Below are 56,233 nucleotides of genomic sequence, written 5' to 3'. Positions count from 1 at the left end.
GCCGACCGTGCCGGCCGCAGCCTGCTTCCACTCGGTAGACCGCACGCTGCGGTCCCCAGTCGGCGTCCAGCACCCCGACGGCCGCAGAGGAACCCGCAGCCACGGTCGCCGTCGCACCTACGCCGGAGCCGATCACGCCGCGCTCCCACCAGGCGGCGGTCTCCACCCAGCGGGCCTCGACGGAACACACCCGCCACAACCGCCCGCGCCACAGGAACTGCTCCGGAGACTCGATGCCGTCCACGACGCCCGAACGCACCTCGACGGCCTCGTCGAACTCCCACATGCTCCATCGCCTCCTGTGTGCCGACTTCTTCCCCTGGTCAGTGGCCCGGTGGGTGGGCGCCAGGTGGGGGTCGAGGTCCACCTCGGCGCCCGGCCCACCGGGACCACCGGTAACCGATGCGGCCGCAACTCCGCACCGGAGCCGAGCAGTTGTGCCGATCGCCCCGGGCCGGCCTCCCGACGACGCCGGGTCCGAGGCAATCGAACATCTGTTCGAACACTGAAAGCGTAGCGCCGTCGGTCGGCAACCGTCAACGGGCCGTAATCCCCGGCGCGTCCCACCCGGCCGCTCGTCCGGCCAGACTGGTGCCACCCCTCCGCGCGCACCGGCCCGGAGGCCCCGAACGAAAGCGAGTGATCCGATGGCCCCCTCGAAACGCCGGCTGGCCGGCCTGAGCCTGCTCGCCGGGACAGCCGTCGTCGCGGCCGTGACCCTGCCGCTCTTCCAGCCGTGGCGCGTGTTCACCGACAAGGTCGTCGACGAGGCGCTGCCCGACGCCGTCAGCACCGGCCCCAGCACCGGTCCGAAGGCTGCTCCGCTTTCCATACCGACATCCTCACCGGCGCCACCGACAATTTCCGGCGGCCGCCGTACCAGCCCCACCCCTGCCCCGGCAAGCCCCAGCGCGTCCGGGCCGGTCGTCCTCAGCCGCGGCAGCCTGATCACCCACGAGCACGACACCTCCGGCACGGTCTCGATCGTCCGGCTCGCGGACGGCTCGCGCATCCTGCGCCTGGAGGACCTCGACACCTCCGACGGGCCCGACCTGAAGGTCTGGCTGAGCGACGCCCCGGTCCTGCCGGGCAGGGCGGGCTGGCACGTGTTCGACGACGGCAGCTACCACAACCTCGGCAAGCTCAAGGGCAACCGCGGCCGGCAGAACTACGTCATCCCCGCCGAGCTCGACCTGTCCGGTTTCCGCAGCGTCTCGATCTGGTGCGACCGGTTCAACGTCTCGTTCGGCGCCGCGCAACTCGCCGCGACCTGAGCCGCCGACAACGGATGTGCTCCCGCCGACGCCCGCAACTAGGGTCGTTGCCATGACGACGTTCATCTCGGCGCGCGAGCTCGGCGACAACTTCCATGCCGAGGTGATCCGGCCGCTGCTCGGCGACCGCCCGTACGCCGCAGGCCTGCTCGGCTGGGGATCCGATGTCCTCGGCTACGACACGGCCCGGTCGACGGACCACGGCTGGGGGCCCAGGTTGCACGTGTTCGTCGACGCAGGCGAAGTCGAGCGGGTCACCGCGCTGATCGACGAGAACCTGCCCGACGAGTACCGCGGGTATCCCGTCAGGTTCGGCTGGGACACCCAGCACCCCGTGCACCACGTCACCGTGAGCACGGTCGCCGGGTGGCTCGTCGACCACCTCGGCTTCGACGCGAGCGCCGGAATCAGTACGCCGGACTGGCTGATCACGCCGCAGCAGAAACTGCTCGGCGTCGTCGCCGGCCGCGTGTACGCCGACGACGGCCGGCTGCAGCCGATCCGCGATGCCCTTCAGTGGTACCCGGACGACGTGTGGCTCTGGATGCTCGCCTGCCAGTGGTCGCGGATCGCGCAGGAGGAGCCGTTCGTCCAGCGCACCCACGAGGTCGGCGACGACCTGGGGTCCCGGGTGCTCGCGGCTCGACTGGTGCGCGACGCGATGCGGCTGGCGTTGCTGTTGCGCCGCACCTACGCGCCGTACTCGAAATGGCTCGGTACGGCGTTCGCGCGGCTCGGGCACGAGGACGGGCTCGACGAGGTCCTGGCTGACGCGCTGGCGGCGGACGACCTGCCGGATCGCGAGCGAGCGCTGGTCACGGCGTACGGGCTGCTGGCGCGGCGGCACAACGCGCTGGGGATCACCGACGAGGTGGACCCGGCGCCGCGGCAGTTCCACGACCGGCCGGCGACGGTCCTCGGGGCCGAGCGGTTCGCCGAGGCGTGCGTCGGACGGGTGCGGGATCCGCGGCTGCGTGGCCTGGAGCTGGTCGGGTCGATCGATCAATGTGCCGACAGCACCGATCTGCTGAGCAATCCAGTCGCCTACCGACGGCTGGTCACCCTGTACGACGGGCGGCCGTGACCGGGCTGCCCAGGCACGAAGCGATGTCAGGACAACGAGAAGGCAAGGAATCCAGAGCGTGAGTAGTCATCCCAACGTGCAGCGCGTGGCCGACGCGTTGCGGGCGGCCGGTGCGACCGGCGAGATCCGGATCCTCGACGAGGCGGCGCCCACCGCGGCGGCCGCGGCGGCGCAGCTCGGCTGCGAGGTCGGGGCGATCGCCAACAGCCTGATCTTCGACGGCGACGGCGAGCCGGTGCTGATCCTGACCTCCGGCGCCCACCGGGTCGACACCGGGAAGATCGCCGCCGAGCTCGGCCTCACCAAGCTCAAGCGGGCCACGCCGGAGTTCGTGAAGCAGCACACCGGCCAGCCCATCGGCGGGGTCGCCCCAGTAGGCCACCCCGCACCCGTCCGCACGCTGGTCGACACCACCCTCGACCAGTACGCCGTGGTCTGGGCAGCAGCCGGCATCCCGCACTCGGTCTTCCCCACCACCTACCAGGAACTCCTCCACCTCACCAACGGCATCCCGGTCGCCGTCAACTGATTCCGGACGCGGCAGCCGGAATCCGGTCCCGGAGGTAGCTACGGGTGAGCTCCGCACGCCGCAGACGCCAGCGCAGCGAGCGCCGGCCCGCGGGGATGCGGTAGCGCCGATCACCGCAGTGTTGTGGTGATGGAGACGACGAAGCCGTCCAGCAGGCGCTGGACGGCTTCGTCGGTCATTCGCTCGAACTCCGGAAGGTCAGAACGCCGGGCGGAGGTCTACGTCGGCGGCGCGGACGTAGGCCAGCCGGTGGCCGAACCAAATCTGGTAGTAGCGGTCGTTGCCGAGGACCTGGACGTGGTCGGTGGGCGGCTGGCCGTCGAAGGTGGTGGCTCGGTAGTAGTCGGTCTCGATGCTCGCGTCACCCACCGGGTACGCCTGGCCGGCCTTGATCGAGTACTGCAGCGGGGTCACCGGCTGGTACGGAATGCCCGCCGGGTACGCCGCCTGCTCCGGGTACGCGCGGCCGTAGACCGGGACCGTGGTCTTGCCGGGCTTCGGCTTCACCACGAGGCCGGGCTTCGCGAAGGCGTCGGGGTTCGAGGCGGGACTCTTGAACCAGGCCAGGTCGCCGAGGTACCAGACCGCCACCCAGTCACCCGAGCGCTGCGCCACGACGTACCGCGAGCCGGCGCCCGCACGGGCCCCGATGTCCGACACCTGCGTGGTGGACGCCGGCGCGTTGGGCCGCAGCCCGATGTCCTTCACCAGCGGGGCGGCGTCGTCCGGCGCCTGGCGCAGGTAGACGAAGTTCGTGCCCTGCGGCGTGCAGGTGGTGCCGGGACCGGTGCAGTTGGTGAGCACCTGGACGTTGTCGTCGAAACCGGGCTTGATCGTCACGATCGAGCCGGCCTTCACCGGGAACACGCTGCGCCCGTAGATCGGCGCCTCGAGCAGCTCGAAGTAGCGCTCCCAGTCCCAGTACGGTCCCGGGTCCCAGTGCATGCCGGCCACCGTGGTCGGCAGCGTGCCCGGGATCTCGTCGTGACCGATGATGTGCGCGCGGTCCAGCGGGATGTCGTGCTTCTCCGCCAGGTAGCGCACCAGCCGCGCCGAGTTGCGGTAGAGCGCCTCGGTGTACCAGGTTGCGCCCTGCGCGGCGTAGCCCTCGTGCTCGATGCCGATGCTGTGCATGTTCATGTACCAGTTGCCGGCATGCCAGGCGACGTCCTTGGCCTTCACGTGCTGCCAGATCTGTCCGTCGGACGAGCGCATCGTGTACTGCCAGCTCACGTACGTCGGGTCCTGCACCAGGCGTAGCGTGCCCTGCCAGCTGGTCTCCGTGTCGTGCACGATGATGTAGTTGATCTTGCCGGTCTCCGGCCGGTTCGCCTTGTCGTGGTTGCCGTAGTCACCGTTGCCGAGGTCCTGGTACGGCGAGGGCAGCCACTCGCAGGCCAGCGAGCGCGGGCACTCCGCCTCGGACTTCGCGGGACGCGCCGGGCCGCCCTTCAGCTTCAGCCGGGTCAGCTGGTCGCGCAGCGGGGACACCTTCACCGCCGGCATGCTCACCTGCTGCCCGGTGTTCGTCGTCCGGCTCGCACCGGCGGCCAGGATCGCGTAGACGTCGTCGGCGAAGGTCGCGGCGCCGACCTGGTCCGGCGAACCGGAGTACGACGCGATGGCGCCGTACCAGTCGGCGGGCGAGGTGTCGGCGCCGACGGGCAGCCCCAGCGACTTCTGGTACGACGCGAGCAGCGCGGCGCCACCGGCGATGTTCGTCGCCGGGTCCTTGCGCAGGGCGACCGGGTCCAGGCCGGTCAGGTCGGAGGCGGTGTACAGCGTGCGCAGCGAGTCGGCCTTGGCGAGCTTCTGCCCGGCCGAGCGCTCCACCAGCGCAGTGGGCTCGACGCCGGTCAGGTGCATCGGCCCGTAGCCGCCCGACGTGCTCGAGGCACCCCCATGGTCGTCCCAGCGCGTCTGCGCGTAGGACACGGCCAGCAGCACCGACTCCGGTACGCCGTACTGTTGTGCGGCGGACTGGAACGCGGCGGCGAGGCCAGGGCTGGGGACGGACGCGACAGCGGGCGGTGGACCGCCGGACGACACGCCGGTCAAGGCCATGGGCAGCGCTACCACTGCCAGTGCGGCGAGAATCTTCGGACGACGACGCATGTTCGTATCTCCCTGATCTGGGGTGTGGCGGTCACACAGACCGGCAGCCCGTTCACTCTCGGTCGGGGCCGAGCGGATGTCAACGGTTAACTAAGATTCGGGCCTCACGGTTCGATAGTGACCGACAGTGGTCGCTCGGGGCGGCGGCAGAGGGGTACAGGAGCAGCATGGAAGCGTTGCCGTTGGCGTTCACCACCGGCTGGGCGAGCGGGATCAACGCGTACGCCTGCGTGCTGGTGCTCGGACTGCTCGGCCGGTTCGCCGACGTCGACGACGTGCCCACCGCACTGACCGGGAACGGCGTGCTGATCGCCGCCGGCGCCCTGTTCGCGGTCGAGTTCGTCGCGGACAAGATCCCCTACGTCGACTCGGCCTGGGACACCGTCTCCACGCTGATCCGGCCGACCGTCGGGGCGGTGATCGGCGCGCTGATGGCCGGCGACGCGAGCAACCTGCAGCAGGCGGTCGCCGCCACCACCGGCGGCCTGGTCGCGCTGCTCTCGCACCTGATCAAGTCGAGCCTGCGGCTGGCGATCAACACCTCCCCCGAGCCGGTGACCAACATCGCCGCCTCGTCCGGCGAGGACGTCGCCGTGCTCGGCGTGGTGTCGCTGGCCGCGTTCCACCCGACCGCCGCCCTGATCGTGGCCTGCGTGCTGCTGGTGATCGGGCTGATCGGCGTCTACCTCGCGCTGCGCGCGATCCGGCGCGGCCTGGTCAGGTTCCGGGCCTGGCGGACGGGACGAAGCAATCCAGCGACTGGGAGCAGCACCCTCTGATGGCCCGCGTGATCGTCATCGGGGCCGGCCTCGCCGGTCTCGCCGCCGCCGTACGACTGGCCAAGCTCGGCCACCAGGTCACCGTTTGCGAGGCCGAGGACCGCCTCGGCGGCGCGCTGGGCCGGGTCGAGGCCGACGGCTTCAGCTGGGACGCCGGCGCCGCCAGTACGACGCTGCCGGCCGCGCTGCGCGACTTGTTCCGCAAGTCCGGCCGGCCGATCGAGAGCCTGGTCCAGCTGGATCCGGTCACCACGCCGCGGCGGCACCTGTTCGGCGACGGCTCCGTGCTCGACCTGCCGATCGGCGACCGCTCGGCGCAACTCGAGGCGTGGACCGACTTGGCCGGCGAGAGATCCGCCCAGCGCTGGACCGAACTGGTCGACAGCTACGGCGAGACCTGGCAGATCCTGCGCAAGACCTCGCTGGAGCCGCCGCTGATGGACCGGCTGCCGCTCCCCGCGATCCGCGCGCTCAAGCCGTGGCAGTCGCTCGAGAAGGTCGCCGCGCGCCGGCTCGACGACGACCGGACGCGGGCCGTCCTGCACTACTACGCCGTCCAGCAGGGCTCCGAGGCCCGGCTGACGCCCGGCTACGTCGGCGTCTGGTCCTACCTCGAACGCACCTTCGGCCGCTGGACCGTCGCCGGCGGCTTCGGCGCGGTCGCGGACGCCCTGGCCCAGCGCGCGGTCGAGCGCAAGATCGACGTCCGCACCGGCACCGAGGTGGCGTCGGTCGCCACCCGGGACGGCGCGGTCGCCGGGGTCCGGCTGGTCGACGGAACCGAGCTGCCGGCCGAAGTCGTGGTGAGCGACGTCGATCCCCGGGTGCTCTACACCCAGCTCGTCACCGACCCGGCGGCCAAGAAGGTCCGCAAGCAGGTCGAGCGCACGCACCAGGCCCAGGCGGCGTACGTCGTCCATCTCGGGCTGCGGGAGCCGCTGCCGGAGCTGCCCTTCGAGACCGTGCTGCACGGGGCGCCGACGGTCACCGTCCGCACCGGTGGGCAGGCGCCGGCAGGTCACCAGGCCTGGTCGGTGCTGGTGCACGGCTACCCCACCGACGACGTGATCGACCTGCTGGTCGCCCGCGGGCTGCACATCCGGGACAAGGTCGTCTCCCGCCAGACGTCCGCGTCGTGGTGGGCCGGCGTCGCCTGGGAGGGGTACCGGACGGCCCGTCGCCGGGCCGCGAACACCTCACCGGTCAAAGGCCTGTACTGCGTCGGCGCGGGCGCGCATCCCGGCGGCGGGGTGCCCGCGACGACGCTCGGCGCGGCCGTCGTGGCCGACGCCGTCGGCAAGGCCTGAAGCTCGCGGTGGGACCGGCCTGGGGTCGGCCGCAAGCGCGCACTAAGATTGATCGTTCATGTGTTCCGTGTCGGGGGAAGTGTCCCCGGCAGTAGAGAGGACCCCGGTGGACCAAACCCCCACGTCACCCGATCCCGAGACGGTCGAGCGGGCTGAGCTGGAGGCCGAGCAGCAGCATGTCGACCGGGTCTACGACCGGGTCGCGGAGGCCGCCCGGTCCGCGTCCAGGATCGCGGTCGAGGGGCACCAGCGTGCCCAGGCGCAGAACGTCGGCCGGGTCCGCGAGGAGGAGCAGACCGGGCTGTACGAGCGCGACGTGCTCGTCTTCGCCGCCGCCCGGCGGATCGCGGAGCTGGACGCCGAGCACGAGGGCCTGGTGTTCGGCCGGCTCGACTCCGACGGCGGCGACGACCGGCCCGCGGCCGAGCGGGCCGGCGACCTGGACAAGCTGTACGTCGGCCGGATCGGCGTCCGCGACGCGGAGTACGAGCCGCTGGTGATCGACTGGCGGGCGCCTGCCGCCGAGCCGTTCTACCGGGCCACCTCGACCGACCGGCTGGGCGTCGTCCGACGCCGGGTGCTGCGCAACAAGGGCGCCCGGATCATCGGCATCGAGGACGACCTGCTGGCGCCGGAGCGCGCGCCGGAGGACCTGCCGGTGATGGGCGAGGGCGCGCTGATGGCGTCGCTGTCACGGGCCCGGGGCCACACGATGCGCGACATCGTCGCCACCATCCAGGCCGAGCAGGACAAGGCGATCCGGGCCCCCGCCCGCGGCGTCACCGTGATCGGCGGCGGTCCCGGCACCGGCAAGACGGTCGTGGCGCTGCACCGCGCGGCGTACCTGCTCTACAGCGACCGGCGGCGGTTCGAGCGCGGCGGGGTGCTGGTGGTCGGCCCGTCGGCCGCGTTCATGGCCTACATCGAGCGGGTGCTGCCCAGCCTCGGCGAGAACACGGTCTCCCTGCGCGCGGTGGGCGAACTGGTCGACGGCGTCCGGGCGACCGCGATCGACGAGGCCGACGTCGCCGCGATCAAGGGCTCGCTGCGGATGCGCGGCGTGCTGTCCCGCGCCGCGCGCGACCGGGTGCCCGGCGCGCCGACCAGCTTGCGGGTGTTCGTCGGCGGCGCCACGGTCGAACTCGACGCGAACCAGCTCGACAACGTCCGCCGCAACGCGCTGCGTCGGACGCCGCGCAACCGTGCCGCCGCCGAAGCCCGCAAGGGGCTGGTCGCCGCGCTGTGGAGCCGCTTCCCCGAGGACCTGCGCAACGGCGTGTACGGCGATCGCGAGTCGTTCGGCGACGCGGTCACCGACCTGCCGGCGTACCGGTCGTTCTTCGCGGCGTGGTGGCCGGTGCTGACCGCGCAGGCCGTCCTGCGCTGGCTCGGCGACCCGCGCCGGCTGACCCGCTGGGCCCGGCACGACCTGACCACGGCCGAGATCGAGACGCTGGCGGCCGGCATCGCCGGCACCGACGAGCTCACCGTCGCCGACGTCGCGCTGCTCGACGAGCTGACCACCCTGCTCGGCCGGCCGCCGGTCGTGGAGGCCGGCAAGGACGAGGAGTTCGACTGGCTGGAAGGGCTGTCGGACGGCGTCAACGAGGTGCTCACCACGTCGGAGCGGCGGGCCCGGGCGGCGGCCGCGGCGGACGCGGACGAGCCGGAGGAGTACGCGCACGTGCTCGTCGACGAGGCGCAGGACCTCTCCCCCATGCAGTGGCGGATGGTCACCCGGCGCGGACCGCAGGCCAGCTGGACGATCGTCGGCGACCCGGCGCAGAGCTCCTGGCCGGACCCGGACGAGGCCCGGACCGCGATGGAGACGATGCTGTCGCACCTGCAGCGGCACACGTTCCGGCTGTCGACGAACTACCGGAACTCGGCGGAGATCTACGCCTTCGCCGGCGAGGTGATCCGGCAGCAGATCCCGGACGCGGACCTGCCCGACGCGGTCCGGCGGACCGGGGTCAAGCCGGAGCTCCGCGTCTTCGACGCCGGCAAGGTCGCCGAGGCCGCCGGCGACGCGGCCGGGGAACTGCTCGAGCTGGTCGAGGGCACGGTCGGCGTCATCGTGCCGCCGAAGCTGCGGCCGGGCGTCGACGCGGTGCTCGCCGAGCTGGACAACCCCCGCATCGCTGCGCTGACCCCGCTGGAGTCCAAGGGCCTGGAGTACGACGCCGTCGTGGTGGTCGAGCCGGACCGGATCGTCAGCGACACCCTCGGCGGCGTGCGGGCGCTGTACGTCGTACTGACGCGGGCGACGCAGCGCATGATCACCATCAACAGCTCGACCCACTGGCTCCCGCCGCACGGGTCCGATGGCGGGCCCTAGCCGCGCGGCACGACGTAGGAGACCAGGTCGCAGTCGTCGGCGGCCAGGTCGGACCAGCGGGTGGTGTGGTGCAGGACGGTGAGCCCGCTGGTCGGATACTTGCGGGTGAGCTCGACGCGGTTCGGGCTGGTGCCGTCGAGGGCCAGCTCATCGGCGAGCCACGGGACGCCCGGGGCGTGGCCGATCAGGATCACCGTGCGGGCCTCGGCCGGGGCTTCCTGAATCACGTCGAGCAGGCCGTCGGTGCCGGCGCTGTAGATCCGCCGGTCGTACCAGATGTCGGTGGCGATGGCGCCCGCCTCCGCGGCGTACTGCCAGGTCTCCCGGGTGCGGACCGACGGAGAGCACAGCACCAGGTCGGCCTCGATGCCCTCGGCAACCAAGTACCGGCCGGCCGCGGCGGCGTCGGCCCGGCCCCGCTCGGCCAGCGGACGGTCCAGGTCCGTCATCGACTCCGGCGGCACGGCCTTCGCGTGCCGCAACAGGACGAGGGTGCGGTCGATCACCAGATCAGACGGGTCAGCCATCACGTCACCCTAGCCGTCACACCACTCCGCACGCAGCCCCCACCGCCCGCCGTTCCGAGCGCGGCAGAGGTCGAGCCGGGCGGCCGGCTAGACCGTGGTGCCTTGCAGGTTCAGGTAGACCTGGCGGGTGGCGGTGGAGCGGTTGAGGGTGATGAAGTGGATGCCGGGAGCGCCGCCGGCCAGCAGTTGGTCGCAGAGCTCGCTGGCGATCTCGATCCCCACCGCCCGGACCGCCGCCGGGTCGTGCTCGACGGCGTGCAGGCGGTCGGTGACCGCGGTGGGCAGCGCCATGCCGGTGAGCTCGGCCATCCGGTGGATCTGCTTGATGTTCGTCACCGGCATGATGCCGGGCAGGATCGGGATGTCGCAGCCGAGCGCCGCGGCACGGTCGACCAGCTGGAAGTAGTCGTCGGCGCCGAAGAACATCTGGGTGATCGCGTAGTCCGCGCCGGCCTTCGCCTTCGCTGCCAGCACCCGGGCGTCGAAGTCGAGGTCACTCGCCTCGGGATGCTTGTCCGGGAACGCCGCGACGCCGACGCAGAAGTCGCCGAGCGAACGGACCAGCTCGACCAGCTCGACCGCGTGGTTCAGGCCGTCCGGGTGCGCGACCCACGGCTGGCGCGGACCGCCCGGCGGGTCGCCGCGCAGGGCCAGCACGTTGCGGACCCCGGCGCCGGCGTACGCGCCGATCACCGAGCGCAGCTCGTCGCGCGAGTGGGCGACGCAGGTGAGGTGGCCGAGCGGCGTCAGCGAGGTGTCCTGGGCGACCCGCTCGGTGACCCGGATGGTGCCGTCGCGGGTGGTGCCGCCGGCGCCGTACGTGATCGAGACGAAGGTCGGCCGGAGCTGCTCGATCTCGCGGATCGACCGCCACAGCACCTCCTCGGCCTCCGGCGTCTTCGGCGGGAAGAACTCGAACGAGAAGGAGCGGTCACCCGTCGCGAGCAGTTCACGGATCGTCGGCGTGCTGCCGGGACGCGTCGAAGCAAGACCGTTGACCATCCCCCCAGGCTACCGGGGCATGGGCTCGCGCGGGTCGACCGACTACCCTCCGAGACGTGCATGCCGACGACGCAGACATCCCGACCGAGGTCCAGCGCGCGCTGACCGAGTTCCTCGATCTCCAGCAGCAGCGGCTGGCCGAGATAGGCCCAGAGCTGGCCGAGCAGGTGCAGGCCGCGCGGGACGCGACCAGCGGTGGCAAGCGGCTGCGGCCGTCCTTCTGCTACTGGGGTTTCCGCGCCGCCGGGGGCGACCCCGAGCGGCCGATCCTGACCGCCGCGGCGAGCCTGGAGATGCTGCACGTCAGCGCACTGGTGCACGACGACGTGATGGACTCCTCCGACGTACGCCGGGGCGCGCCGGCCGCGCACAAGCGGTTCGAGGCGTTGCAGCGGGCCCGGACGGAGGCGAGCGGCACCGGCGGCGACCCGGTCGGCTTCGGTATCGGCGCGGCGATCCTGCTCGGCGACCTGTGCCTGATCTGGGCCGACGAGATGATGCACACCTCCGGCTTCGACGCGGCAGCGCTGGCCCGGGCGTCCAAGTTCTTCGACGCGGTCCGGGTCGAGGTGACGGCCGGTCAGTACCTCGACCTGGTCGCGCAGGCCAGCGGCGAGGCGGACATGGACCGGGCGCTGCGGGTGCTGCGGTACAAGTCGGCCACCTACACGGTCGAGCGGCCGTTGCACATCGGCGCCGCGCTCGGCGGAGGCGACCAGTACCTGATCGACGCGCTGTCGGCGTACGGGCTGCCGCTGGGTGAGGCGTTCCAGCTGCGCGACGACCTGCTCGGCGTGTTCGGCGACCCGGGCGTCACCGGCAAGCCGGCCGGCGACGACCTGCGCGAAGGCAAGCGCACGGTCCTGGTCGCCTACGCCGCCGAGCACATGTCGCCGGTCCAGCTGACGGAGTTCGACCGGCTGTTCGGCCGGGCGGAGCTGGACGACGACGAGATCCAGCTGCTGCGCGAGATCCTGCAGGACAGCCGCGCGGTGCAGGCCTGCGAGGACCTGATCAGCGAGCGGACCGAGGACGCGCTCCAGGCGCTGGACCGCTCCCCGATCGAGGACGAGGCGTCCCGCAAGGCGCTGGCCGACCTGGCGATCGCGGCGACCTCCCGGCAGCTCTGATCCCGGGCCAGCGAAGTCGACTCGGGCACCACTGAAGGCGGAGCCGGACCTGCACCACTCATCAACCCGCCGCGTGGGGCAGAACGCGCAGTCCTGGCCGCCTGACCCCGCCAGGCCACGCCTGCGCGGGCGGGGTTGCTGAGTGGTGCAGGTCCGGCCGGCTACGGCTGGGCCGACGTCGCGACCATGTCGATCAGCCGCAGCAGGTCCGCGGTCACGCCGAGGTCGCCGAGCACGATGATCTTGAGCACCTCGCGGGTCTCGTCGTACGCGAGCTCGACGCGGAGCCGGCCGAGGTCGCCCTGGTTGATCGAGGCGGTCACGTAGGTGGTGAGCCGGTCGGCGCCCGCCCGGTCGAGGCCGTCGATCTGGACGATGCTCGACACCTCGGCGTGCCGAGCCAGCCCTCCGCCGGCCGGCACGGCCATCGAGGTGCCGGTGAACGCCTCCAGGTCCTCCCGGGTGATCCGGTACTGCTTGCCGATCCGGGTCGCTTTCAGCTTGCCGTCGCGCACGTAGTTGCGGATCGTCCGGACGTGCAGGCCCAACTGCTCCGCGACCTGCTCCACCGAGTACAACTCCTGCCGCATCGGCCAACCCTCTCGATTCCTTATAATTCCCTATAAATTCCACAATAGGGATAAATAGGGTAATTTTGGTACATGACGTATCGATCCCTCCCGGGACAGTCCATGGTGCATGCTCGGTACCGCGAGCTGCTGGCGGACTGGCCGGTGCCCAGCGAGCAACGCCTGGTGGACACCCGCCAGGGCCCGACCTTCGTGGTCTCCAGCGGTCCGGCCGATGCGCCCCCGCTGGTCCTGCTGCACGGCTCGGCCGGGACCACGGTCGACTGGTCGGGCGACGTGCCGCGGTGGAGCGAGAGCTTCCGGGTGCACGCGATCGACGGCCTCAGCGAGCCCGGGCTGAGCGCTCCACCCCGACCGGCGATCGGCTCCCCGGCGTACGCCGAGTGGCTGGACGACGTGCTCGAAGCGCTCGGGGTCGACCGGTTCTCGATCGTGGCGATGTCGCTGGGCGCCTGGTTCGCGCTCGACTACGCGACCCGGCGGCCCGGGCGGGTGCAGCGAATGGCCTTGCTCGCGCCGACCGGGTTCAGCCGGCAGAAGGTGCTCCGGCTGCTGCCCGCGCTGATGCTGGCGCCACTCGGTCACTGGGGTCTTCGGCGCGCGGTGACGTCGGTGATCGGTCCGGTGCCGGCGGGACTGAGCAGCAAGTACCTGGACTTCGGCCTGCTGGTGCACAAGCACTTCGTCGCGCGGCGGGTGAAGCTGCCGGTGTTCACCGACGAGCAGTTGGCCGGGCTGGACCTGCTCGCGATAGTCGGCAGCGAGGACCGCATGCTCGACTCGGCCACGACCGCACGGCGACTGCCCGGACGGTCCGTGGTGATTCCGGGCGCCGGGCACCTGCTGCCGCTGCAGACCGAGCGGGTGCTGGACTTCCTCCGGGGGCCGCGATGACCATTGACGTGGCGGAGACTGCGATCACCGACGTGCAGAGCGCGATCGACCTGATCGGCAACGCGTCGTACTGGCACCGGGCGGAGTGGGTCGCGCTCACGGTCGAGCAGTTGCCGGCCGGGTTCTTCGAGCTGAGCACGGGCGTGGCCGGGGAGATCGTGCAGAAGTTCGCGCAGTACGGGATGGGGCTCGCGGTGGTCGGCGACGTGTCGGCGTACGAGGCGGCGAGCACGCCGTTCCGCGACTGGGTGCGGGAGAGCAACCGGGGCCGGCAGCTGTGGTTCGTGCCGGACCTGGACACCTTGCGGCGACTCCACGGGTAGGTGCGAGGGCTAGATTGCGGGTATGGCCGAAGCAGTCAGCGCGGACGCACCGGCACTCCCCCGGCCCAGGCTCCTGCGCCAGGACTGGCTCGACCTGTCGTTCCTGCACTGGGCGGTGGAGCCGTCGGCCATCGCCCACCACTTTCCGCCGGGCACGGCGCCGGACAGCTTCGAGGGGCTCAGCTATGTCGGGCTGGTCCCCTTCCGGATGGCGAACATCGGTTTCCCGCGCGGCCCGGCGCTGCTCCAGGGCTTCCTGGAGACCAACGTCCGCCTGTACTCCGTGGACGCGACCGGGCGGCGCGGTGTCGTCTTCCTCAGCCTCGACGCCGACCGCCCGGACGCCGTCGCCGCGGCGCGGTCGGTGTTCGGCCTGCCCTACCGCTGGGCCCGCATGCAGCACCAGAAGGTCGATGGCCTGCACACCTACACCACCGACCTGCGCTGGCCGCGGGTCGCCGCGTCAAGCAGCGTCACCGTGCGCCCGGGGCCGTCGCTGACCCCAGGGCCTTTCGAGCACTTCCTGACCGCTCGCTGGGGCCTCCACGTCGCCCGGGCCGGCCGCACCTGGTACCTGCCGAACGAGCATCCGGCGTGGACGCTGCAGTCCGCCGAACTGGTCGACCTGCAGGACAACGGCTTGTTCGCCTCGGTCGGACTGCCCGGGCTCAGCGCCCGTCCACCGGACCACGTGGCCTACAGCCCCGGCGTACCGGCGGTGTTCGGCCTTCCGCGCCAGGTGCCCTAGACGACCGGCAGGTCGCTGACGAGGTCGGGTACGTCGTCGGCCTCGCGGAGGACGATCCGCAGCTGGCCGGACTCGCCGGCGTCCTCGCCGAAGATCTGCAGCGCGACGTCGACCGTGTCGTGGTCGAGGTCCAACAACTGCCGCCAGCCCTCCCAGAGAACCACCTCCGGTTCGCCGGTGGACCGCTCGCCGAGAGAGTCGGCCAGGGCGTCCCAGTTGCGGCCGAACCAGCGCGGCAGGTCGAACGCGGTCGCGCAGACATCGAGGAAGCCGGTCTTGTCGTGCACCGCCGTCGTGTCGAGCAGGACGAAGCCCCAGCCGGCCGACGTCACGCTGCGACGGACCTGGTCGGCGGTTGCGGCGGAGCGCCAGCGGTAGACGCCGGGGCGCAGTCCGTCGTCCAGCAGCGCGCGCAGGTCGGTCATTCGCCGGTCCCCTCGTCCGCCGCGACCCGGCGGAACGACTCGTAGTGATCTTCGGTGTAGTAACGCTCACCGCCCTTGCCGGTCACGATCCGGCGGGCGCCGCGGTCCTTCTCGCCGGGCGTCCTCACCGTGTACTCCCGGTAGTACCCTCGCTGCTTCTGCGGCAGCAGCCGCTCGAAGTTGCCGAACACCACGCCGTCGCGGCGGTACGGGAACGGGCCGCCCTGATCGATCAGCTTCAGCGTCTCCCGCGCCTCGGCCGGCAGGTCCGCGGCGGCCACGAAGGCCAGTCCGCTGACCGGGTCCTTCGCGGGCGGGGCCGCGGACCGGGTCGACGCCTGGCCCGACGCGCCGCAGCCGAACAGGCTGGCGGCGAGCGTGATCACCAGCATCGCGACCACCACCGCCGCGACGATCCGGGCGATCTTCGGGTTGTTGATCATCGGCCCACTCCCGCCGGACGCGCGGTCATCCGGCCGCTCGCAGCCGCCGGCCGAACTCCGCGGCGGCGGCGGCCGGGTCGTCGGCCTCGGTGATCGCGCGGACCACGACCACCCGGGTCGCGCCGGCCTCGACCACCTCGTCCAGCCGCTCCAGGTCGATGCCGCCGATCGCGAACCACGGCTTCACCTGCGGCCGGCCGGCGGCGTAGGCGACGAGGTCGAGCCCGGCGGCGGTCCGGCCCGGCTTGGTCGGCGTCTCCCAGGTCGGCCCGACGCAGAAGTAGTCCGAGCCGGCCTCGGCGACCGCGGCGTTGACCTGGCTGAAGGTGTGCGTCGACCGGCCCACGATCACGTCGGGTCCGGTGATCGCCCGCGCGGCCGGCACCGGCAGGTCGCGCTGTCCCAGGTGCAGGACGTCCGCCCCGGCGGTGAAGGCGACGTCGGCCCGGTCGTTCACCGCCAGCAGCTTGCCGTGCCGCCGGCAGGCGTCGGCGAAGACCTCCAGCGCGGCGAGCTCGTCGGCGGCCTCCATCTCCTTCTGCCGGAGCTGGACGATGTCGACCCCACCGCCGAGTGCTGCGTCGAGGAACTGCTCGAGGTCGCCCTGCTTCTCCCTGGCGTCCGTGCACAGGTAGAGCCGGGCGGCGTCGAGTCGGTCGCGGAGTGGCGCGGTGTGCTCAGTCACAAGCCCAAGCCTGCCATGTGTATACCGTCGTAGGCTTGGCCGCATGGCTGAGCTGAGATCCGAGGTCGTGGTCGTCGGCGGCGGCTTGATCGGTCTGGCGACCGCTTGGCGGCTCGCTGCAGACGGTATCCAGGTGACGGTATGTGATCCGACACCCGGCAGTCAGACGTCCTCGGTCGCAGCCGGCATGCTCGCCCCGGTCACCGAAGTCGAGTACGGCGAGGACGCCCTGCTGGCGCTCAATCTCGCCGGCGTGGCCGCCTGGCCGGCCTTCGCCGAGGAGCTCGAGGCGGTCACCGGCCTCCCGGCCGGTCTGCACCGCACCGGCACGCTCTCGGTCGCGTACGACGCCGACGACGCGGCCGCCCTCCACCGGCTCGCCGACTACCAACGACGCCTGGGCCTTGAGGTCGAGCAGCTCACCGGCCGCGAGACCCGCAAACGCGAACCCTTGCTCGCTTCGGGCGTCACCGCGGGCGTGTGGGTCGCGGGCGACCACTCCGTCGACAACCGCCAGACGGTTGCCGCTCTGCTGCGCGCGGTCGAGCTGACCGGCGTACAGCTCATCCGGCAACGCGTCGTCCGCGTCCTCACCACCGGTACGACGGCTGTCGGCGTCGAGCTCGACAACGGCGACACCGTGCTCGCGCCGCACCTCGTCGCGGCCGCCGGCCCCTGGACCGCACAGCTCGACGGCATTCCCGCCGAGCTGCGACCGCCCGTGCGACCGGTCAAAGGCGAGATCCTTCGCCTGCAGGTCCCGAAGGCCTATCGCCCAGCCCTGAACCACACCGTCCGAGCGACCGCGCGCGGTTTCTCGGTCTACCTGGTCCCCCGGCCCGGCGGCGAGCTGGTGGTCGGCGCGACGACGTCCGAGCTCGGCTACGACACCCGGGTCCTGGCCGGCGGGGTGTTCGCGCTGCTGCGTGACGCCCGGATGGTGCTGCCGGTCATCGACGAGCTGGAGCTGGTCGAGACACTCGCCGGGCTCCGGCCGGCCACACCGGACAACGCGCCGGTGCTGGGGGCGTCCGGGCTCGACGGACTGGTGTGGGCGACCGGGCACTACCGCAACGGCGTACTGCTGACACCGATCACGGCGCAGGTGATCGCGGAAACCGTGCGGACCGGCGTACTGCCGGAGCTGGCGGAGCCGTTCCTGGCGAGCCGGTTCAGGTCTCACGGCGGCCGGCCGCAGGGCGCGCCGGAGGAAGTGCCTAAGGTAGTGAGGTGAGCGAGGCCATGAACGTATCCGTCAACGGCAGCACCGAGCAGCTCGACACCGGCAGCACCGTCGCCGATGTGGTCGCCCGGTGGGCCCGCAGCCCCGTCGGGGTCGCGGTCGCCGTGAACGAGGCCGTGGTCACCCGTGCGGAGTGGACCGCGACGACACTGGCCGAGGGCGACCGGGTGGAGATCCTCACCGCGGTCCAAGGGGGCTGAGGAGAAGCCATGAGCGACGACACCCTGGTGATCGCCGGGCACGAACTGACGTCCCGGCTGGTAATGGGCACCGGCGGCGCACCCAGCCTCGAAGTGCTGGAGGAGGCGCTGGTCGCGTCCGGCACTCAGCTGACCACCGTCGCGCTCCGGCGACTGGACCCGAACCAGCAGGGCTCGGTGCTCGACGTCCTGCGCAAGCACTCCATCGCCGTCCTGCCGAACACCGCCGGCTGCTTCACGGCCGGCGAAGCCGTGCTGACCGCCCGGCTGGCGCGGGAGGCGCTGGAAACCACCGTGATCAAGCTCGAGGTCGTTGCCGACGACCACACGTTGCTGCCGGACCCGGTCGAGCTGCTGGACGCCGCCGAGATCCTGGTGGCCGACGGCTTCTCGGTCCTGGCCTACACCAACGACGACCCGATCCTCGCACGCCGGCTCGAACAGGCCGGCTGCGCGGCGGTGATGCCGCTCGGCGCACCGATCGGGTCGGGACTCGGCATCCGCAACCCGCACAACATCAGCATGATCACCGAAGCCGCCGGCGTACCGGTGGTGCTGGACGCCGGGATCGGCACGGCCAGCGAGGCAGCGCTGGCGATGGAGCTCGGCTGCGACGCCGTCATGCTGGCGACGGCTGTCACCAGGGCCGAACGGCCGGCACTGATGGCCGCCGCGATGCGCGACGCGGTCACCGCTGGACGGAACGCGCGGCTGGCGGGGCGGATCCCGCGCCGGTACCACGCGGCGCAGGCGTCGTCGCCGCTGGAAGGTCGAGCCGCGTTGTAGCGTCGGGGCGCTCGTGTGCCAGGGCTGGTACGGCGGGGTGGTGGGCTAGGTGGTTGTGGACTCCCCCTCTGGTGGTTCATGGTGCCGCCGGTTGCAGCCCACCCGCCCAGTGGTGACGTAGCCCGGGCCAGCCTGTTCCCGGCCGGCACCTCCGCGCAGTACGGGTGGTCGTCGCTCAGCGGTGCTGGTGGTTTGCGGCTGGTGCGGATGTCCGCGTAAGCGGTTGTGGAGTCCCCCACCGGTCGTCCCGGTGCTGCCTGTCACAGCCCGGCCGGTGGTGGCATAGCCGTTGTACCCCGCTCCACCCTCTTCGGGGCAGGACCTCGGCGCAGTACGGGATCGGCGCTGAGCGATGCTGGGTTGGTCGCGCACTGGGGCGGGTGGTCCCGGGCATCGCGCCAACTCCGGTGGGTCAACCCATCGCATGCATGGTTGGCCCAGCAGATTCTGGCGGGCCAACCATGCATCTCATGGGTTAACCCATCGCGCTCCGGCTCGGCACACCCAACGGAGGCGGATTCCCACCCGCCGCCAGGGCAAACCCCATTAGATGCCTCCAGCATCAGTTGCCACCGGCATCTGTGCGTAAACCCCTTCCGGAGCGACGATTGTGAACCACATGCATGTAGTTCAGTCCTGAACTGTAAAGCTTACGTAACAGCCGTAACTTCGGCACCGTTGACACCTGTTGTCTCATCAGCACCACCACTTACGGTCAAAGGACGTTGACACGGGGAGATGGATGATGAGCAGCACGCACACTCAGCCGACGGAGCCCGCCCAAGACGTCCAGCCGAGCGCAGTTTCCGAGCAACACACCACCGCGCCACGGAGCCGGCGGCGTACGGTCGCGAAGGTGCTGACCGGGTTCGCGGTGCCACTGATCGCGGCCGGGCTGATCACCGCGGGCTCGCCGGGGTTCGGCCAGTACAAGGTGAAGCAGGGTGACACGCTGAGTCACATCGCCGCGCGGTACGGCACGACCGTGAAGACGCTGGTCGCGCTGAACGACCTGCCGGGCAACGGCAACGCCATCTACGCCGGTGAGACGCTGCGGCTGCCCGGAGCGCAGCCGAAGCAGGCGCCGCGGGCGACCAGCAGCCGCGGGCGGATCACCTACCTGGTGAAGTCCGGCGACACGATCGGCGGCATCGCCCGGCGGTACCACGTCACGCAGCGCTACCTGCTGGCGGTGAACGGACTGCAGCGCAGCGACCGGATCTACGTGGGCAAGCCGATCCAGGTCCCGGTGCCGGTCGCCAAACCGATTCCGAAGAAGGCCAAGAAGAAGAACAACACGTTTGCCGGGCGCATCTACTCCGACACCGTGGTGAGCGCCGCCGACCGGAACCGGGCCACGCTGAAGACCCGCAAGCTGCCCGGCCGCGGCCAGATCCGGTCGATGATCGTCAGCACTTCGAAGCGGTACGGCGTCGATCCCGAGCTCGCGCTGGCGATCTCCTGGCAGGAGTCGGGCTGGAAGCAGCGCGTCGTCTCGCCGGCGAACGCGGTCGGCGCGATGCAGGTGATCCCGTCCACCGGGCGGTTCACTTCCGGCATCGTCGGCCGCAAGCTGGACCTGCTGAACCCGCGCGACAACATCACCGCCGGGGTGGTGCTGCTGGATCATCTGACCTCCGCCGCGAAGCTCGACATCGCGATCGCCGGCTACTACCAGGGCCTCGGCGGCGTACGGCGCAACGGCATGTACGCCGACACGAAGCAGTACGTGAAGAGCGTGCTGCGGATCAAGGCCCAGCTGGAGAGCGGCTGGAACCCGGCGTAGCAGTGCGTGACCCTGGGCGGTCCCGGCGCGGCGGTGGAGCCGCGCCCGGACCGCTTATTTACACTCTCATTGCAGACAGGCTTCGAGAGGCGGCTCACCGCACGTGACGGACGACGTACACACCCAGGTTGGCGACCGCCTAGTCGGGCGAGTGCTCGACCGGCGGTACCGCGTGGGTGCGCGCGTCGCGAAGGGCGGCATGGCGACCGTCTACGAGGCCCTCGACATGCGGCTGGACCGGGTCGTCGCGCTCAAGGTGATGCACCTCGGCATGGGCGACGACGCCGAGTTCGGCCGCCGGTTCGTCGCCGAGGCGCGGGCCGCCGCGAAGCTGTCGCACCCGAACGTGGTGGCGGTCTTCGACCAGGGCGAGGACGACGGCACGCTGTTCCTGGCGATGGAGTACGTGCCCGGCCGGACGCTGCGCGACGTGATCCGCCAGCAGGCGCCGCTGTCCCCGGCCCGCGCGCTCGACCTGCTGACGCCGGTGCTGTCCGCGCTCTCCGCGGCCCACGACGCCGGCATCGTGCACCGCGACATCAAGCCCGAGAACGTGCTGATCTCCGACGAGGGAACGGTCAAGGTCGCCGACTTCGGCCTCGCCCGGGCAGTGACCACGACCGGGCAGACCGCGACCCAGGGCCTGCTGATGGGCACGGTCTCCTACCTGGCTCCCGAGCTCGTCACCGACGGCAGCGCCGACGCACGGTCCGACGTGTACTCCGCCGGCATCCTGCTCTACGAGCTGCTGACCGGCAGCAAGCCGCACACCGGCGACACCCCGATCCAGGTCGCCTACGCCCACGTGCACGCCGACGTGCCGCCGCCGTCCGCGCTCGAGCCGGGCATCCCGCCGTACGTCGACGCGCTGGTGCAGCGGGCGACCGCCCGGGACCGGGATCTGCGGCCGGCCGACGCGCGGGTGCTGAGCCGGCAGGTCCGGCGGGTGCGGAGCGCGCTGGAGGAAGGGCTCCCGGACGATCCCGACCTGACCGGCGACCTGACCGTGCCGCTGCAGGCGATGCGCGACGAGTCCGGCTACGACGACGGCTACACCCGCGGCACCGGTTACGTCGAGCACCGCCGCGACCAGTACGCCGACGAGCCGGCCTCCGCGAACGGGTACCACGACCCGGCGTACTCGAACGGGTACCACCAGCCGGCCCGGCGCAACGACACGATCGTCGTACCGTTCGAGCCGGGTGGCGCGCCACCCCCGCCGGCGACCCGGGTGACGCCGCAGCCGCCGCGCAAGGGCCGCGGGCTGATCGCGCTGATCGCCGTCCTCGCCCTGGCGATCGGTGTCGGCGCGGCCGGTTGGTACTACGGCATCCACCGCTACACGGCGACGCCGGTGCTGCTCAACCTCACCGCCACGGAAGCCTCCGCGAAGGCGGGTGAGGTCGGCCTGCGCACGACCCTGGCCAACCAGGACTTCTCCGAGACCGTGCCGCGCGGCCAGGTGATGGAGACCAGTCCGGCGCCCGGCGACCGGATCCGCAAGGACGGCGAGATCGGGCTGATCGTCTCCAAGGGACCCGAGCGCTACCGCGTTCCGCAGCTCGCCGGGCTCAACCTGGAGGCGGCCAAGCGGGCGCTGGACTCGATCAAGCTGGTCACCGGCCGGGTCACCGACAGCTACAGCGAGACGGTGCCGGCCGGCCGGGTGATCACGTTCACGCCGAAGTTCGACACGGTGATGAAGCCGGGCAACACGGTCAATCTCTGGGTCAGCCAGGGCCGCCGGCCGATCACCGTCCCGGACACCACCGGCAAGCCGGTCAAGGTAGCCAGCCGCACGCTGCGCAAGGCCGGCTTCACCGTCGAACGCACCGACGAGTACGACGAGAAGGTGCCGGCCGGCTCGGTCGTCAGCCAGACCCCGAGCAGCGGCACCCTGTTCGCCAAGGACAAGGTCAAGCTGGTCGTCTCCAAGGGCCCGCCGCTGGTCGACGTGCCGAACGTACGCCGCAAGGGCCTGGCGGAGGCGCAGAAGATCCTCACCGACGCGGGGTTCACGGTGAAGGTGGAGCAGGCACCGTTCCACCTGGGCCTGAACCTGGTCGCCGGCCAGAACCCGGCCGCCGGCCGGAAGGCCCAGCCCGGCACGACGGTCGTCGTCACCGTCGTCTGACCGGGCGCGCCCTCGCCGGTGAGCGGTTCCGGTGCTTTTGGCGGCGCTGTCAGGTGTCTGGTTAGCTTTGCTGGTGAACCACCCCCGCATCGCCGTCATCGCCTTGCTCTCGGTGGCCGCGGCGTGGGGATCGACGTTCTTCCTGACCAAGGACCTGCTCACCAGGATGGACGTTGCCGACTACCTGGCGTTGCGGTTCCTGATCGCCGCGGCCGCGCTGATCCTGGTGCATCCGCCCGCGATCGCGCGGTTGAGCCGCCTGGACCGCGGCCGGGGGGTGGCCCTCGGCATCACCTACGGCGTCGCGCAGCTCGTGCAGACCGAAGGGCTGCGGCACACGTCGGCCAGTGTGTCCGGCTTCGTGACCGGCATGTACGTCGTGTTCACCCCGCTGCTCGCCGCGGTCATCCTGCGGCACAAGATCGGGCGCTGGGCCTGGGTCGCGGTCGCGCTGGCGACGGTCGGCCTGGGCGTGCTGTCCCTGCGCGACTTCAGCCTCGGCACCGGCGAGCTGCTGACGCTTGCCTCGGCCGGCCTGTACGCGCTGCACATCATCGGCCTCGGCGCCTGGTCGACACCGTCCAACGCGTTCGGCCTGTCGGCGTTGCAGATGGTGGTAATCACCGTGGTCTGCGCGGTCGGCGCGATCCCCGGCGGGTTCGCGCTGCCGTCGGGTGGCGGCGACTGGGTCCGGGTGGTCTACATGGCCCTGGTCGCCGGCGCGCTCGCGCTGATCGTGCAGACCTGGGCCCAGGCGCACCTCACCCCGACCCGCGCTGCGATCGCGATGACGATGGAGCCGGTGTTCGCGTCCGGGTTCGCCGTCCTGTTCGGGTCGGAGAGCGTGACGGCGCGGATGCTGATCGGCGGGGCCCTGGTGGTCTCGGCGATGTACCTGGTGGAACTGGCGCCGCGACGCAAGATCGAGGCCGAGGTCCAGCACCTCGCCCAGTAGCGAAGCCAGGAGGCCGCTGATGCGGGACAACAGCGCGCGACGGATCCGGTGGTACCCGGCCGCCGTGATCGCCGCGCTGCTCGCCATCCTTGCCGGCGGCACCGTCTCCAACCTGGAGCGCAACCCGCAGCCGCAACTGGTTGCCGACGGCATCCCCGGACGGCCGGTGCCGCCGGGACCGGGCCCGGCCGCCGGTACGCCGTACGCGGAGCTGGTGCGGTACGCGCTCGCGGACCTCGACGCGCTGACGTTGCCGAACGGCGCGACCCTGGCCGGCTGGGACGGGCCGTGGCGGTTCGTCTGGCCGCGGGACGCGTCGTTCGTGGCGGCGGCCCGCTGCGCGGTCGGCCAGTACGACGAGGCGGCGCAGGTGCTCGGCTTCCTGGACCGGGTCCGGCCGGCGGCCGGTCGGTGGGCGGCCCGGTACGTCGCGGAGACCGGCGCGGTACCGCAGGACGGGCGGGAGGACCAGCTCGACGGATCGGGCTGGGTGGTCTGGGCGACCTGGTTCTGCGGGCGTGACCTCGAGCGGTACTGGCCGATGGTCAAGGAGTCGGCCGACCAGATCGTCGCCGAACTGCGCGACGACGGGCTGCCGGGCCCGTCCCCCGACTACTGGGAGAAGCCGGAGTCGGAGGTCACGCTCGGCACCGTCGCGCCACTGCTCACCGGCCTGAGGTCCGGGGTCGCCATCGCCCGGAAGCTCGGCCACAGCGCCGAGGGCGACCGCTGGCGGCGGGCCCTCGATCGGTTGTCAACGGCAACAGAGCGCCGGTTCGCCCCCGACTACCCGCGCACCCCGGCCGAGGCCGTGTCACTCCTGGAGGGCGGCTTCGACATCGGCCTCGGCGGCAGCGCGGACGCGATCGTCACTGTGCTCGGCCCGCCGTTCGCCCCCGAGCGTCCGGTGGTCACCGCGGCGATCGAGCGCAGCCACCGGGTCCTGACCCAACCCAACGGCGGCGTCACGCCCGGCGAGCAGTGGCGCGCCGACGGCGTCGCCTGGACGCCGCAGACTGCCCTGTTCGCGCTGAGCGCGGCCGCCCGGGGCGACCGGGCGACCGCCGCCGAGCTGCTGCACTGGCTCGACACCCACCGAACTCCCAGCGGAGCGCTTCCCGAGAAGCTCAACCGGGATCTTCGACCGGCCGGCGAAGCTCCCCTCGGCTGGACCGCGGCGGTGGTGATCCTGACCGTCGCGGCTCTCGAGAAGCCGCTGCCGACGCCCTAGCAGATCTCCATACCGTCGTGGGTGGGCGCTTCGGGACGCGTGGTGCTGGTCCTGGTGCTGTAGAAGAACGCGGTCGAGGCGATGTCGTCCTGCAGCGGCAGGTAGCGCCCGCCGGAGCGCCAGCCGAGCGCCTGCACGTCGACGCGCAGCCTGGTCCGGAAGCGGATCGGGTCGGGCAGGTGGAAGCGGTACATGCCGAACCGCTGCTGGCTCGCGTACTGGCCGTCCGGGCGGATCACCTGCGGCATCCCGAGGTACGGCGTACTGAACTCGGCGTAGCCGCCGCGCTCGGGGCCGAGGTCGAAGTTCCAGGCACCGCCGAAGTAGTCCTCGGTCCCGGTGCCGCAGATCGTCGGGAAGTCCTCGTCGTCGTCCAGGTAGAACTTCACCTCGCCCTCGCCCCACCAGCCGGAACTGTTCACACCCCAGGCGAGGTAGGTGCCGACGTAGTGCCCCGGTCCCTCGACGCCGTCCAGCACCGTGTGCACGGTCTTCGCGGGCAGCGGGTTGCTCCGGCGCCACTGCGCGTGCAGGTAGGCCGACCCGGCGGCGACCTCGCCGAGCCAGTAGTCGATCTGGAAGTAGACGACCACCTTCTCGTCGGAGGTGTTCTCCAGCGTCACCGTCGCCTGCGAGCGGAACGGCATCTCCCAGTAGCAGTTGAATCCGCCGTTCGGGTTGACCGCGACCGGCAGCGAGCTGACCTGCGCGAACCGGCCCCACCCGGAGCAGAAGAAGTCCCCGACCGGCGCCTCGACCGCCGGCGCCTCGTCGCCGTCCCAGTGCGCGCGCAGCACCAGCCGGCGCCAGTTGTCGGTGTGCGTGGTGAGCCAGACGTGCGTGATGCAGCCGGAGCCGGCGATGTCGGCGAGCGCGGCGGTCTCGCCCGGACCGATCTCGATCGACGGCGACACCTTCCAGCCCTGGCCGAGGTCGCGGGCCGCGTGGGCGCCGGTGCCCTCGGTCCGGCGGCCGCCCTGGCCGGGCTCGCCGGTCGGGTTCTCCGCGCTGATGGAGCGGGTCTCGACGGCCACGACGGCGCTGATTCCGGTCAGGTTCCCAAGAGTCATGCCGGCGAGCCTAAGCCGGTTCGGCGCTCGGCGGGCAGAAAGGAAATCGATTTCTCACCTGGTGGGAAAGTTGCACGCAGCAGATCGGCCCCGGCCCGGGTCTTTAGTGGGACAGAGCAGTTCGAGCGAGGAGACGGCGTGACGTTCGACGAGTGGGCCCCGGCCGGGCTGCCACGGTTGCTGCGGTTCGCGGCCGTTCTGTGCGGCGGTGGCGACCTGGCCGAGGACGTGGTGCAGGACGTCCTGATCAAGGCGCACCGGCACTGGGACCGGGTCCGGTCCGCCGACCAGCCGGAGGCGTACCTGCGCCGGATGGTCGTGAACGAGTTCCTTTCCTGGCGGCGGAAGTGGTCGCGGTTCGTGCCGCGGCCCGAGATCCTTCCGGCCGAACCGGTCGCCGATCACGCTCGCCAGCAGGCCGATCGCGACCAGTTGATCGGTGAGCTGGCCAAACTGCCGCGGCGGCAACGCGCCGTCCTGGTTCTGCGCTACTACGGCGGGCAGTCCGACCAGGAGATCGCCGACACCCTCGGCTGTGCGACCAGCACGGTCCGCGCGCACGCCTCCCGGGCGCTCGCCGCCCTCCGTATCGAGCTGACCAACGACCTCTCCGGAGCCCACCATGCGCACTGAAGACGACCTTCGCGAGGCCTTCGAGCACCTCGCGTCCACCGCGCCCGCCGCCGAGCGAGTGCTTGCCGCCTTCCACACCCCGCCGCGGGTACGGCGCAGCCGCACCCCCGTGGTGATCGGCGTGGCCTTGGCGACGACCGCCGCGGCACTTCTGGTGCCGGTGCTGGTCAGGCACGACGATTCAGCCCAGCCCGCCGGGCAGCAGGAAGCCGACAGCCCCTGGCGCGACCGGCTGTCGCTCGAGCTGCCGCGCGACCTCGCGGTCCACGGCTCGCGCGGCTTCACCCGGACAAGCCAGGGTCTTGTCCTCGAAGGCGGCAGCAAGCGGACCACCTGTGTGCTTCGCTCCCACGCGGCCGGTTCTTTTGATCCGAGCACGATCCCGGCGAGCAGTCCGACGCTCGACATCAACGGCGCTCGGGCGTATCGGGCGGAGCTGGCGAATGTGACGGATCCGAGCAGGCCGGCCCCGACGATCGTCTGGGAGCCGACCGCCGGCAGCTGGACCACCAGCCACTGCGGAGTCCGGGATGCCGCCGACCCGGCGAAGGCCGAGGAACTCGCCCGGAAGGTGCAAAGGTCGCCCCAGCGGCTTGCGGCGCCGTACAAGATCGGCTACCTGCCCGCCGGTTTCACGGTGGGCGGTTTGAGCCTGACCCCCTCGACCAACCCAGCCCGCCGGACCCGAGGCAGCTTCCAGGCCTACATCGGCGACGGCAACAACGCGCGGAGCAGCATCGTGGTCGACCCGGCGAGCAAATTCGAACTGCGGGACGTCGACCTGCGCATCGACTTCACCGTCCAACCTCTCGGCGCCGGACTCCGACCGACCGGTGCCGTCAAGGGCCTGACCGTCAATGGCCGAACCGCCTACTGGATGCAGCAGGGACTGCTCATCCAGGGCGATGGCTTCACTGTCATGCTCGACAACTGGGGAAGACTGCCGCAGGCCGAGTTGCTCAAGATCGCCAACGGCCTGGAACTCACCGCCACTCCCACCTCCCCCGCGAACTGGTTCGACGCCGCACAAGCAATCCCCTGACGGCCCCAGCCCCGCCTCCCCCCGCTCGGTGGAGGCGGGCTTGCCGGTACAGCAGGCAGCCTGATTCCCCCGGTGGACCCGGTCGGCTGATCAGCAGGCGCGGACCTTGGCGGTGAAGCCGTGCTCGAAGGTCAGGCAGGCCCACGGCCGGCCCTGATCCTTGCTGGCCCGCACGATCACCGGGTACTCCGAGGCGCCGCGGACCTGCGGGTTCTTCTCGGTCACCGGCGTGCCGATCGCGCCGCCGCGGGCCTCGGCCGCCGCCTTCACCAGGTCGACGGGGACCGTACTGAGGGCCTTGCGGACGGCGGCCGCCTCGGCGTCGTCGGCGACGGCCAGCGCGAAGTCGATCTCCGGCGGCTTCGACCAGGTGGTCGAGGTGACCGGGAAGACCAGGCCGAACATCAGCAGCCCCACCCCGGCGACGATCTGCCGCAATCGCCGGCCGTTCTCGAACGCCAGCACGCTCGCGCAACCGAACGCGAGCAGCAGCGTGATCCCGCGCATCACCCAGTGCCGGTCCAGCCTGCTGTCCACCGCGAGCGCGGCGGCCAGCGCGACCACCACGCAGGCGAGAGCGGCCAGCGCCGCACGGACCCGGGGCGACAGAGAAGTCATGCCGCAGACGATAGAGCGCGGCCGTTCGTCGCAGCGAACCACCCGTTCGCCGCGTGACCCGGCGTACAGGCTCAACGGGTCTGGACAGTGCTGGCAGATTCGATCCCGTCCCCACCGCCCCGAGGGATTGGACCTGCTGTGAACCACGACGACCTCGAGCTCCCCGACGCGTGGAGCATCTCCCGGCGCAAAGCACTGCAACTGACCGGCGGGCTGGCCGCGGCCGGATCCGTGCCACTCGCGACGGCGACCACCGCCTCGGCGGACACCACCACCGGCCCACCCCCTGGCACCGGTCAGCGCGCGACGTTGACCGAAGGAACGAACTTCATGGTCGCGGTCTCCCCGGAAGGGCGCCGGCTGGCGTTCGACCTGGTGACCGCGATCTGGGTGACGCCGGCGACCGGTGGGTCCGCGCAGCGGCTGACCGACGACCTGCAGGACGCCACCCGGCCGCGCTGGTCACCCGACGGGCGGCGACTGGTCTTCCAGTCCTACCGCGACGGCAACTTCCACCTCTGGACCATTCAGCCCGACGGCCGCAGCCTGCGGCAGTTGACGACCGGCCGCCACGACCACCGCGAGCCGCACTTCACGCCGGACGGCCGGTCGATCGTCTTCTCGTCCGACCGCGGCGGCAACGGCAGCTACGGCATTCACCGGCTCGACCTGAGCACCGGCGCGATCGTCGCTCTCACCGAAGACCCGGCCGAGGAGGCCGAGCCGGTGGTCTCCCCCGACGGCCGCAGGATCGCGTTCACCGTGGACACCGCGGCGATCGTCGAGCTGGACCTGGCGACCGGCGTACGGCGTACTGTCGTGGCGGCGCAGACCGGGATCACGGTGTTCGGGCCGGCGTACTCGCCGTCCGGGCAGCTGGCTCACGTCCGGCTGAGCGGACCGGCGTGCGACCTGGTGATCGGTGACGCGAAGGTGACCAGCGGGCAGGACGTCTTCGCGGTGCCGCCGTCGTGGGCGTCGGCGACCGAGCTGTTCTACACCGCTGACGGACGGGTGATGAAGCACCGGGTCGGCGGTGGGTCCGAGCCGGTGCCGTTCACCGCGGTCGTGCCGGTGACGTCGCGGCGGCCGCGGCCGAAGGTGCCCGACGTCGAGTCGAGCCGCTCGCGGCCGGTCAAGGGCATCGCGAGCCCGACTGTCTCGCCCGACGGGCGGTGGCTGAGCTTCCGCGCCCTCAACGCGCTGTGGCTCGCGCCGACCGACGGCCGTGCCCGGCCGCGCAAAATCGTTGCCGACGGCTACTTCAACTCCGATCCGGACTTCTCCCCCGACGGCCGCAGCCTGCTGTACGCGAGCGACCGCGACGGGACGGCTGATCTGTGGCTGCACGACCTTGCCAACGGCACCGACACCAAGGTGTCGTCGTTGCCGGGGGCACAGACCGCCCCCAGGTTCTCACCGGACGGCCGGCAGGTGGCGTACCAGGACCAGGACGGGATCGCCTGGATGCTCGACCTCGGCTCCGGCCAGGTCCGTCAGCTGACGCCGACGTTGTTCCAGCCGGGCCGGGTGAGCTGGTCGCCGGACGGCCGGACGATCGTGCTCGCGGCGGTGAAGCCGTTCACGAAGCGATTCCGGGAGGGCACCAGCCAGTTGCTGTACGTCGACGTCGCGAGCACGTCGTTCGAGTACGTGGAGCCGATGCCGTTCCGGTCGCTGGCGACCCGGGGCGACGACGGTCCGGTCTTCTCCCCCGACGGCCGGTGGCTCGCATTCGTCGTCGAAAGCCTGCTGTACGTCGTACCGGTGGATCAGCGCGGGCGCTTCACCGGGCGGCCGCGGGCGGTGACCAGTGAGGTGACGGACTCGCCGGTCTGGCAGGACGAGCACACGCTGCTCTACCTGAACAACGGACGGCTGCGGCGGACCGACCTGCACGGCTCCCGGCCACGGACCGTGCGGCTCGACCTGGACTGGCAGCGCGCCACGGTGAACCAGCACGTGACGATCCATGCCGGGGCCCTGTGGGACGGCCGCTCCACAACGCTGCGCAAGAACGTCGACATCGTGCTCGACGACGGCAAGATCGCCGCGGTCCGGCCGCACCGGGGCCGCGCCGACATCGACGCCGCCGCCCTCACCGTGATGCCCGGCCTGATCGACGCGCACAACCACTGGCACCTGCGCGGCCGAGCCTGGGGTGCGCGGCAGGGCTACCTGTGGCTGGCCTACGGGATCACGAGTACGCGCTCTCCGGGCGATCCGGCGTACCAGATGCTGGAGACTCGGGAAGCGCTCTCTCACGGCTCGCTGACCGGTCCGCGGTACTTCGCCACCGGTGAGGCGATCGACGGTTCGCGGGTCTACTACAACTTCATGCGGCCGACCCTCTCGCTGCGGCAGCTCGGGCTGGAGATCGACCGGGTCGAGGGCCTGGCCTACGACCTGGTCAAGACCTACGTGCGGCTGCCGGTCGAGTACCAGCGCCGCACGATCGCCGCCGTGCACCGGCTCGGCCTGCAGCTCTCCTCGCACTACCTCTACCCCGCCGAGCACCTCGGCATGGACGGCATGGAGCACACCGGCGCCACCAATCGGCTCGGCTACTCGCACACGGTCAGCCGCCTCGGCCGCGCCTACGCGGACGTGATCACCCTGTTCACCCGCGCGGGCCTGTCGGTGACGCCGACGCTGTTCAACTCGACGATCGCGCACGTCGACGACCCGTCCCTGCTTACCGACCGCCGGACCACGACGCTGTTCCCGGCGTGGGAGTACGCCGCGTTGCAGGCCGAGGTGGCGACTGCGTCCGGGCCGGCCGGGGTCACCACCCGGGAGCTGCTGCGGGGTAACGTCGACATGGTGCTGCGCATCCATCGCGGCGGCGGTCTGGTCATCGCCGGCACCGACGCGCCGCTGGACAACGTGGCGATCTCGCTGCACGCGAACCTGCGGTCGATGGTCGCAGGTGGCTTCACGCCGTACGAGGCACTGACCACGGCGACCAGGAACCCGGCGCGCTGGCTGAACCTGGAGGACAAGCTGGGAGTCGTGCAGGCCGGGGCGCAGGCGGATCTGGCGTTCGTCGACGGCGATCCGCTCGCGGACATTCGGCACGCGGCCGCTGTCCGGCAGGTGATGGTGGCCGGGCGGCTGCACACGGTCGACGCGTTGCTGGCGCCGTTCGCGACGACCTCCCGGACGGCCGCCGGACCGGCACCGCTGCGCCGGGACCAGACGCACGCGCACGACGACGAGCACTGGTGGCACGAACCGGAGTGGCTGCACCGGGTCTGCTGCGAGGGCTGAAACGTTTCCACATTTCCGCGCGAGTTATTGCACTGATCAACATTTCCTCCTACGGTGAGCGCGACTTGGTGTACCCGCCCGTTCACCGATCGTGAGGATGCTGATGCTGAAACCGCTCTCTTGGGTTCTGCCCCTTGTTCTGCTCGCCCCCACCGCTCCAGCCGTTGCCGCCGGGACTGCTCCGGCGGCAACGAGCTGGACGCTTCCTGGCGTCGGAGATGTCGGAGCCTCGGTGGAGTCCGCCGACGGCCGGCTCCGGCTCCGGGTCTCCTCCGGTGGTACCGAGGCGCTGAGCGTCGCCGACCTCGGTCTCGTCACCTCGACCACCGACCTGTCGAAGGACCTGACGCTGCGCTCGCAGAACCACCGGACGCTGCGGACGGCGTACCGGATGACGACCGGGAAGCAGCGGGAGCGGACGGTGCTGCAGGAGGAGAGCCGGCTGACGTTCAGCAACCCGTCGGGGGCGCAGCTCGCGCTCGTCGTGCGCGTCTCCGACGACGGTGTCGCGTTCCGGTACGAGCTGCCGGGCGCTGCGACGGTCCAGCGGGAGACCGGTGGCTTCGAGCTCGCGCCCGACGCGACCAGCTGGCTGCAGCCGTACAACCCGCAGCACGAGAACGAGCACGCCGAGGCGACGGCCGCGACCGCGCCGACCGGCGAGTTCGGGCATCCCGCACTGTTCCGGCGCGGCAGCACGTACACGTTGCTCGCCGAGTCCGGGCTGGACGGGCGCTACTCCGGTGGCCGCCTCACCCACACGCAGGGCTCCGGCCGGTACGACGTCCGGCTGGCCGACGCCGCGGTCGCCTCGACCGGCGTCACCTCCTGGCGCACGATGATCGTCGGCGACCTCGCGACGGTGACGGGATCGACGCTGGTGGACGATCTCGCCGAGCCGGCCCGGTTCACCGGCACCAGCTGGGTGCAGCCGGGGCTGTCGTCGTGGTCGTGGCTGGCCGAGAACTCCAGCCCGCGGGACTTCGAGCGGCAGAAGGACTACGTCGACGCCGCGGCCAGGAACAACCTGTCCTACGTGCTCGTCGACGAAGGGTGGAGCCCGGTCTGGCTGCCGGAGCTCACCCGGTACGCGCGGGCGCGCGGTGTCGAGGTGCTGATCTGGTTCCACTGGACGAACTTGCAGACCCAGGCCCAGCGGGACGAGTGGCTGCCGAAACTCGTTGCCTGGGGCGTCAAAGGTGTGAAGGTGGACTTCATGGAGTCCGACAGCCAGGCCCGGTACCAGTGGTACGACGCGATCCTGGCCGACACCGCCAAGCACCGGCTGATGATCAACTTCCACGGCTCGACCGTGCCGCACGGACTGGCCCGGACCTGGCCGCACCTGATGACGATGGAGGGCGTGCGCGGTGAGGAGAACGGGCTGAACGCGACCCGGAACACGATCCTGCCGTTCACCCGGAACGTGATCGGCTCGATGGACTACACCCCGACCCGGTTCGCCACCGCGTCGAACCCGAAGCCGCAGACCACCAACGCGCACGAGCTGGCGCTGCCGGTGGTCTACGAGTCCGGCTGGACGCACATCGTCAGCACCCCCGAGGAGCTGGCGTCCCAGCCCGAGGGAGAGCGCTTCCTCCGGCAACTCCCGACCGCCTGGGACGAGACCCGGCTGCTGTCCGGTACGCCGGGCGTCGAAACGGTGATCGCCCGGCGCGACGGGGCGCGGTGGTTCGCCGGCGGCATCCGGTCCGGCACGGGTGGCACGGTGACGGTGCCGCTGACCTTTCTCGGCGGGACCGGCCGCTGGCTGGTCGAGATCGTCACGGAGAACCAGGGAGCGCTCTCTCGGTCCAGCGCCGTCCGCCGCGCGGCGGACCGGCTCGACCTCCTCGTCGCGGACCGCGGCGGGTTCGTGCTGCAGGCCTGCCCCTACTCCCCCGGCCTGACGACCTGCGACAAACCGCATCGCGAACCGCCGCGCACCTCGGTCCTGGTGGACGTGTCGGCCGACGAGGTCGCGACAGGCGGAACGGTCGAGCTGCAGGGCGTGTTCGTCGCCCGGACGGGTGGTTCGGTGCGCGACCTCGCGCTGGCTCCGGAGCTGCCGGCCGGCTGGTCGGTCGTCGCGGGCAAGCCGGTCCGCAAGAGCCTGCTGCGCGAAGGAGAGAGCGTCAGCGGCCGCTGGACGGTCAAGCTGAACCCCGCCGGCGTCCGCGGTGACGTGGAACTGGTTGTCGCCGGCACCTACACCGCTCCGGACGGGCGGCGGATCCACTCGGCCGACGCGGCCCGGGTGTTCGCGGAGCCGCTGCCGCCGAAGGGTTCGACGTACGTGAGCGACCAGCCGTGGACGGACGAGACGAACGGCTACGGGCGTCCCCAGCAGCGCGACCGCAGCCACGGCGGCGACAACGAGCCGGCCACGTTGTCCATCGCCGGCAAGACGTTCGGCAAGGGTGTCGGTTCGCACGCGCCGAGCTCGTTGACGACCTGGCTGGGTGGCGCCTGCAGCCGCTTCTTCGCGGAAGTGGGAGTGGACGACGGCACGACGACCGGTGAAGGCTCCGTCACCTTCGTCGTGCTCGGCGACGGGCGTCAGCTCGCCGGTACGCCGGTGATCCGTGCGGGCGAGACCGCGCACCTTCTCGACGTCGACGTCACCGGCGTCAAACGCCTCACGCTGGCCACCACCGACGGCGGCAACGGCAAGAACAGCGACCACGCCGACTGGGGCACCGCGTCGCTGACCTGCGCACCCTGATCCCACCCCGGCTGAGCGCGTCACCCCTCGGCGCGCTCAGCCGACCGGGAGTTCCGGGCGCCGGGCACGACGATCGAGTGGTCAGAACGGGAGCTTGGGCTGCGGCGGGGCGTGGGTCGGGTCGACGCCGTCGAACAGGCTGCTGACCGACTCGCCGTCGTGGATGCGCTGGATCGCCGCCGCGAACAAGCCGGAGACCGAGCTGACCTGCAGCTCCGGGAAGCCGTCCGGCCGTGGCACGGTGTCGGTGCTGATCACCTCGGTGATCGACGGGTGGGACCGTAGCCGCTCGACCGCCTTGCCGGCGAACAGGCCGTGCGTGCAGGCGACCGCGGCCTGCGTGCAGCCGCGGTCCTTCAGCCGGTCCAGCAGCTCGATGATCGATCCGCCGGTGGCGATCTCGTCGTCCAGCACGATCGCCTTCTTGCCGGCCACGTCCCCGACGATCGCGTCGATCACCACCCGGTCGTCGGCCAGCCGCTGCTTGCTGCCCGCCGCCACCGGCAGCCCGAGCAACCGGGCGAACTGGGTCGCGGTCTTGGCGTTGCCGAGGTCCGGGCTGACCACCACGGTGTTCGTCAGGTCGGTCGCCCGGAAGTGGTCGGCCAGCACGCCGATCGCGGTCAGGTGGTCGACCGGGACCGAGAAGAACCCGTGCACCTGCGGCGCGTGCAGCGCCATCGTCAGCACCCGGTCGGCGCCGGCCGCGACCAGCAGGTCGGCGACCAGCCGGCCGCCGATCGAGATCCTCGAGGCGTCCTTCTTGTCGGACCGCGCGTACGCGTAGTGCGGCATCACCGCGGTGATCTGCGCCGCCGACGCACCCCGGGCCGCGTCGATCATCAGCAGCAGCTCCATCAGGTGCTCCTGGGTCGGCGGCACCAGCGGCTGCACGATGTAGACGTCGCGCTGGCGGCAGTTCACCTGCAGCTGCACCTGCAGGCAGTCGTTGCTGAACCGATGGATCTCGACCGGCGACAGGTCCACGCCGAGATCGGCGCAAATCTGTTCGGCAAGGCTGGAATGAGCACTTCCGCTGAACACGACGATCTCTCGCACGGCTCTCCCCGAACGCTGTGACCCGACGCCGTCAGCCTAGCCCCCAGGCCCGCGACCGTTCGCCGTCGGCTCCACGGCGAGACGCTTCGCGGTATTGCGGTGGCCACCCTCCGGTGCCTCTGCCAGGCTGCGGTAGATGACCCGAACCCCACCGGACTTCCTCCGCACCGCGGACCTGCAGGCGGACTTCGGCCTCACGGTCGACAGCCTGCGGCCCCACCCGGGCGGCTTCGGGAGCGCCTGCTGGGTCGTGGACGACCGCTGGTTCGTCAAGGTCTGGCACGACCCGACGCCGCCGACCGGACTCGGCGTGCTCCAGGACCTGCAAGACCTCGGCCTGCCGGTGCCGGCCCCACTGCCGACCATCTCGGGCAAGCTGCACGCCACCCAGCGGGGCAAGCACTACGCGGTCTTTCCGTACGTCCGAGGACGCACCGCCACGAGCGACGACTGGCGCCAGACCGCCCGAGCCCTTCGCCAGGTCCACGCCCTCACTCCGATCCACCTGCCCCACGGCACTCTCGACGAGCCGCAGATCCGGCGGCTGGCCGAGCACCTCGACCACCCCTGGATCTCGGATCGGCGCGACGAGGTGGCCGCGGCGATCTCCAGGCTCGATCAGGTCGTCGCCCGGGCCGGCGCGCAGCAGGTGCGCCAGGTCATCTGCCACACCGATCTCCACGGACTCAACCTCCTGCTCGACGACAACGACCAGCTGGCCGCGATCCTCGACTGGGACCAGGCTGTGCTGGGAGCACGCGAGCACGACGTCTGGGTCGCCGCCGAAGGGCCCGCGCTGGAAGCGTTCCTCACCGAGTACGGCGCCCGGGATCTCGACCCCGACCACCTCGAGTACGCGCTGCTCAGCCGCGGCCTCCGGGACATGGCGGCCCGGGTCTTCGGCGAGACCGACCGCCCGGGCGTCGACACCTGGGGCTTCGGCCGGCTGGCCCGACTCGACAGCGACCTCGCCCGCTTCCGCCCGTACTGCCGTCGATGAGCCACGGTGCTGGCGCCCGGGATGTAAGCGAATCCCCGCTGCGGGGACATGAGGGTGTGGAGCAAACAACCCCAGGCGGGCAGCGGGAGTTCGAGCAGCTGTACCGGGCCAACTACGTGGCGGTGCTGACCTACGCGACCCGCCGGACGGCGGACGCGGAGGCGGCGCGGGACGTGGTCTCGGAGGTGTTCGAGATCGCGTGGCGGCGCCGCGACGAGATCCCGTCGCGGTACGAGCTGCCGTGGCTGTACCGGGTCGCGGCCAACCGGCTCGGGCATCGGTACCGCAGCGACCAGCGCGAGCTCCAGGCGCTGCAACGGCTCGCCACCGAGTCCGCCACCGACGGCGCCGCACCCGGCGTCGCCGAACAGGTGGAGTCGGCGCACGCCTTGGCCGATGTCACCGCGGCGCTTGGCGAGCTCGGTGTCAAGGACCAGCAGGTCCTGCTGCTCAATGCCTGGGAGGGCCTGACCGGCCGGGAGCTCGCTGTCGCGCTCGGCTGCTCCACCACCGCGGCCGGCGTCCGGCTGCACCGCGCCCGGCGACGGCTCAGGTCCGCCATCGGGATCCACCGTGAACCCTCCGCCCCGTCGGCACTCCGCCCCACGGCCGCCGTCGACGGCCCCGTTCAGAGAACAGGACACAGCTCATGACCCGAGACCCCAGGCTGGACACACTCCGTACCAACGATCCCGCGGCCACGGCGGCTCCGTCGCTCGACGACCGGGCCGAGGCCGACCTCCAGCGCATCGTCGGTACCCCGGTCGGCTCGCTCGGCGAGGTTCGCCGACCCGCTCCGGTACGGCGGTCGCGGCGGCGGCTGGCCGTGGCGGTCGCGGCCGGGGGCGCGCTGGTCGCCGGCGTCGCGGTTGCCGTCCCGCTGGTGGGTGGCGGGGAGACCGCCTCGCCGGCGTACGCGGTGACCGATGCCGGCGACGGCAAGATCACCTTCACGATCTACCGGACCGAGGACGCCGATGGATTGGAACGCCGGCTGGCTCAAGCCGGGGTGCGGGCGGAGGTCGTGTACTTCCCGCGGGGTATGCGGTGCGAACGGACGCCCCAGGGCATCGGCTTCGACGGCCATTGGAGCCTCACCGACAACTGGGACGGCCAGCGGTCACACGGAATGTCGTACACGCTGAAGCCGGCCGACTTCAAGGACGCCACGTTGGTGATCCAGGACCTTGATCTGAACGCGCCGCCGCCGCCGCAAGCGGACCCGGGTCGGGTCGCCGGCTCGAGCATGGGCTTCCTCAGAACCGGCACCTTCGGGCCCTGCGTACTGACGCCGTTGCGTTGATCAGCCGTCCGGCTCAGCTCAGCAGCCGGGCGACGACCTCCGCGGCCTGGCGGCAGTGGGCGGCCGAAGCGTCGAGATGAGTGACCAGGCGGAGCTGGGTGGCGCCCACTCCCCCGATCAGCACACCGGCCGCCTTGGCGCCTTCGACGACCTCCGCGACCGTGCGGCCGGTCGCGGCCAGGTCGGCGACGACGATGTTCGTCTCGACCTGGTCGGGCTTGACCGAGCCGGGGGCCGCGTCGGCCAGGATCTCGGCGATCTGGCGGGCGTTGGCGTGGTCCTCGGCGAGCCGCTCGACGTTGTGGTCGAGGGCGTACAGACCGGCCGCCGCCAGGACGCCGGCCTGGCGCCAGCCGGCCCCGAGGCGCTTGCGCCAGACGCGGGCCTCGCGGACCAGCTCCTGCGAGCCGACCAGCACCGACCCGACCGGCGCGCCGAGGCCCTTCGACAGGCAGACGCTCGCGGCCGCCGCGCGGGACGCGTACGCCGCCGGCGCCACCCCGGACGCGACCGACGCGTTCCAGAGCCGGGCGCCGTCGAGGTGGAGCGGCAACCCGCGCGCGTCCAGCTCGTCGGCGAGGGCGTCGAAGTGGTGCTGGATCGTGCCGCCGCCGAAGTTGTGCGTGTTCTCGACCGACACGGCCGCGGTCGGTACGAAGTACGGGCCGAGGTCCGGCGCGACCAGTGCGCGGACCTGGTCCAGGTCGATCTGGCCGCCGGCGGCGCTCCACGTCCGGGTGGTGACGCCGCTCAGGGCCGCGTGGGCGCCGAGCTCGGCGCGGGCGACGTGCGCGTTCGCCTCGCAGAGAATCTCGGTGCCGGGGGCAACGAGGGCGCGGACACCGAGGATGTTCGCCAGCGAGCCGGTGACGGTGAACAGGCCGGCCTCGTGCCCGAGCAGTCCGGCAACCCTCTCCTCGAGCGCGGTGATCGTCGGGTCCTCGCCGTACACGTCGTCGCCGACCGGCGCGCTGGTCATCGCCGCCAGCATCCCGGCCGACGGGCGGGTGACGGTGTCGGAGCGGAGATCGATCACGCCCGGCCTCCGGGCGCCGCGGCCGGGGCGACGGTGTCGCGGTGAGCCGGCAGCACCAGGTTGCCGGCGTACGGGCTGGTCATGCGCGGGCGCTGCGGAGGCGCTCGGCGACCAGGAAGGCCAGCTCCAGGGACTGGTGCCGGTTCAGTCGCGGGTCGCAGGCGGTCTCGTACCGGCTCACCAGGTCCTCGGCGACCAGCGCCTCGCCGCCGCCCAGGCACTCGGTCACGTCGTCACCGGTCAGCTCGACGTGCAGACCGCCCGGCCACGTGCCCACCTGCTCGTGCGCGTCGAAGAAGCCCTCGACCTCGTCGACCACGTCGTCGAAGTTGCGGGTCTTGTAGCCGTTTGGCGTCTCGTAGGTGTTGCCGTGCATCGGGTCGCAGACCCACGCGATCGGCGAGCCGTGGTCGCGCACCGCCTCCAGCAGCGGCGGCAGCGCGGTCCGGATCTTGCCCGCTCCCATCCGGGTGATGAACGTGAGCCGGCCCTCGATGCCCTTCGGGTTCAGCTTGTCGATCAGCGCGCGGATGTACTCCGGGGTCGTGGTCGGGCCGATCTTCACCCCGAGCGGGTTGCTCAGCGACGCCAGGAACTCGACGTGCGCGCCGTCCAGCTGGCGGGTCCGCTCACCGACCCAGAGCAGGTGCCCGGACACGTCGTACGGCTGCTCGGTGCGGGAGTCGATCCGGGTCAGCGCGTGCTCGTACTCCAGGATCAGTGCCTCGTGGGAGGCGTAGAAGTCGACCGTGCGGAACTCGTCGGAGGTCGACCCGCAGGCGCGCATGAAGGCGAGCGCGCGCTCGATCTCGGACGCCAGCTGCTCGTACCGCTGCCCGACCGGCGAGGACCGGACGAAGTCGGTGTTCCACGCGTGCACCTGGTGCAGGTCGGCGTAACCACCGGTGGTGAACGCGCGGGTCAGGTTCAGCGTCGCGGCGGCCGCGTTGTAGACGCCACGCAGACGCTGCGGGTCCGGGATCCGGGCCTCGGGGGTGAACTCCAGCCCGTTCACCGCGTCGCCGCGGTACGACGGCAGCGTGACGCCGCCCCGGGTCTCGTCGCCGGAGCTGCGCGGCTTGGCGTACTGGCCGGCGATCCGGCCGACCTTCACCACCGGCACGCTCGCGGCGTACTGGAGCACGACCGACATCTGCAGCAGCACCCGCAGCTTGGCGCGGATGTTCTCCGCGGTGACGCCGTCGAACGTCTCGGCGCAGTCGCCGCCCTGGAGCAGGAACGCCTCGCCGCGCGCGACGGCGCCGACCTTGGCGGTCAGGTCGTCGCACTCACCGGCGAACACCAGCGGCGGCAGCGTCCGCAGCTGGCTCATCACCTGCTCCACCGCGACCGGGTCCGGCCACTCCGGCTGCTGGAGCGGCTTCAGCGCCCGCAGCTCGTCCAAGGTGGGAACCCCCGGCACTACCCCCGCGTTCAACGTCGCAAATTGCATGGCCCAACCATATTCGAGGGCTCCGAACGCGTGCGCGGCCGTCTCACCAGCGAGGATCACGGCGAGCGACGCACGCCGGTCAGCTCAGCGAGCTCAGATCAGGCGGTACGTCGACCGCGTGCTCGCGCAGCACGGCCAGCGGGATCGTGTCCAGCGACCGGGCGTGGGTCGAGGCCAGCACCACCGGCGCCGCGACACCCGCGTGGTACGCCTGCAGCCAGCGAGCCGCCACCACGCACCACCGGTCCCCCGGCTTCAGCCCGGCGAAGCCCAGCCCCGGTCGCGGCGTACTCAGGTCGTTGCCCACCGACTGCTGGTAGGCGAGGAACTCGGCCGTCATCACCGCGCAGACGGTGTGACTGCCCAGGTCCTCGGGCCCGGTGCTGCAGCACCCGTCCCGGAAGAACCCGGTCACCGGGTCCACGCCACACTCCTGCAGCTCGTCACCGAGCACGTTCCGGTCGGTCTCCACGGCGACATCCTCGCGCAGGTCGGAGCCCGGGCGCGTCACCCGGCGGTCAGGACGCCTTGGTGTCGTCGAGGCGGGGCTTGAGGTGGTCGTCGACGTTCTCGCCGGCCTTGATCAGATCCTTGGCCTTGGCGGCGTACATGTCGACGTACTCCTGGCCGGACAGCTCCATCAGCGCGTACATGATCTCGTCGGTCACCGAGCGCAGCACGAACCGGTCCCGTTCCATGCCCTCGTACCGGGAGAAGTCGAGCGGCTTGCCGATCGCCACGCCGGGCCGGACCAGCCGCGGCAGCCGGCGGCCGGGCTCCTTGACGAACCACTTGGGCACCATCGTGCCGGGTGGGTTGATCTTCTCGGTGTCGATCATCGCGACCGGGATGACCGGGACGCCGGCCACGATCGCCATCCGGGCGACGCCGGTCTTGCCCTTGTAGAGCCGGCCGTCGGGCGAGCGGGTGCCCTCGGGGTAGATCCCGAACAGCTCGCCCTTGCCGAGGATCTCCAGGCCGGTGTTCAGCGCGGCCAGCGACGCGCGACCACCGGAGCGGTCGATCGGGATCTGGCCGATCGACCGGAAGAACGTGGCGACCAGCTTGCCCTTGAGCCCCGGGCCGGTGAAGTACTCCGACTTGGCGGGGAAGACGATCTGCCGCGGTACGGCGACCGGCAGGAAGATCGAGTCGGAGAACGCCAGGTGGTTGCTGACCAGCAGCGCCGGCCCCGTCTCGGGAATGTTCTCCAGCCCGCTGACCCGCGGCCGGAAGAACAGTTTCACGATCGGGGCGACGAAGAACCGTCTGAGGAACAGGTACAGCACGCCTCCACCTCCACCCTCGGCCATGTCCAGTGCCCTGCACCGGCGGTCGGGAAACGTGCACCGCCGGGCAGACCTTACGTTCCACCTTCCCCCTCAGGCAATGTCACCGCCAGGGAATCGGGGGTTGCGCTCTGTGCTGAACTGTGATGGACGCACCGCGCGACCTCGCTCACTGCCCGACCGCCGACACCCTGGCCGGGCTGGGCGGCGCGCCGTCCGGCTGCGACCATGGCGTCTCAGGAAACACGCGACTGCTAGGAGCACCAGTGCCCGTGTCAGCTCATGCGGAGGAGTTCCGCAGTCCCGGCAACGGCCCGAACGCCGCGACGGGGATCCTGCTCAGCCACGGCTTCACCGGATCGCCGAAGTCGATGCGCCCGTTCGCCGAGCACCTGGCCGCGGAGGGCTACGGCGTGGCCGTCCCCCGGCTGCCCGGGCACGGCACGCACTGGCGAGAGGCGAACGGCACCACCTGGCAGGACTGGTACGCCGTGCTCGACAACGAGTTCGAGCGGCTGCGCAAGGAGCACGACCGGGTCTTCCTGGCCGGGCTGTCGATGGGCGGCTGCCTGGTGCTGCGGCTGGCCGAGCAGCACGGCGAGGACGTGGCCGGGCTGGTCCTGGTCAACCCGTCGGTGCAGACCGACGACAAGCGGCTCGTGCTGCTGCCGGTGCTGCAGCGGCTGCTGCCGTCGTTCCCCGGCGTCGCGAACGACATCAAGAAGCCGGGCGTCGACGAAGGCGCGTACGACCGGCTGCCGCTGCGCGCGCTGCACTCGCTGGCGCAACTGTGGAAGGTGACGCGGGAGGATCTGCCGAAGGTGACCCAGCCGGTGCTTCTGTTCCGCAGTACTGTCGATCACGTCGTCGAACCGAGCTCCGGCCGGACGGTACTGGCCCGGATCTCGTCCCGCGACGTGACCGAGACCCTGCTCGAGGACAGCTACCACGTGGCCACTCTGGACAACGACGCACCGCGCATCTTCGCCGGCACGACCGCCTTCGTCCGCCGGATCGGCAGCCATGCGTGACAACGGCCTGACCGCCGCGACGTACACGTCGATGGGCGGCATCGATCCCCTGGTCACCGCTCCGGTGCTGACCGCCCTGGCCGACGCCGGCATCGCGGCGTACTCGACCGTGCCCGGCGGGTCCGTCGGCGCACCGCCCGCGGACGCCGCTGACGAGGAAGCCGGCAGCGCGGCCGGTTCAGCGCCGGCCTCGGACGCCGCGCGGACGGACGCCGGCCCGCAGACCACGGCGCCGGTCCCGGCCGACGATCCGGCTCGGCGGCTGCCGGCCGGGTTCGAGGAGATCTTCGTGGACTCGGCGGCGGTGCAGCGGGCCCGGGCGGTGATCGACCGCAGTACCGAGGACGCGGAGTGGAAGTCGCTGGTCGAGCAGTTCAACGCGCCGTCGGCGCCGGGGCACGACGCGCCGCCGGTGCCGCGCTGGCCCGCCAGCGAGGACGTCGACGAGAAGTACGAGCCGCTGATCGACGTTCCGGCCGGCATCTCGGCCGAGGACACCGAGCCGAAGCCGGCGGAGGAACGGCCCGCGCGCCGGGCCGACGACCCGCACGACCACTTCATCCCGCCGGAGCCACCGCGCGGTCCCCGGTTGGACTGGATCAGCCGGGCCGCTTGGCTCGGGCTGATCGGCGGTCCGCTGCTGCTGATCCTGGCCGCCGTGCTGGACTTCGGCACCGGCCGGCTCACGCTGCTCGCGGTGGTCGGTTTCATGGCCGGCTTCCTCACCCTGGTGATCCGCATGAACGACCGCCTGCCACCCGAGGACACTCCCGACGACGGCGCCGTGGTCTGACGTCGGAGTACGGCGTACCACCGGGGCGTCTGGTCTGAGCGGCGGGGACATCCCGCGGAAACACCGAGGCGCTAGAGTGCCGATCGTCGGACAATCCGACACCCCCATCGACGGAGGAGGCATCCCGTGCAGGTCACCGAGACGGTCGAGATCACCGGCCACCTGATGGACTCCGGGCTGCTGTCCCGGGTCCTGGACGACATCCGCGGCTACGGCGGCGAGTACACGCTGGACAAGTTCGACCTCGGCTACGACAAGGACGACCCGTCGACGGTCCGGATGACGGTCGGCGCCGAGGACGACGAGGCGCTGCAGCGGCTGCTGATGCGGATCCAGACCAAGGGCGCGAACCTGGTCGACCCCGGGACGCCGGAGATCGCCGAGGTGACCCAGGACGGCGTCTTCCCCGACGGCTTCTACTCCACCACCAACCTGCCGACCAGCGTCCGGCTGAACGGCCGCTGGGTGCAGGTCCGGAACCCCGAGATGGACTGCGGCCTGCTGGTCGAGGGCGACACCGTCCGGACGATCCCGATGTCCGACGTCAGGACCGGCATGCGGATCATCGCCAGCGCCCAGGGCGTCAAGGTCACCCCACCGATCGTCGCGAACACCGAGGAGTCGTTCGGCTTCATGGAGTCCGACGTCTCCAGCGAGAAGCCGCAGCGGGTGCTGGTGATGCAGGTCGCCGACGGGATGCGCGAGGCGAAGGCGAACGGTCAGAAGGTGCTTTGGGTCGGCGGTCCCGGCATCGTGCACACCGGCGCCGCGCCGGCCATGGTGGCGCTGGTCGAGGCCGGGTACGTCGACGTGCTGTTCGCCGGCAACGCGCTGGCCACCCACGACATCGAGTCGTCGCTGTACGGCACGTCGCTGGGCGTCGACCTGGCCCGCGGCCGCGGCGTCGAGCACGGCCACGAGCACCACATCCGGGCGATCAACACGATCCGCAAGGCCGGCTCGATCGCCGCGGCCGTCGAGCAGGGCGTGCTCACCTCCGGCGTGATGCACGCGCTGGTGAAGAAAGGCGGCCGGTTCGTCCTGGTCGGGTCGGTGCGCGACGACGGCCCGCTGCCGGACGTCTACACCGACGTCCTGGAGGGACAGCGGGCGATGCGCGCCGAGCTGCCCGGCGTCGGCTACTGCCTGATGGCCGCCACCATGCTGCACTCGGTTGCCACCGGCAACATCCTGCCCGCGTCGATCCCGCTCACCTGCGTGGACATCAACCCGGCCACGGTGACCAAACTGGCCGACCGGGGTTCGTCGCAGGCCCGCGGCATCGTCACCGACGTCGGCCTGTTCATCGAGCACCTGGCCCGGGAGCTGGCGCCCGACTACGCCGAGGCGAAGTAGTTTCGCGCCGCGCCCCCTGGACGCCGGGGGCGCGGTGCAGCAGGGTGGCGGACATGGCTCTCCGAACGAAGACACACTGGATCGGCGTCGTGCTCGACGCGCCGGACGCCCGCGACCTCGCCAGGTTCTACGAACGCCTGCTGGGCTGGACGATCTACGGCGACGAGGCGAACTGGGTGACGCTCGCGCCGTCGAAGGACGCCGGCTACAACCTGGCGTTCCAGACCGAGCCGAAGTACCAGCGTCCGGTCTGGCCGGCCGAGGACGGCAAGCCGCAGATGTCGATGCACCTGGACCTCGAGGTGGACGACCTCGAGCAAGCCGTCGAGCACGCGGTGCAGGCGGGGGCGGAGCCGGCGGAGTTCCAGCCGCAGCAGAACGTCCGGGTGATGCTCGACCCGGCCGGCCACCCGTTCTGCCTGTACGTCGACGATCCGCCGACCGCCGACAAGTAGCCGGGTGTGGGGCCGGTTACGGCGCGGCCGGGCAGGCGGAGGGCAGGATGGGCGGCATGACCGAACTGGTGCAACTGGCCGTCGCCGACGGCGTCGCGACGATCACGCTCGACTCGCCGCACAACAAGAACGCGCTCTCCCAGCAGCTGACCGGTGAGTTGCTGGAGCGGCTCGCCACAGCGGCCGCGGACGATGCGGCGCGGGTGATCGTGATTCGCTCGGCCGGTGACGTCTTCTGCTCGGGCGCCGACCTGTCCGAGGCGACCACGGTCGGCATGGGCGTCGGTGCCCAGCGCATGGTCGACGTCCAGCGCGCGATCGTGGCGCACCCCAAGCCGGTGGTCGCGCGGGTCGCCGGCCCGGTCCGGGCCGGCGGGATCGGCATCGTCGCCGCGGCGGACATCAGCGTCGCCGGCACGAGCGCGACCTTCGCGCTCACCGAGGTCCGGCTCGGTCTGGCCGCCGCGACGATCTCGCTCACCGTGCTCCCCCGGCTCACCGACCGGGCCGCCGGCTTCACCTTCCTCACCGGCGACGGCTTCGACGGCACCGAGGCCGCCCGACTCGGCCTGGTGACCCGCGCGGTGCCCGACGAGCAGCTCGACGACGCGGTCGGCACGGTGCTGACCTCGCTGCTCAAGGGCGTGCCGCAGGGCCTGCGGGAAACCAAGAAGCTGCTCACCCGCGAGCTGCTCGCCGATATCGATGCCCGTGGCAAGGACCTGGCCGAGCTGTCGGCCGGCCTGTTCGGCTCCGAGCCCGCCCAGCAGGCGATGCTGGCGTTCCTGAACCGCAAGAAGAAGTAGCCCTAGGGCTTGAACCCGCCGTTGCTGTAAAGCAGCTGGCCGTTCATCCAGCCGCCCTGCTCGGAGCACAGGAAGCTGACCAGGTTCGCGGTGTCGCGTGGCGTGCCGAGCCGGCCCAGCAGCGTCGCGTCGGTGCCCCACCGCGCCAGCTCCGGTGACATCCAGCCGGTGTCGATCGGGCCCGGATTGATGACGTTGGCGGTGAGTCCCAGGTGCTTCAGTTCTTCGGCCGCCGCCAGCGTGATCCGGTCGAGCGCGCCCTTGCTCGCGCCGTACGGGAGGTTGTGTGCGGTGTGGTCGCTGGTCAGGGCGATGATCCGCCCGGTCCCGTGCGGCGCGTCGTACTGCTCGGCGTAGGCCTTGATCAGCAACCAGATCGCCCGCGCGTTGACGGCGAAGTGGCGGTCGAAACTCTCGACGGTGGTGTCGAGGATGCCGCTGCCGACGCTCTCGCAGTGCGCCATCACCAGCGCCCGGACCGGCCCGAGCGCCTCCCCCACCGCCCGCAGCACCTCCGCCGGCGCCGCGGCGTCCTGGAAGTCCGCCTCCACCGAGAAGACCCGGGCCCCATGCTTGTCCAGGACGCCGGTGATCTCGTCGCGCGCCTGGTTCTCCGGCCCCCACGGCATCCGCTCGTCGTACGCCGTCAGGGAGGTGAACCCCACGTCCCACCCGCTCGCCGCCAGCCCTTCGGCGATGCCCGCGCCGATCCCGACCGTCCGCCCGACTCCCGTCACCAGCGCCACCGGCCGCTCCGCCTCGCTCATGCGCCCATCCTGCCGCCTGAGGCCCTGCGCATCCACCCATTTCCCTGCCCGCCCACCCAGCGAAATCTCAGGGGTTAACCCTTCAAATGCAGGGTGGACCCGCCCGAATACCGTAGGTCAACCCTGCATTTGGTGGGTTATCCCCGGGAAGCCAGGAGCAGCAGGACGATCGCGGCGACGGTCCCATCAGTACGCCTTGCGGCGGGGGTCAACCCATCGGATGCATGGTTGGCCAGCGAGATTTCGGTGGGCCAACCATGCACTGGATGGGTTAACCCGCGAGAGTTCGGCCAGGGGTCAGCTCGATCAGGAGGGGTAGGTGGTCCGACGCGGCGGCCAGGTCGGCGCGGGTGACGCCTGCGACCGTGTCGAGCGGAATCACCCGGCCGGAAAGCTCGGGTGAGAGGTGGGCGCCGTCGATCCGGCGTTCCGGGTTGTCGGAGTGGTAGGTCGGGCCGACGTCGACGCCGAGGTCGGTGAGACCTTCGGCGGCGAGGCGGTCCCAGACCGGACCACCTGGCTCCTCGTTCAGGTCGCCCACCAGCAGGTACGGCAGGTTGAAGGACCGGCACCCGCGCAGGACCTGCTCCAACTCGTGCTGCCGGCCGCGGATGTGCAGGCCGAGATGGCACACCACCAGCGCGAGATCCGTGCCGCCGAGCGTGACCCGCCCGCCGACGGCACCGCCCGGCAGCTGGGTCGCGATCAGCCGCAGCCGGCGACGGACGAACGGCCGCCAGACGCGCCAGTGCAGCGACTCCACGACTTCGGTGCTACCGGCAACCAAGATCGCGTTGCGCGCCGCGGCCGCGACGTACGTCATGCCGAAGGTGGCGGCCATCGCGCGGCGCTTGCGCCTGGTCCCCCACCACGTCGGCGCCTCCTGGATCAGCGCGACGTCCGGCGCACAGGCCCGGACCACCCGGGCCAGCGCTTCGCGGTCGTCGCCCCAACGGTGCACGTTGTACGACAGCACCCGCAGCGACGGGCCGGTGCTCATGCCTCCGGTTCGCCCTGGTTGCGCCGGGTCTGGTTCAGCTGCGGCTCGGCGGGCAGATCCAGCTGCAGGTCGCCCGTGTGCTCGAGCTGGAGCTCGCCCTCCGAGGTCGCCGCACGCATCCCGGTCCGCCGGCTCGCCGACTTGCGGGCGGCCCGGTCCAGCCGGGTCGACCGGCCGCCGCGGGCGGCGGTCTTCGCCGTCACCGCGGTGGTTTTCACCCGCACCCGCCGCAGCCAGGTCGCCTCCTCGCGGGCGAGGTCCGCGGCGCCGACCATGCCCGCCTCCGGGCCGAGCACGGCGCGCACGATGCGCGCCTCCGGCCGGAACCCCCGCCCAGTCAGCGTCCGCTTGAACGCCTCCCGGGCCGGCGCCAGCAGCAGCTCGCCGGCGTCGGAGACGCCACCACCGATCACGAACGTACCGGGGTCCAGCGCGGCGGCGAGGTTCGCCAGGCCGATGCCGAGCCAGCGGCCGACATCCTCCAGCAGCTCGACCGCGACCGGGTCGCCGTCCTTGGCCAGCTCGGTGACCATCGGGCCGTTGATCCGGCGCGGGTCGCCCTCGGCGGCGCGCAGCAGGTTGTGCGCAACCGGTGAGCCGGACAGCGCGAGCTCCCGCGCCTCCCGGGTCAACGCGTTGCCGGACGCGTACTGCTCCCAGCAGCCGCGGTTGCCGCACTCGCAGCGGTGACCGCCCGGCACCACCTGCATGTGGCCGAACTCGCCGGCGATGCCGAACTTGCCGCGCTGCAGAGCGCCGTCGTTCAGGATCGCGCCGCCGATGCCGGTGCCAAGCGTCACGCAGACCAGGTGGCTCTCGCCCTGGCCGCCGCCGAACCGCCACTCCGACCAGGCGGCGGCGTTCGCGTCGTTCTCCACCACCACCGGCAGGCCGAGGCGGCGCTCGACCGCGTCCCGCAGCGGCTCGTGCCGCCAGGCCAGGTGCGGCGCGAACAGCACCGAGGAACGGGTGCCGTCGACGAATCCGGCGGCGCCGATGCCGACCGCGATCACGTCGTGCCGCGACTCCAGGTCGTGCACGACCTCGGCGATCGCGTCCTCGGTCTCCTTCGGGTCCTTGGTCGGGGTGTCCCGGCGCAGCCGGTCGAGAATGTTGCCCTCGGGGTCGACCACTCCGGCGGCCACCTTGGTGCCACCGATGTCGATGCCGATCGTCAACGCCTGCGTCAGAGCCATCGCACGACCCTCCTCTCGGTACCCCCAACTCCGGCCTTCGCCGGTTCCAGCCAAGCATCTCGGACCGACCACCGCTGCCCCTGCGCGGCGGCGGGTCGCGCCGTCACCGAGGCTGCTCCGCGGCCGCGCCCGGGGCCTGCGACGGCGCCGTCTCGGCGGGTGCCGGGGCGGCCGGCGGCGCGACGTCGGCCTGGGCGGGCGCCGGGCGGCGAGCCAGGTCGGCGGCGCCGATGATGCCGGCGTCGTTGCCCAGCTGCGCGAGACCGAAGCGCGGGTGCGGCCGGTTCGCCCGGGCCGGCAGGTTCTTCTCGAACGCGACCTGCGCCGACTTCACCAGCAGCTCCTTGGCCGCGCTGACGCCGCCGCCGATCACGATTGTGCTCGGGTCGAACAGCGTCGCGAAGCTCGCCAGTCCCTCGCCGAGCCAGCGGCCGAGGTCGTCGAGCAGCTCCACCGCGCACGGGTCACCGGCCGACGCGGCCTGGGTGATCATCGGCCCGGTCAGCTCGGCGGGGTCGGTGATGCCGCAGACGCTCAGCATCTGAGCCGCCGCGAGCGAGCCCGACTCGGCCTGCGCCCGGCCTTCCCGGACGAGCGCGCTGCCGGAGGCGTACTGCTCGAGACAGCCGCGGGCTCCACAGCCGCAGCGGTGACCGCCAGGCACCACGCGCATGTGGCCGAGCTCGGCCGCGACCCCGTGGGCGCCGCGCAGCAGCTCACCGTCGATCACGACGCCGCCGCCGATGCCGGTGCCGACGGTCACGCACACCATGTGCTCGACGTCCTTGGCCGCGCCGAAGGCGAACTCGCCCCAGGCCGCGGCGTTCGCGTCGTTCTCCACCACGACCGGGACCTGCAGCACGTCGGCGACCCGGCGGCCGAGCGGCTCGTCGCGCCAGGCCAGGTTCGGGGCGAACAGCACGGTCGAGCGGTCCGACGAGACGAAGCCGGCGGCACCGATGCCGACCGCCTCGACCTCGTACTGCGCGATCAGTTCGGCGGCCGCGTCACAGATGGCGCGGGCGGTCTCGTCGACCGAGGTGGCGGGTGTGTCGCGGTGCGCGCGGGCGCCGATCGTGCCGTCGGTGCCGACGACGCCGGCCGCGATCTTGGTACCGCCGACGTCGATGCCGATGGTCAGTCCCATGGTTCGGGGTCCTCACTCACGTCGATCCGGTCCACACGGGACCGAGCTGGGCGTTCCGGGTCCTGCTCCCCGGTGGTCCGCGACTCTGCGTCCACCCGGGCCTGCCGCGCCGCCTCCGCGGCAGCCTCCAGCAACGAGCGCACCGATCCCAGTACGCCGGCCGCCGCCGTCGACAACTGCTCGATCGTCTCCGGGCTGGTACTGCGTACCTTGTTGATCACCTGACACACCGGACACCACTGGCACTCCACCCCCCGCCCCAGCCCATGCCGATGCTCCTCCCCCGGGCCGGACGAGCCCCCGCCAGCGAACTCGGCAGACCCAACAGAGGCAGCATCGTCGACACCGGCCCCGGCGCGGGCGGCACCGGGCTCCGTCGAGAGATCACCGTCGACTGGATCTTGTCTGGCCGGCTGGGTCTCACCACGCGCGACCTTGCCGGCCGCATCACCACCCTGCGCCTCCGCAGCAGCCTGCTGAAGTACGGCGAACAGCTTCGCCGCCTCCTCCGCCACCGACCCGACCGGCTCCTTCGTCATCGGGTCCCCTCCGTGATCGCCGCGTCGACCTCCTGGCCGAACTGCTGGTCCATCTGCTCACGAAACTCCTGCGCCAGCTCTTGCGCCGACTCCAACGGCCCGCTCGCCGTCGGAACCTCCGCCGCCGGCGGCACCGCCGTACGAACCATCGGCTCCCGCGGAGCGAACCGCACCTGCAACCGCCCGTCGTCCAGTCGCGCCCCCGCGACCACCCCTCGGGCCAAGGCCGCCGGCAACGGAATCACCCGCCGGTACGACCCGACGGTGACGATCAGCTCGTCCCCGTGCCGGGCCAGTTCCAGATCGGCCGCCGACGCGAGCGGCAACGGCAGCGTCAGGATGTACGTCCGCCCGTCGGTGTCGATGTGCCGGTCGACCAGCAGCGACGTCTCGTCCGAGGCCCGCGCGAACGGGTCGTCCCCGCCGTACATCTCGACCGCGAACGCCGCCAGCTCCTCCACCCCGACTGGCTCGCAGGCCCGGTACGGCGACTCCCAGATCGGCAGCGGGCTGAACGAGTCCGCGACGTCTTCCAGGATCCCGCGTTGCGCGGCGACCCACTGGCGGCGCCAGTTGTCGGCCCCGGCCGCCGGGAACACCCGGTTCGCCACGATGCCGTCCACGCGGTACCCGTACAGCGACAGCGTGGTCATCGAGCGCCGCGCCTCGGCGACCACGACGGCCTCCGGCGTCAGCACCAGCCGCACCGACGCGTCCGGCCCGGCCAGCAGCGCGCGGATGTCGGCCAGGTCGCGCTGCAGCCGGCGCAGCGCGTCGAACACGGTGTCGTCCGGCATCGGCAGCCCGGACGCCTTGCCCAGCAGCGGCCGGAACGACCTCAGCACCTTGCGCTCGGTGTTGATGATGCGGTCCATGTACCAGCTCAGCGCCTCCGGCAGCGCGAGCAGCCGCAGCGTCTCCGCCGTCGGCGCGCAGTCGACCACGACGACGTCCCAGCGCCCGGACCGGACGTGGTCGCGCACCTCGAGCAGCGCGAGCACCTCCTCGGCGCCCGGCAGCACGGTCAGCTCCTCGGCCTCGATCGGGTCGACCCCGATCACGTGCAGCACCGAGCGCAGGTACGCCTGGATGTCGCCCCAGGACCGCTCGAACCGGCGCTGCGCGTCGATCTGCTGGACGAACAGCAGGTCGTCGATCTCGGTCGGCTCGCCGCCGACCTCGCAGTCGAACGCGTCGGACAGCGAGTGCGCGGCGTCGGTGGACAGCACCAGCGTGCGCAGTCCGCGCAAGGCGGCCAGCGTGGCGGTGCCGGCCGCGGACGTGGTCTTGCCCACGCCGCCTTTTCCTGTGTACAGCAGAACCCGGGTCACGTCGATCAGGACTCGACGCGCTTCTTCAAGCCCTTCAGGGCCGTGTCGATGATGACTTTCTCCGCCTTGCGCTTGAGCATGCCGATCATCGGGATCGCCACGTCGACCGCCAGCCGGTAGGTCACCTCGGTGCCCTGCTCGCCGAGGTCGCGCAGCACGTAGGCGCCGTCCATGCCCTTGACCATCTTGGCCTGCACCAGCGACCAGGTCACCTCGTTGCGGGACCAGACGTAGTCCAGCGTGTACTCGTCGGAGATCGCCCCGGCGTCGACCTTGAACCGGACCTGCTTGGGCCGGCCCGCCTCGTCGGTGGACAGCACCTCGGTCTCCCGCATCGAGTCGGCCCACTGCGGGTACGCCTCGAAGTCCGCGATCACCGCCATGATCGCCTTCGGGGTCGCGTTCACGACGATGGTCGAGGTGGTCTGCTCTGCCATCGATTCACCTCTCCGCTGCCGGGACGGTCGTCCGTCCGCGCGCCTGGTCGGCGGCACGGCCGGGTGCGGGGCGCCGGTGCCCCCACCGGAGACTATCGCGGGTTCCCAGCCGGACCTGCGCTCGCCCGCGGCGCGGCCCTGCTCGACTTCGTCCTTGAACCGCCAGATCCGTTCCCGGTACCGCGCGACGTAGCCCTCCTGGAGCCGTCGCAACCCGCGCGGCCCGGTACGGCGTACCGGGTCGACGCGCAGGAACCAGTGCACGACCACGCCGTCCCGGACCTGCTCCAGCCACCACTCCGCCGTACCGACGGCGTCGCCGGTGACGGCCCAGCGGACTCCCTCGAGCCCCCGGCGCTCGGACGGCGTGAGCACCAGTTCGGGCCACCACTCACGCCAGAGGGTGTCCGAGCCGAGCCGCTCCGCGACGTAGGCTGGATCTGCGACGACCAGGTCGTCGCAGCTGATGTCTAGCGAAGGCATACGCTGAACCTATCGCTGCGGCGATGAGTTCCCTGGGTCACATTGGTCTGGCTACCAGTGGGTAGGTGACTGTAGCGTGCGCCGGAGCCGACCATCCTGACTGAGGAGACGCGGATGCGTGAGTACACCGTTCCTGCTGTGATCGATCCCCCGGCCACCGGTGGACTCAGCGATCCCGTCTGGGCGAACGCGTCCTCCCATCCCAACACCGCGGTGTTCAGCCGCCGGGTCGGCGACGGCTGGCTGGACATCACCGCCGCACAGTTCGCCGAGCAGGTCGCCGGCGTGGCCAAGGGCCTGATCGCGGCCGGCGTCAAGCACGGCGACCGGGTCGCCCTGCTCAGCGCCACCCGGTACGAGTGGACGCTGATCGACTACGCGATCTGGAGCATCGGCGCCGCCACCGTGCCGATCTACGAGACCTCGTCGGCGTCGCAGATCCAGTGGATCCTGACCGACTCCGAGGCCGTCGTCGCGATCGTCGAGACCGCCGCGCACGGGGCCGTCGTCGAGTCCGCCCGGTCCGAGGCACCGTCGCTGCAGGAGGTCTGGCAGATCGAGTCCGGCGCGGTCGACGAGCTGACCGTGCTCGGGCAGCAGATCAGCGACGCGGAGCTGGACAAGCGGCGTACGGCGGTCGTGCCGGGCGACCTGGCCACACTGATCTACACCTCGGGCACCACCGGGCGGCCCAAGGGCTGCAAGATCACCCACGGCAACTTCATGGACGAGCTCGGTACCGCGGTGAAGGTGCTGGACAACCTGTTCGACGTCCGCGGCGCCTCGACGCTGCTGTTCCTGCCGCTGGCGCACGTGTTCGCCCGGATCATCCAGGTCGGCTGCGTGATGATGCGGGTCAAGCTCGGCCACAGCTCGGACGTGAAGAACCTGGTCGCCGATCTCGGCGAGTTCAAGCCGACCTTCATTCTCAGCGTGCCGCGGGTGTTCGAGAAGGTGTTCAACACCGCCAGCCAGACCGCGCACTCGGCCGGCAAGGGCAAGATCTTCGACGCCGCCGCGGAGACCGCGATCGCCTACTCGCAGGCGATGGACAAGGGCGGCGCCGGGTTCGGGCTGAAGGTCAAGCACGCGCTGTTCGACAAGCTGGTCTACAGCAAGCTGCGCAACGTGCTCGGCGGCAAGGTCGACTACGCGGTGTCCGGCGGTGCGCCGCTCGGCGACCGGCTCGGCCACTTCTTCCGCGGCATCGGCGTCCCCGTCCTGGAGGGCTACGGCCTGACCGAGACGACCGCCGCGCTGTCGGTGAACCTGCCCGGCGACCTGCGGATCGGCACGGTCGGCCGGCCGCTGCCCGGCGTCACGGTCGGCGTCGCCGAGGACGGCGAGCTGTGCTTCAAGGGTGGCCAGGTGATGCTCGGCTACTGGAAGAACGACGAGGCGACCGCGGCCGCGATCGACGCCGACGGCTGGTTCCACACCGGCGACCTGGGCGAGTTCGACGCCGACGGCTTCATCCGGATCACCGGCCGGAAGAAGGAGATCCTGGTGACCGCCGGCGGCAAGAACGTCGCCCCGGCCGTACTGGAGGACCGGATCCGGCTGCACCCGCTGGTCGGCCAGTGCATGGTGGTCGGCGACGGCAAGCCGTTCATCGCCGCGCTGATCACCATCGATCCCGAGACGATCGGCTCCTGGGCGGACAAGCACGGCAAGCCGCACGACCTGAAGACCCTGGCCGAGGATCCCGACCTGATCGCCGAGTTCCAGACCGCCGTCGACGACGCCAACACCGCCGTCTCCAAGGCCGAAGGCATCAAGAAGTTCACCGTGCTGCCCACCGACTGGACCCAGGAGAACGGCGAGCTCTCGCTCAAGCTCTCCCTCCGCCGCCACATCGTCATGAAGAAGCACGAAGCCGACGTGGAAGCCCTCTACGCCGACTAGTTTCGACGCCGGGAGCCTGCACGCAAAGGCCTTCGGGCGTCGAGGACCCACGCGCACGTCAGCGCAACCGCGCGCGAACCCTCGTCAGGCGGCCGCCACCGTCGGCCGGGTGCGTGCGCTCAGGGTGTGACGGTGAAGTCCGCGTCGGCCGTGGTGGTGATGCCGGCGGTGCGGCCGGGGGCTTGGTGGTTCTCCCAGTAGAGGTTGGTGTGGGCGATCACCAGGTCGGGGGTCGGCGCGCCGTACTCGGAGAGGTCCTCGGTGGTGTGGGCGTCGGCGACCAGCGTGGCGTCGTAGCCGCGGGCGATGGCCCCGTGCAGGGTCGAGCGGATGCACTCGTCGGTCTGCGCGCCGGAGACGATCAGCCGGCCGATCCCGCGCGCGGCGAGCACCGGCTCCAGGTCCGTCGCCTCGAACGAGTCCGGGTACTGCTTGTGCACCAGCACCTCCCCCTCCGCGCGCACGAGCTCCGGCACGTACTGCCACTCGTCGCTGTCCTTCTTCAGCCCACCGTCGCTGTTGTGCTGCACCCAGACGACGTCGACTCCGGCCGAACGCGCTTTGCCGACGAGTGTGCCGATGTTGGACACGACGGCGTCGCGGTCGTGCGTGCCCGCCATCACGCCGTTCTGCACGTCGATGACGAGCAGCGCAGTCCTCGGTCGATCGACCAGCGTGGTCATGAACCCTCCCCCAGCAGCTGAAACTTTGATCTCCCGAGACTAGACCCGCCCTCCGACAGTTTTCGAGAGCTCCCGATCCACGGCACCTGCGGCTTGGCCCGCGACCTATCCCCTCGTCGCAACGGGTGAGAAAAGTGCTCATTGGGTGAGCACTTATGGGGAGCAGGATGGTGTTCACCGGGTCGGACGGACCGCCCGAAAACACCAGGAGACCGAGATGTTCCGAGGATTCGCCACCATCAGCTTCTACGCCGACGATCTGGCCGCCGCCCGCGACTGGTACACCGAACTGCTCGGCCGGCAGCCGTACTTCGCGTTCCCGGCCGCACCGGCGGTCCCGGCGTACCTGGAGTTCCGGATCGGTGACGACGAGGACGAGCTGGGCTTCATCGACCGCAAGTACGCGCCGCCGGGCGCCGCGAACGCTCCCGGCGGCGCGGTCATGCACTGGCACGTCGACGACCTGGCCGGCACGTTCGAGAAGCTGCTGGCGATGGGCGCCGCTGAGTACCAGCCGATCACTTCGCACGCTGACAGCGACTTCACCACGGCGTCGGTCGTCGACCCGTTCGGTAACGTGCTCGGCGTCATGCACAACCCGCACTACCTGGAGATGCTCGAAGCCCGCGAGAAGGCCACTGCGCCCGCCGCGCACTGACGTCACTCCTCCGGCCCGCTCAGCTTTTTCGGCTGAGCGGGCCGGAGGACGTCAGGGACCTGCAGCACTCAGCAAGCCGTCTGGGGCCGGCGGTTTCCGCGATGGCACGCCGCGAGCAGGGCGGCTCCGTCGGGTCGGTGAGTGGTGGAGATCCGGTCAGCCGAAGTCGTACGCGCGGGCGATCCGGTGCGCTGCTTCGGCGGCGGTCAGGGCCGTGTTGTCGAGCCGCAGGTGATCGTGCCGGGCGAGCAGCGCATCGGCCTCCGTGCGGGTGCTGCCGGTGTTCAGGACGTGCTTGCCGTCCACCTCGAGCAGGTTGCGCCGGGAGAACTCGAGATCGCGCTTGCTCGCCTTGCGCGCGAGCCGGAACTCGGTCTCGTTGCGCGCGATCCGCTCGGACTGCTCGGCGGCCAGCTCGACCAGCCGGAGCCGCCCACCCCGGGCCTCGACGATCTCGCCGTACGACGCGACGAGGTCGGCGTCCTCGGCGAGCTCCAGCGCCCACACCAGGGTGAACACCAGTCCCGGCAGGCCCGAACCCGCCGCCTCCTCGATCACCCGCCGCCGAAACTCCGAGACCAGCCGCTCGAACGGCGCCGACCCGAACGGGAAGATCTCCA

The 56,233-nt window shown here is 71.4% G+C and carries 55 protein-coding genes and 1 pseudogene (2 of these 56 cut by a window edge); 32 read left to right on the top strand and 24 right to left on the bottom strand.

What is annotated here, in order from left to right:
- Nucleotides 1-286: the 5' portion of a DUF6504 family protein gene (locus KFLA_RS14195; RefSeq protein ID WP_012920488.1), read on the bottom strand. It extends 71 nt beyond the left edge of the window; the window shows 286 of its 357 coding nt (coding positions 1-286); it begins with the start codon at nt 284-286; its stop codon lies off the left edge, out of view.
- Between the two features lie 361 nt (nt 287-647).
- Here KFLA_RS14195 and KFLA_RS14190 point away from each other — a divergent pair, with 361 nt between their 5' ends.
- From KFLA_RS14190 to KFLA_RS14180, 3 genes are read left to right on the top strand one after another with little or no spacing between them, the layout of a single operon-like run.
- On the top strand, nt 648-1,274 hold the full coding sequence (locus KFLA_RS14190; protein ID WP_012920487.1) for a DM13 domain-containing protein: 627 nt from the start codon (nt 648-650) through the stop codon (nt 1,272-1,274).
- A gap of 52 nt (nt 1,275-1,326) precedes the next feature.
- Nucleotides 1,327-2,358, top strand: a complete 1,032-nt coding sequence (locus tag KFLA_RS14185; protein WP_012920486.1) for a DUF4037 domain-containing protein — start codon at nt 1,327-1,329, stop codon at nt 2,356-2,358.
- Nucleotides 2,359-2,416: 58 nt separating this feature from the next.
- A complete protein-coding gene (locus KFLA_RS14180) occupies nt 2,417-2,887 on the top strand; it encodes a YbaK/EbsC family protein (protein ID WP_012920485.1) in 471 nt (156 codons plus the stop codon).
- Nucleotides 2,888-3,085: 198 nt separating this feature from the next.
- On the opposite strand, the gene KFLA_RS14175 is transcribed toward KFLA_RS14180, so the two are convergent.
- Nucleotides 3,086-5,002, bottom strand: a complete 1,917-nt coding sequence (locus tag KFLA_RS14175) for an N-acetylmuramoyl-L-alanine amidase (protein ID WP_012920484.1) — start codon at nt 5,000-5,002, stop codon at nt 3,086-3,088.
- Nucleotides 5,003-5,169: 167 nt separating this feature from the next.
- Here KFLA_RS14175 and KFLA_RS14170 point away from each other — a divergent pair, with 167 nt between their 5' ends.
- From KFLA_RS14170 to KFLA_RS14160, 3 genes are all read left to right on the top strand, one after another.
- Nucleotides 5,170-5,781: a DUF4126 domain-containing protein gene (locus KFLA_RS14170; RefSeq protein ID WP_012920483.1), complete on the top strand. Its 612-nt coding sequence runs from the start codon at nt 5,170-5,172 to the stop codon at nt 5,779-5,781.
- On the top strand, nt 5,781-7,088 hold the full coding sequence (locus KFLA_RS14165; RefSeq protein ID WP_012920482.1) for a phytoene desaturase family protein: 1,308 nt from the start codon (nt 5,781-5,783) through the stop codon (nt 7,086-7,088). The genes KFLA_RS14170 and KFLA_RS14165 overlap by 1 nt, the downstream gene beginning before the upstream one ends.
- A 106-nt stretch (nt 7,089-7,194) precedes the next feature.
- Complete coding sequence (locus tag KFLA_RS14160) at nt 7,195-9,426, top strand: HelD family protein (protein WP_012920481.1); 2,232 nt, start codon at nt 7,195-7,197, stop codon at nt 9,424-9,426.
- On the opposite strand, the gene KFLA_RS14155 is transcribed toward KFLA_RS14160, so the two are convergent.
- Both KFLA_RS14155 and metF read right to left on the bottom strand, forming a co-directional pair.
- On the bottom strand, nt 9,423-9,953 hold the full coding sequence (locus tag KFLA_RS14155) for a SixA phosphatase family protein (RefSeq protein WP_012920480.1): 531 nt from the start codon (nt 9,951-9,953) through the stop codon (nt 9,423-9,425). The genes KFLA_RS14160 and KFLA_RS14155 overlap by 4 nt on opposite strands.
- 87 nt (nt 9,954-10,040) lie before the next feature.
- Nucleotides 10,041-10,955 carry a methylenetetrahydrofolate reductase [NAD(P)H] gene (gene metF / locus KFLA_RS14150; protein WP_012920479.1) on the bottom strand — a complete coding sequence of 305 codons (915 nt, stop codon included), beginning with the start codon at nt 10,953-10,955 and terminating at the stop codon, nt 10,041-10,043.
- Between the two features lie 56 nt (nt 10,956-11,011).
- On the opposite strand from metF, the gene KFLA_RS14145 reads away from it, so the two are divergent.
- Entirely contained in the window at nt 11,012-12,085 is a 1,074-nt protein-coding gene (locus KFLA_RS14145; protein WP_012920478.1) for a polyprenyl synthetase family protein, read from the top strand.
- Nucleotides 12,086-12,246: 161 nt separating this feature from the next.
- On the opposite strand, the gene KFLA_RS14140 is transcribed toward KFLA_RS14145, so the two are convergent.
- Nucleotides 12,247-12,675, bottom strand: a complete 429-nt coding sequence (locus tag KFLA_RS14140) for a helix-turn-helix domain-containing protein (RefSeq protein ID WP_012920477.1) — start codon at nt 12,673-12,675, stop codon at nt 12,247-12,249.
- A gap of 102 nt (nt 12,676-12,777) precedes the next feature.
- Here KFLA_RS14140 and KFLA_RS14135 point away from each other — a divergent pair, with 102 nt between their 5' ends.
- The 3 genes from KFLA_RS14135 to KFLA_RS14125 are packed head-to-tail and all read left to right on the top strand — an operon-like array spanning nt 12,778 to nt 14,640.
- On the top strand, nt 12,778-13,569 hold the full coding sequence (locus tag KFLA_RS14135; RefSeq protein WP_012920476.1) for an alpha/beta fold hydrolase: 792 nt from the start codon (nt 12,778-12,780) through the stop codon (nt 13,567-13,569).
- On the top strand, nt 13,566-13,892 hold the full coding sequence (locus KFLA_RS14130; protein ID WP_012920475.1) for a DUF4180 domain-containing protein: 327 nt from the start codon (nt 13,566-13,568) through the stop codon (nt 13,890-13,892). Before KFLA_RS14135 ends, KFLA_RS14130 begins: the two co-directional genes overlap by 4 nt.
- Before the next feature lie 22 nt (nt 13,893-13,914).
- Nucleotides 13,915-14,640 (top strand): YqjF family protein, encoded by a 726-nt coding sequence (locus KFLA_RS14125; protein WP_012920474.1) that lies wholly within the window; start codon nt 13,915-13,917, stop codon nt 14,638-14,640.
- Here KFLA_RS14125 and KFLA_RS14120 read toward each other — a convergent pair.
- Genes KFLA_RS14120 through thiE form a run of 3 tightly spaced genes read right to left on the bottom strand, consistent with a single transcriptional unit; the run spans nt 14,637 to nt 16,193 of the window.
- Nucleotides 14,637-15,065 carry a barstar family protein gene (locus KFLA_RS14120; protein WP_012920473.1) on the bottom strand — a complete coding sequence of 143 codons (429 nt, stop codon included), beginning with the start codon at nt 15,063-15,065 and terminating at the stop codon, nt 14,637-14,639. The genes KFLA_RS14125 and KFLA_RS14120 overlap by 4 nt on opposite strands.
- Nucleotides 15,062-15,508, bottom strand: a complete 447-nt coding sequence (locus tag KFLA_RS14115; RefSeq protein WP_012920472.1) for a guanyl-specific ribonuclease — start codon at nt 15,506-15,508, stop codon at nt 15,062-15,064. Before KFLA_RS14115 ends, KFLA_RS14120 begins: the two co-directional genes overlap by 4 nt.
- A gap of 25 nt (nt 15,509-15,533) precedes the next feature.
- The gene (gene thiE / locus KFLA_RS14110) at nt 15,534-16,193 is read right to left on the bottom strand and encodes a thiamine phosphate synthase (protein WP_012920471.1); all 660 of its coding nucleotides are present in this window, start codon (nt 16,191-16,193) and stop codon (nt 15,534-15,536) included.
- 43 nt (nt 16,194-16,236) lie between these two features.
- Here thiE and thiO point away from each other — a divergent pair, with 43 nt between their 5' ends.
- The 8 genes and pseudogenes from thiO to KFLA_RS14075 all read left to right on the top strand — a co-directional run bounded on the left by thiO (nt 16,237) and on the right by KFLA_RS14075 (nt 24,528).
- Nucleotides 16,237-17,427, top strand: a complete 1,191-nt coding sequence (gene thiO / locus KFLA_RS14105; RefSeq protein WP_012920470.1) for a glycine oxidase ThiO — start codon at nt 16,237-16,239, stop codon at nt 17,425-17,427.
- An 8-nt stretch (nt 17,428-17,435) separates the two neighbouring features.
- A complete protein-coding gene (gene thiS, locus KFLA_RS14100; RefSeq protein ID WP_012920469.1) occupies nt 17,436-17,636 on the top strand; it encodes a sulfur carrier protein ThiS in 201 nt (66 codons plus the stop codon).
- A 9-nt stretch (nt 17,637-17,645) separates the two neighbouring features.
- Entirely contained in the window at nt 17,646-18,422 is a 777-nt protein-coding gene (locus tag KFLA_RS14095; RefSeq protein WP_012920468.1) for a thiazole synthase, read from the top strand.
- 745 nt (nt 18,423-19,167) lie between these two features.
- On the top strand, nt 19,168-20,208 hold the full coding sequence (locus KFLA_RS14090; protein ID WP_012920467.1) for a lytic transglycosylase: 1,041 nt from the start codon (nt 19,168-19,170) through the stop codon (nt 20,206-20,208).
- Nucleotides 20,209-20,311: 103 nt separating this feature from the next.
- Nucleotides 20,312-22,132: pseudogene (gene pknB / locus KFLA_RS14085) on the top strand (Stk1 family PASTA domain-containing Ser/Thr kinase); the annotation flags it as partial.
- 30 nt (nt 22,133-22,162) lie between these two features.
- The gene (locus tag KFLA_RS39770) at nt 22,163-22,342 is read left to right on the top strand and encodes a PASTA domain-containing protein (protein WP_474537642.1); all 180 of its coding nucleotides are present in this window, start codon (nt 22,163-22,165) and stop codon (nt 22,340-22,342) included.
- Nucleotides 22,343-22,415: 73 nt separating this feature from the next.
- On the top strand, nt 22,416-23,297 hold the full coding sequence (locus KFLA_RS14080; protein WP_041290085.1) for a DMT family transporter: 882 nt from the start codon (nt 22,416-22,418) through the stop codon (nt 23,295-23,297).
- A gap of 19 nt (nt 23,298-23,316) precedes the next feature.
- A complete protein-coding gene (locus KFLA_RS14075) occupies nt 23,317-24,528 on the top strand; it encodes a glycoside hydrolase family 15 protein (RefSeq protein WP_012920464.1) in 1,212 nt (403 codons plus the stop codon).
- Here the strand turns inward: KFLA_RS14075 and KFLA_RS14070 are convergent.
- A complete protein-coding gene (locus tag KFLA_RS14070; protein ID WP_012920463.1) occupies nt 24,525-25,598 on the bottom strand; it encodes a glycoside hydrolase family 172 protein in 1,074 nt (357 codons plus the stop codon). The genes KFLA_RS14075 and KFLA_RS14070 overlap by 4 nt on opposite strands.
- A 138-nt stretch (nt 25,599-25,736) precedes the next feature.
- Between KFLA_RS14070 and KFLA_RS14065 the strand changes: the two genes are divergently transcribed.
- Nucleotides 25,737-26,231, top strand: coding sequence for a SigE family RNA polymerase sigma factor (locus tag KFLA_RS14065; protein ID WP_012920462.1), 495 nt, complete (start codon nt 25,737-25,739; stop codon nt 26,229-26,231).
- Between the two features lie 109 nt (nt 26,232-26,340).
- A complete protein-coding gene (locus tag KFLA_RS14060) occupies nt 26,341-27,273 on the top strand; it encodes a hypothetical protein (RefSeq protein WP_148256635.1) in 933 nt (310 codons plus the stop codon).
- Between the two features lie 90 nt (nt 27,274-27,363).
- On the opposite strand, the gene KFLA_RS14055 is transcribed toward KFLA_RS14060, so the two are convergent.
- Nucleotides 27,364-27,891, bottom strand: a complete 528-nt coding sequence (locus KFLA_RS14055; protein ID WP_012920460.1) for a hypothetical protein — start codon at nt 27,889-27,891, stop codon at nt 27,364-27,366.
- A gap of 138 nt (nt 27,892-28,029) precedes the next feature.
- Between KFLA_RS14055 and KFLA_RS14050 the strand changes: the two genes are divergently transcribed.
- On the top strand, nt 28,030-31,161 hold the full coding sequence (locus tag KFLA_RS14050; protein ID WP_012920459.1) for an amidohydrolase family protein: 3,132 nt from the start codon (nt 28,030-28,032) through the stop codon (nt 31,159-31,161).
- Nucleotides 31,162-31,393: 232 nt separating this feature from the next.
- Complete coding sequence (locus tag KFLA_RS14045) at nt 31,394-33,886, top strand: NPCBM/NEW2 domain-containing protein (protein WP_049797336.1); 2,493 nt, start codon at nt 31,394-31,396, stop codon at nt 33,884-33,886.
- An 81-nt stretch (nt 33,887-33,967) separates the two neighbouring features.
- Here the strand turns inward: KFLA_RS14045 and KFLA_RS14040 are convergent, their stop codons facing one another.
- Nucleotides 33,968-34,945, bottom strand: a complete 978-nt coding sequence (locus KFLA_RS14040; protein WP_012920457.1) for a ribose-phosphate diphosphokinase — start codon at nt 34,943-34,945, stop codon at nt 33,968-33,970.
- A 136-nt stretch (nt 34,946-35,081) separates the two neighbouring features.
- Between KFLA_RS14040 and KFLA_RS14035 the strand changes: the two genes are divergently transcribed.
- From KFLA_RS14035 to KFLA_RS35585, 3 genes are read left to right on the top strand one after another with little or no spacing between them, the layout of a single operon-like run.
- Nucleotides 35,082-35,945: a phosphotransferase enzyme family protein gene (locus KFLA_RS14035; RefSeq protein WP_012920456.1), complete on the top strand. Its 864-nt coding sequence runs from the start codon at nt 35,082-35,084 to the stop codon at nt 35,943-35,945.
- Nucleotides 35,946-36,001: 56 nt separating this feature from the next.
- On the top strand, nt 36,002-36,598 hold the full coding sequence (locus KFLA_RS14030) for an RNA polymerase sigma factor (protein ID WP_049797335.1): 597 nt from the start codon (nt 36,002-36,004) through the stop codon (nt 36,596-36,598).
- The gene (locus KFLA_RS35585) at nt 36,595-37,248 is read left to right on the top strand and encodes a hypothetical protein (RefSeq protein WP_012920454.1); all 654 of its coding nucleotides are present in this window, start codon (nt 36,595-36,597) and stop codon (nt 37,246-37,248) included. The genes KFLA_RS14030 and KFLA_RS35585 overlap by 4 nt, the downstream gene beginning before the upstream one ends.
- A 13-nt stretch (nt 37,249-37,261) precedes the next feature.
- On the opposite strand, the gene KFLA_RS14020 is transcribed toward KFLA_RS35585, so the two are convergent.
- The 4 genes from KFLA_RS14020 to KFLA_RS14005 form a co-directional block, all read right to left on the bottom strand.
- Nucleotides 37,262-38,284, bottom strand: coding sequence for a threonine aldolase family protein (locus KFLA_RS14020; RefSeq protein WP_012920453.1), 1,023 nt, complete (start codon nt 38,282-38,284; stop codon nt 37,262-37,264).
- Between the two features lie 79 nt (nt 38,285-38,363).
- Nucleotides 38,364-39,737, bottom strand: coding sequence for a class II 3-deoxy-7-phosphoheptulonate synthase (locus KFLA_RS14015; protein WP_041289319.1), 1,374 nt, complete (start codon nt 39,735-39,737; stop codon nt 38,364-38,366).
- Nucleotides 39,738-39,816: 79 nt separating this feature from the next.
- The gene (locus KFLA_RS14010; protein WP_041290082.1) at nt 39,817-40,209 is read right to left on the bottom strand and encodes a DUF2237 family protein; all 393 of its coding nucleotides are present in this window, start codon (nt 40,207-40,209) and stop codon (nt 39,817-39,819) included.
- A gap of 46 nt (nt 40,210-40,255) precedes the next feature.
- Nucleotides 40,256-41,026 (bottom strand): lysophospholipid acyltransferase family protein, encoded by a 771-nt coding sequence (locus KFLA_RS14005; protein ID WP_012920450.1) that lies wholly within the window; start codon nt 41,024-41,026, stop codon nt 40,256-40,258.
- Nucleotides 41,027-41,298: 272 nt separating this feature from the next.
- Between KFLA_RS14005 and KFLA_RS14000 the strand changes: the two genes are divergently transcribed.
- The 5 genes from KFLA_RS14000 (at nt 41,299) to KFLA_RS13980 (ending at nt 45,467) form a co-directional block, all read left to right on the top strand.
- Nucleotides 41,299-42,057, top strand: a complete 759-nt coding sequence (locus KFLA_RS14000; protein WP_148256634.1) for an alpha/beta hydrolase — start codon at nt 41,299-41,301, stop codon at nt 42,055-42,057.
- Nucleotides 42,050-42,850, top strand: a complete 801-nt coding sequence (locus KFLA_RS13995) for a hypothetical protein (protein WP_012920448.1) — start codon at nt 42,050-42,052, stop codon at nt 42,848-42,850. Before KFLA_RS14000 ends, KFLA_RS13995 begins: the two co-directional genes overlap by 8 nt.
- Nucleotides 42,851-42,976: 126 nt before the next feature.
- A complete protein-coding gene (locus tag KFLA_RS13990; RefSeq protein ID WP_012920447.1) occupies nt 42,977-44,206 on the top strand; it encodes an ornithine cyclodeaminase, nickel-pincer nucleotide-dependent in 1,230 nt (409 codons plus the stop codon).
- Nucleotides 44,207-44,259: 53 nt separating this feature from the next.
- Nucleotides 44,260-44,661 carry a VOC family protein gene (locus tag KFLA_RS13985; RefSeq protein ID WP_012920446.1) on the top strand — a complete coding sequence of 134 codons (402 nt, stop codon included), beginning with the start codon at nt 44,260-44,262 and terminating at the stop codon, nt 44,659-44,661.
- Between the two features lie 56 nt (nt 44,662-44,717).
- A complete protein-coding gene (locus KFLA_RS13980; protein WP_041290080.1) occupies nt 44,718-45,467 on the top strand; it encodes an enoyl-CoA hydratase-related protein in 750 nt (249 codons plus the stop codon).
- A 2-nt stretch (nt 45,468-45,469) separates the two neighbouring features.
- Here the strand turns inward: KFLA_RS13980 and KFLA_RS13975 are convergent, their stop codons facing one another.
- From KFLA_RS13975 to KFLA_RS38825, 7 genes are all read right to left on the bottom strand, one after another.
- Nucleotides 45,470-46,234 carry an SDR family oxidoreductase gene (locus KFLA_RS13975; RefSeq protein ID WP_012920444.1) on the bottom strand — a complete coding sequence of 255 codons (765 nt, stop codon included), beginning with the start codon at nt 46,232-46,234 and terminating at the stop codon, nt 45,470-45,472.
- A gap of 271 nt (nt 46,235-46,505) precedes the next feature.
- Nucleotides 46,506-47,234: an endonuclease/exonuclease/phosphatase family protein gene (locus KFLA_RS13970; protein WP_012920443.1), complete on the bottom strand. Its 729-nt coding sequence runs from the start codon at nt 47,232-47,234 to the stop codon at nt 46,506-46,508.
- A complete protein-coding gene (locus tag KFLA_RS13965; protein WP_237706803.1) occupies nt 47,231-48,430 on the bottom strand; it encodes an ROK family glucokinase in 1,200 nt (399 codons plus the stop codon). The genes KFLA_RS13970 and KFLA_RS13965 overlap by 4 nt, the downstream gene beginning before the upstream one ends.
- 103 nt (nt 48,431-48,533) lie before the next feature.
- Nucleotides 48,534-49,577 carry an ROK family glucokinase gene (locus KFLA_RS13960; RefSeq protein WP_012920441.1) on the bottom strand — a complete coding sequence of 348 codons (1,044 nt, stop codon included), beginning with the start codon at nt 49,575-49,577 and terminating at the stop codon, nt 48,534-48,536.
- Entirely contained in the window at nt 49,568-49,798 is a 231-nt protein-coding gene (locus tag KFLA_RS38830; protein WP_237706802.1) for a hypothetical protein, read from the bottom strand. Before KFLA_RS38830 ends, KFLA_RS13960 begins: the two co-directional genes overlap by 10 nt.
- Nucleotides 49,799-50,112: 314 nt before the next feature.
- Nucleotides 50,113-51,447, bottom strand: a complete 1,335-nt coding sequence (locus KFLA_RS13950; protein ID WP_083792853.1) for an ArsA family ATPase — start codon at nt 51,445-51,447, stop codon at nt 50,113-50,115.
- A gap of 5 nt (nt 51,448-51,452) precedes the next feature.
- A complete protein-coding gene (locus tag KFLA_RS38825) occupies nt 51,453-52,367 on the bottom strand; it encodes an SRPBCC family protein (protein ID WP_012920438.1) in 915 nt (304 codons plus the stop codon).
- A gap of 114 nt (nt 52,368-52,481) precedes the next feature.
- On the opposite strand from KFLA_RS38825, the gene KFLA_RS13940 reads away from it, so the two are divergent.
- Nucleotides 52,482-54,272, top strand: coding sequence for an AMP-dependent synthetase/ligase (locus KFLA_RS13940; RefSeq protein WP_012920437.1), 1,791 nt, complete (start codon nt 52,482-52,484; stop codon nt 54,270-54,272).
- Nucleotides 54,273-54,391: 119 nt separating this feature from the next.
- Here KFLA_RS13940 and KFLA_RS13935 read toward each other — a convergent pair whose 3' ends face one another.
- Entirely contained in the window at nt 54,392-54,955 is a 564-nt protein-coding gene (locus KFLA_RS13935) for an isochorismatase family protein (protein ID WP_012920436.1), read from the bottom strand.
- Between the two features lie 217 nt (nt 54,956-55,172).
- On the opposite strand from KFLA_RS13935, the gene KFLA_RS13930 reads away from it, so the two are divergent.
- The gene (locus KFLA_RS13930) at nt 55,173-55,613 is read left to right on the top strand and encodes a VOC family protein (RefSeq protein WP_012920435.1); all 441 of its coding nucleotides are present in this window, start codon (nt 55,173-55,175) and stop codon (nt 55,611-55,613) included.
- 156 nt (nt 55,614-55,769) lie between these two features.
- Here KFLA_RS13930 and KFLA_RS13925 read toward each other — a convergent pair whose 3' ends face one another.
- Nucleotides 55,770-56,233, bottom strand: the 3' portion of a protein-coding gene (locus KFLA_RS13925) for a DEAD/DEAH box helicase family protein (protein WP_012920434.1). 118 nt of this gene lie beyond the right edge of the window; the window shows 464 of its 582 coding nt (coding positions 119-582); its start codon lies off the right edge, out of view; it ends in the stop codon at nt 55,770-55,772.

This window comes from Kribbella flavida DSM 17836 (genome assembly GCF_000024345.1).
GTDB classification, from domain to species: Bacteria; Actinomycetota; Actinomycetes; order Propionibacteriales; family Kribbellaceae; genus Kribbella; species Kribbella flavida.
This window is presented reverse-complemented; position numbering and strand designations above follow the sequence as displayed.

Excerpts from the sequence above, each read along its gene's own strand:
- KFLA_RS14155 (WP_012920480.1), bottom strand. The coding sequence starts at position 9,953 with ATGGCTGACCCGTCTGATCTGGTGATCGACCGCACCCTCGTCCTGTTG.
- KFLA_RS14015 (WP_041289319.1), bottom strand. The coding sequence starts at position 39,737 with ATGCAATTTGCGACGTTGAACGCGGGGGTAGTGCCGGGGGTTCCCACC.
- KFLA_RS14140 (WP_012920477.1), bottom strand. The coding sequence starts at position 12,675 with ATGCGGCAGGAGTTGTACTCGGTGGAGCAGGTCGCGGAGCAGTTGGGC.
- KFLA_RS14185 (WP_012920486.1), top strand. The coding sequence starts at position 1,327 with ATGACGACGTTCATCTCGGCGCGCGAGCTCGGCGACAACTTCCATGCC.
- KFLA_RS13935 (WP_012920436.1), bottom strand. The coding sequence starts at position 54,955 with ATGACCACGCTGGTCGATCGACCGAGGACTGCGCTGCTCGTCATCGAC.
- KFLA_RS14090 (WP_012920467.1), top strand. The coding sequence starts at position 19,168 with ATGAGCAGCACGCACACTCAGCCGACGGAGCCCGCCCAAGACGTCCAG.
- KFLA_RS14120 (WP_012920473.1), bottom strand. The coding sequence starts at position 15,065 with ATGACCGACCTGCGCGCGCTGCTGGACGACGGACTGCGCCCCGGCGTC.
- KFLA_RS13965 (WP_237706803.1), bottom strand. The coding sequence starts at position 48,430 with ATGGCTCTGACGCAGGCGTTGACGATCGGCATCGACATCGGTGGCACC.
- KFLA_RS13980 (WP_041290080.1), top strand. The coding sequence starts at position 44,718 with ATGACCGAACTGGTGCAACTGGCCGTCGCCGACGGCGTCGCGACGATC.
- thiS (WP_012920469.1), top strand. The coding sequence starts at position 17,436 with ATGAACGTATCCGTCAACGGCAGCACCGAGCAGCTCGACACCGGCAGC.
- thiO (WP_012920470.1), top strand. The coding sequence starts at position 16,237 with ATGGCTGAGCTGAGATCCGAGGTCGTGGTCGTCGGCGGCGGCTTGATC.
- KFLA_RS14165 (WP_012920482.1), top strand. The coding sequence starts at position 5,781 with ATGGCCCGCGTGATCGTCATCGGGGCCGGCCTCGCCGGTCTCGCCGCC.
- KFLA_RS13940 (WP_012920437.1), top strand. The coding sequence starts at position 52,482 with ATGCGTGAGTACACCGTTCCTGCTGTGATCGATCCCCCGGCCACCGGT.
- KFLA_RS14070 (WP_012920463.1), bottom strand. The coding sequence starts at position 25,598 with ATGACTCTTGGGAACCTGACCGGAATCAGCGCCGTCGTGGCCGTCGAG.
- KFLA_RS35585 (WP_012920454.1), top strand. The coding sequence starts at position 36,595 with ATGACCCGAGACCCCAGGCTGGACACACTCCGTACCAACGATCCCGCG.
- KFLA_RS14125 (WP_012920474.1), top strand. The coding sequence starts at position 13,915 with ATGGCCGAAGCAGTCAGCGCGGACGCACCGGCACTCCCCCGGCCCAGG.
- KFLA_RS13970 (WP_012920443.1), bottom strand. The coding sequence starts at position 47,234 with ATGAGCACCGGCCCGTCGCTGCGGGTGCTGTCGTACAACGTGCACCGT.
- KFLA_RS13975 (WP_012920444.1), bottom strand. The coding sequence starts at position 46,234 with ATGAGCGAGGCGGAGCGGCCGGTGGCGCTGGTGACGGGAGTCGGGCGG.
- KFLA_RS14175 (WP_012920484.1), bottom strand. The coding sequence starts at position 5,002 with ATGCGTCGTCGTCCGAAGATTCTCGCCGCACTGGCAGTGGTAGCGCTG.
- KFLA_RS14130 (WP_012920475.1), top strand. The coding sequence starts at position 13,566 with ATGACCATTGACGTGGCGGAGACTGCGATCACCGACGTGCAGAGCGCG.
- KFLA_RS14190 (WP_012920487.1), top strand. The coding sequence starts at position 648 with ATGGCCCCCTCGAAACGCCGGCTGGCCGGCCTGAGCCTGCTCGCCGGG.
- KFLA_RS38825 (WP_012920438.1), bottom strand. The coding sequence starts at position 52,367 with ATGCCTTCGCTAGACATCAGCTGCGACGACCTGGTCGTCGCAGATCCA.
- KFLA_RS14170 (WP_012920483.1), top strand. The coding sequence starts at position 5,170 with ATGGAAGCGTTGCCGTTGGCGTTCACCACCGGCTGGGCGAGCGGGATC.
- metF (WP_012920479.1), bottom strand. The coding sequence starts at position 10,955 with ATGGTCAACGGTCTTGCTTCGACGCGTCCCGGCAGCACGCCGACGATC.
- KFLA_RS14055 (WP_012920460.1), bottom strand. The coding sequence starts at position 27,891 with ATGACTTCTCTGTCGCCCCGGGTCCGTGCGGCGCTGGCCGCTCTCGCC.
- KFLA_RS14135 (WP_012920476.1), top strand. The coding sequence starts at position 12,778 with ATGGTGCATGCTCGGTACCGCGAGCTGCTGGCGGACTGGCCGGTGCCC.
- KFLA_RS14115 (WP_012920472.1), bottom strand. The coding sequence starts at position 15,508 with ATGATCAACAACCCGAAGATCGCCCGGATCGTCGCGGCGGTGGTGGTC.
- KFLA_RS13960 (WP_012920441.1), bottom strand. The coding sequence starts at position 49,577 with ATGGGACTGACCATCGGCATCGACGTCGGCGGTACCAAGATCGCGGCC.
- KFLA_RS14075 (WP_012920464.1), top strand. The coding sequence starts at position 23,317 with ATGCGGGACAACAGCGCGCGACGGATCCGGTGGTACCCGGCCGCCGTG.
- KFLA_RS14035 (WP_012920456.1), top strand. The coding sequence starts at position 35,082 with ATGACCCGAACCCCACCGGACTTCCTCCGCACCGCGGACCTGCAGGCG.
- KFLA_RS13995 (WP_012920448.1), top strand. The coding sequence starts at position 42,050 with ATGCGTGACAACGGCCTGACCGCCGCGACGTACACGTCGATGGGCGGC.
- KFLA_RS14095 (WP_012920468.1), top strand. The coding sequence starts at position 17,646 with ATGAGCGACGACACCCTGGTGATCGCCGGGCACGAACTGACGTCCCGG.
- KFLA_RS13985 (WP_012920446.1), top strand. The coding sequence starts at position 44,260 with ATGGCTCTCCGAACGAAGACACACTGGATCGGCGTCGTGCTCGACGCG.
- KFLA_RS13930 (WP_012920435.1), top strand. The coding sequence starts at position 55,173 with ATGTTCCGAGGATTCGCCACCATCAGCTTCTACGCCGACGATCTGGCC.